Origin of the sequence: Hymenobacter artigasi (assembly GCF_012275535.1) — a bacterium.
Taxonomy (GTDB): Bacteria; Bacteroidota; Bacteroidia; order Cytophagales; family Hymenobacteraceae; genus Hymenobacter; species Hymenobacter artigasi.
In genome coordinates, this window is the sequence record NZ_JAAVTK010000016.1 from 1 (window position 1) to 53,995 (window position 53,995).

A 53,995-nucleotide genomic window follows, 5' to 3' on the forward strand; every position below is an offset into this window, starting at 1 on the left:
ATTTACCCCCCGCTCCCATGAAGCTTGGCTGCTTATTGCCAACTTGACCATGTGTCTCAATCGATTAGCTCCCGCCTAATTCCCTAACACCCTCTAAGCTACCACCTCCGACAACCCCATCAAATCGTCGCGCAGCTCCCGGTAGTCGGCCCGTACCTGGTCGAGGTCGTAGCTGGTGGTGAGGGTGGCTTCGGCCGCTGCCAGTGTGAGGTCGGCCTGCTGGCGCAGGGCAGCACGGCTGGCCGTTGCGTGGCATTCGGCCGCGATGGTGCGCAGCGCCACCAGCTGGCGCAAGTAGATAGCCAGCGCGTTCGCCGCGTTGGTGCGAATCTGGTCGAAAGCCGTACCCAGGTAACCGGCAAAGTCGGGCCCCATGGTTAGCACGCGCACCTGCCCTTCCGCCGCCCGCAGCGGGCTGGCGAGCTGCCGATTGGCCAGCAGCCGCAGCAGCGCACCCAGCCGGTCCACGCACATCACCGCCGTGGTGGTATCGTTGATGCCCGGGGAAAGTGCTTTCATGGCAATATCCACCAGCTGGCGCAGGCCAAAGCCCACGTCCTGGTCGAGGGTGCGCTGGTCGCCGAAGCGGTAGCTGTCGTCCAGGCTGGCGGCGAGCTCATCGGCCGGGGGCAAGGCGTGGCCATCGGGGCTGGCTACCGCTACCAGCGGCGCGCCCTTCACCATAAAGCTGCCAATGGCCTGCTCCATGCGCACCACTACATTGGCCTGCTCGGCAAAAGCCAGCAGTGCATCATAATCCACTCCCTGAATGTAGCCCGTGACCGGGGCCGGCACCAGCTGCCAGCGCAGGTCCGGGCCGGCGGCCAGTTCGGCGCGCTCGATGGGGGTAGCGGGCTCGCCCAGCCGGGCCGGAAACACTTTGTCGAGCAGCTTCTCGGTTTCGGCCGCCACGCCCGCCACAATGTTGGCCGCTTGAATGGAGGTGGCAATATGATGGATAAAGAAAATTAGCATGCCGATGCTCACCAAGGCCAGCACCAGCCCGAAGGCCACGGCCAGGGGCGGCACAAACGAGCCTTCGTCGCCCCCACGAATGGTGCGCAGCACCACCAGACAATACACGAAAATGCTCACAAAAAAGCCCATTACCACCTGGTTGGTGCGGTCACGCATGAAATTGCGCAGCAGGCGTGAGGTATACTGGCTGGCCACCTGGGCCAGCGTGGCCAGCGTGAGCGAGAAGGTGAGGCCCGCCACCGTAATCATGGAGCCGGCAATGGCCGAAAGCATGCCGCGCGCACCATCGGCCCCCGCCCCAAACAGCAGTGGAAACCGCGACGTCCACTTCGCCCCAATATATACGTCGAGCACTACCAGCCAGTACGCGGCAAACAGCGAGGCCACGACCATCATCGTCGGCACAAACCAGAGGCTGGAATCCAGCTTCAGCCACAAGGCTTTCAGTTTATTCATATGCCCCGGTTTACTGCCTCCCCGGCCTTACGGTTGTGCGGGCGGGGCCGGCGGCGCGGTGTTGCCGACCTCAGACACCTGAATTACTATCAAACCTGGCGCGCCCAATTGGCTGGATGTATAGTCCCAAGCAGTAATAGTGTGTTTTCCGGTCTGGAGTTTCGCACAGAATTAGGAGATATATACGCCTCGGCATCGCCTTCACGGGCCTGGGTTTGGCGTGAAGTCAATAGGTGTGACCTGAGCAAAGAAAAAGCCCGCTAACAAACTGGTTACAGTCTATTAGCGGGCTTTAGCGCTCCCTCCTGAGACCGCCGTATGCCCTAACGCAGTCAAAAACGCGGTTTTTAGGTCGATTTTGTCCCGGTTTATGTCCCGGAATCAGGTTGTGTCCCGGTTTTGTGTTCCCGCTTCGCTCCCTGATAAATGCAATTTTATAAAAAGTCCTATTTCTACCGAATTCCCGGCTTCAACTCTTCCTCGCTACCTACACTAAGCCCAGCTGTTCAAATTTACGTTGCAGCAGCGACACATACGCCTCTTTTAGCTCCGGCGGTAGAAAGCTTTCCGCCAGCAGCTTCTCCCAGGACGGGCGGGCGCGGGTAAATTTGTTAAACAGCCCCGTCATCACCTTCTCATCCACGCCGGCCCGCTGGCCCGCCGCGCGGAAATCCTCCTGTCGCAGCTTCTTCTTTTTGCCGTTCAGCGTCAGTGCCAACTCCTCTTGGTCGGCCGGATTCACCAGCGCCGTGGCCACCAGGTCGTAGGCCGGGGCCAGCCCGTAGCCCTGGCCCGGCTTGTGCAGTAGCGAGAAGTTTTTCAGGTGCATATCAGCGTTGCCGGTCAGGAAGCTGAACAGCACCAGCTCGTAGAAATTCACCACGTCCAGGCCGGGGTTGGCCGAATAGGTGCGCAGGGCTTTGGCTATCTGCTCGTGCGAGCCGTCGTATTTGTTTTCGGTCAGTCGTTCGGTCAGCTGGCACATGTCTTCCATGTGCAGCTTCTGCCCCTTGCGCCGGTCAATGCGCCGCGTCACGTAGGCCAGCGCCCCATCCTGCAGCCGCAGCAGGCCGTGCGGCACGGTGGCAATGCGGGCCACCTCGGCCAGGTGCATGGTAACATCTTCAACTTCCGGCAGGTGGGGGTAGCGCGGGGTCGGCGGCTTCAGAATGTATTCCCCGCCCAGAGCCCCCACGATGGTAAGGCGAGCGGGCCCATCAGTGGCGCTACCTGGCACCAGCGACAACGACAGCTTGGGCTGCACGCCCGTTACCGTCATGTGCTGGCTCACAATTTTCTCCGCCAAACCCAACATCTGCGCTTCCGAGTAGGGGAAGGCCGGCGGCGCTACCCGCCCAAACAGCTTGCGGCTGCAGGCCGGGTGGTAATCCAGCTGGCCATCTGCCAGCAGCTGGTAGCAGTACAGGCAGCGGCTCATGCGTCGTCAGCGTTAGGAAGTGGGTGGATGCTCACGGCACCGATGCAGTCCCGGCAGCAGGCCAGCAACAGCCCCATCCGGTCGCGGACGTTGAGCTTCCAGTTGCGCTCGGCCACGTCCAGCAGCCACCCTTCGGGAATCAACCCGTCGAAGAAGGGAAACAACACCCGCTCCACGTAGGGCTGCTCGCGCAGCGGCAGCGTTAGGCTCACCGGTTCCGCAGCAGCCAATGAGAGGTATTCTGGCGTGTAGGCAAATGTATAGCCCTGCTCATCCTGCCTCAGATGGCCCGCTACCTGGTCGTGCATATGTACTTCCGCTTGGCGCATAACTTATTTCAGTTCGGGTAAAACCATCACGGGCACCGGCCCCACTTCATGGCCAAACAGCTGCAGCACGGCGTTGACCTTATCCAGTCGCAGCGTGCCTTTTCCCTGTTCCAAATCGCGCACAAACCGCAGGCCCACTCCCGCCTTGGCCGCCAGGTCAGGCTGAGAAAGCTGCAGCTGACGGCGCCGCTGTTTTACAAAAGTGGCCAGTGGGTCAAGCATGATGAATACCCGAACAGGTATAATTAACAAACGTATAAAGGATATTACACCCGAACGGGTATAAATATAGTACATGCAGGCGTAATTATACCCAATAGGGTATAATATTTCTCACAACAGGCACGTCCTTAAATAACGTCCGCGTAGAAAATCCGCACCACCTTCCACATAAAGCGGATGTCCTCACCGGCCACAGGCAGGCTGCCGGCGTTGGGGTTGTCGGCATGCAGCACCAGAATACCCCGCTCCAGAATGTCGTTGCTCTTCACCCGCTTTATGGTCAGCTGGTTGCCAAAGGCCACCACGTAGACCCCACTGGTGACATACTTCACATCAGACAGCGGCACACGAACGCCCACCACTTTCATGCCGGAGCGCAGCTGCGGCTCCATCGAGTCGCCGTCAATCTCAAAGCCCTTCGTGCCCGGCTTGCGCATCTCCGGGGTCGGGTCGTAGATGCGCACGATTTCCAGACTCTCGAATTGGCTCACTTCCCCGCCGTCGTCCATTAGGTCGAGAAAGCTGCCGCGCACTTTGCAGCCAACGAACTCGATGTCCAAATGGTCGCCTTCTTCCAGGCCGGCGAGCACCTTCACATTACCCCCCAACGGGCTGAACTCCTCCATTGGGCCGCTGCCAAACCACAGCCAGTTACGGCTGATGCCCAGCTTGGCTACAATGGTTTCCAATGCCTCATTGCTCGGCTGATGGCGGCCCGCTTCCAACTGCGCAATAGAGGGGCGCGAGGTACCTATCAGGTCGGCCATCTCCTGTTGGGTCATGTCGCGGGATTGACGCACCACTTTCAGCCGCTCGCTCATTGTCAACGACGGCAGGGGCGTCACTTCACTAAGTTTTTTTCGGTCGATAGCTTTCATTTTGCAACTTTTGGTAACTTTTACCTACATTTGAGCGTCATATTGCTTTCAAAGGTAACAAATATTCGACCAAATGCAACCACTTGAAACCTCCCCTACGCCGAAGGACCTGCGGATGTTACTCCCGCACGGTGCCATATCGGACATCGCCCGTTCGCTGAAACTGTCCCACGCGGCCGTTTCTAAGGCCTTACAAAAGGCCCGGCCGGCGCACCCCGCCGTGGCCGAGGCCATCCGCCTCATCAAGGAAACCGGCAGCCAGGCCGTGCTGCACGACCTCAACCTCCTCAATCAATAACTCACTCATTTCTAAATACCCTAGCCCATGATGCTTCTAATCAAAGCCGACCAGGTAGCCAATTACATTCGACGCCCCTTACCGTCAACTCCCTATCTGCTCGAAGAGCCCCGCGCCGCCACGGCAGCCCTGGAAGCCGCCATCCGGGCCTGCCCAAAAAAGGACTTCAGCGCCAAAGCCTCCCGCCCAACATACGCCCAGGGCTACGATTTGGGCGAGGCCATCGACAGCCCCTACCTCACCCACCGCGAAGCCGTGTGGGTAGAGCTGTGTCGCTATGAGTTCGACGCTAATACCACCACCCAGGTGCTCACGCAGCTGCAGCTCATCATTGCCTACCGTCAGGCTTCCGGCATCGCCCCCGTGTACCACAAGGGCAAATGCTTCTTCCCTGAGCGTCCCACGCCCCCCCAGCCATGACCGAGCTAACCACCACCACCGCCGACGGCCTGCACATCACCGTGCGCCTGCCCGACGACCATACGTGGGTGCGCGAGTCGCTGGAAAAAGCCTGTGCTGCCGAGGCCCGCCGCCAGCTCGAAACCGCCCCCACGCCCGACCCGGCCTATTCCGTGCCCCGCACCGCCGAGCTACTCGACCTGCACCCGGAAACCCTACGCGACTACATGCGCCTGCCAGAGCACCATCCGCGCCGCCTGCACTACGTCACGGGCGAATCCAGCCGCGGCGACCGGGTGATGCTGTCCCAAATCCACGATTGGCAGCGCCGCAACCGCACCGATGCCACGCCTGCCACTGCCCCCGCCCCCCGGGTGAAACGCGGCCGGCCGTCTCCCTTCCGCCCTTCCTAACCCGCTACTTGAAAATAGCAGACTCATCCGCTGCCACTACAGGCGGCTCAATTCCCCATTCCCCAATGTCCCAGCTACTCCCCATCGTCGGCCCGGATAGTCCGGAGGCCACTACATCCATCATCACCATCCAAAAGGTCAAGCTCAAAGACCAGCACCTCACCTGCGAATTCACCGAGCAGCGCACCGATGATGCCCCGCCCCGCGCTTTTGCCCTCACCTGTGCCGAGCAGATTCACCCCGACCTCACGCATGCCCTCAGCCGCCTGGTACCGCACCTCTGCCTGTTGGCCGAGCAGCTGACCGAGACGCCCGACTTCTGGCCCGACGAGTCCGAGGAATTGCCCGCGCTATTCGAACCTTTCACCGTCACCGGCTTCTCCATGGGCCGCCACCAAAGCGGCGTTACCCTCATTGGCCAGCGCGAGCTCACCGGCGGCCGGGTGCTCAACCTGACCACGCCCTACCAGTCGTTCGACGACGAGCACGGCAGCTACCCCTGCACCGGCCTGCTCGAAACCACCCTGGCCACGGCCCTCACGGAGGTGGAAGCTGCCCTCCGCGGCAAATGCACCGACTACCGCCAGCTCGACCTCTTCGAAGAGGCCACTACCACCATCATCCCATTTGTGCCCACGCCAACGCGCGCATGAAACTCCCGGCTATCCAATTCTACCCCGGCGACTGGCACAAGGACCAGGGCGTCCAGGCCCTCGACCTCGCCCAGCGCGGCGCCTGGTTCGAGTTGCTGTTGATGATGCACGACAGCGACGAGCGCGGCGTGCTCCTCGTCAACGGCCAGCCCATGCCCGACGCCGTCATCGCCCGCCGCCTCGGTTTGGATAACCAAACGGCCAACCAAATTCTAACCACCCTACTAACCTACGGCGTCGCCAGCCGCCGCGAGTCGGACGGCGCACTGTTCTGCCGCCGCATGGTCAAAGATGAGAACCTGCGTCGGATACGCACGGAAGCGGGTAAAAAGGGCGGTAACCCCAATTTGCTTAACCAAAAGCCCAAGCAAAAAGCAACCACCCGGGTTAAGCAAATTCCAACCCCTTCATTTTCATCTTCAATTACAACTTCGGTAATAGAGGGAGAGGCGGCTGACGCCGCCCCGCCCGCGCCCGACGGTGAAAAGTCAGAGCCAGAAGAACATTCATCAGGGTCCCCTCTCCACCGGAGAGGGGTCGGGGGTGAGGCGAAACGCAAGAACGTGCCGCCCATGCTGGCCGAGGTCCAGGACTACGCCGCCGCGCATTACCCCGACAGCGCCGACGCCCAAGCCGAGGCCGCCACCTTCCACGACCACTACGAAAGCAACGGCTGGCGCGTCAGCGGCAAAACCCTGATGGCCGACTGGCGCGCCTCCTTCCGCAACTGGATGCGCCGCCGCCCGCAGTTTCAGGCCACGGCCGCCGGCCGCACCGGTACCGGCCCACCAGCCCCGGCCCGCGCCCGCACCGCCCCCAAATCCACCGACCCAGCCCGCTGGAGCTAACCCCAACCCGTCATGTCCGAAGACCGCCCCAAACCCTATTCCACTCGCCGCCCCGGCATTTCCGCGCCCACCACCGGCCAGCTGCCCCCGCAGGCCCTGGAACTGGAAGCCGCCGTCCTCGGCGCGGCCCTCCTCGAAGCCGACGCCCAGCGCACCCTGCTCGTCACCCTGCCCACCGAGGAAGTGTTCTACTCCGCCGCCCACCAGCAGGTCTACCTGGCCATCCGCGACCTAGTGCAGCGCGGCGACCACGCCGACCAGCTCACCGTCGTGCAGCAGTTGCGCCACCGGGGCACCCTGCAGCGCATCGGCGGCCCCGCCTTCGTGGCCCAGCTGACCATGCGCATCAACTCCGCCGCGCACTTCGATACCCACTGCCGCATCCTGCAGGAGCAGCATGCCCGCCGCGTCGTCATCCGCACCGGCACCGAGCTCACCGCCCACGGCTACGACGACACCCGCGACCCGCTGGAACTGCTGGCCACCGCCCAAACTCACCTCACCAGCCTCAACCGAACCCTCGAAACCCGCCCCGGCCAAACCGCCGCCGCCGCTTTCGACCCCACGTTCGACCGCCTGGCCCAGGCCGTGCAGCAGCGCGGCCTGACCGGCGTCCCCACCGGCCTCACCCAACTCGACGGACTTACCGGGGGCTGGCAGCCCGGCGACCTGGTTATCCTCGCCGCCCGGCCCGCCATGGGCAAGACCGCCGCCCTGCTCCACTTTGCCCGCACCGCCGCCCTCGACCACGGCCACCACACCGCCGTTTTCAGCCTCGAAATGCCCACCCTGCAACTCATGCAGCGGATGGTGGCCAGCGAGGTACCCGGCTATTCCAATTCCGACTTGCGCCGTGGCAACCTCCCCGGTGGCCTGGAGCAGGTGGCCCACATCCGCCATCAAGCCCAGCGCCTGCGCACCCTCGGCCACCAGCTGCACATTGACGATACGCCCGGCCTGAGCATCCAGCAACTGCGCGCCAAGTGCGCCCGCCTCCATGCCCAGCACCCGCTGAGCCTGGTCCTGGTCGACTACATCCAACTCATGCGCGGCGACACCAAAGGCAACCGTGAACAGGAAGTAGGTAGTATCAGCCGCGGCCTGAAAGAACTGGCCAAGGAGCTCAACGCCCCCGTCATCGCCCTCTCCCAACTCTCCCGCGACGTGGAGAAGCGCGGCGGCGAGAAGCGCCCCATGCTCTCCGACCTGCGCGAGTCCGGCAGCCTGGAGCAGGATGCCGACTGCATCGTCTTCCTCTGGCGCGGCGAATACTACAGCATCGGTGAATACGAGGACGGCACGTCCACCGCCGATACCATCCTGTTCGACATGGCCAAACATCGCAACGGCGCCACCGACGAAGTGATAGCCGCCTGCAACCTCCGCCGCGGCCTCTTCTCCGACCTCAGCACCGCGCAGGCCGGCGAACGCGGCGGCTTCCACCACCTACCCAGCTCTCAATTCAACGACAAGCCGCCTAACTAGCTGCTACCCACACAACCGCTAATGCTATTTCCCGTTTCATTTCATTCATAAACCCCAACCCTCATGTCCGATAACTTAGATGACCGCGGCCCCGCCGACCGCGCCCGTGTCAACGTCCACGAAGCCCACGAGCTACGCTACTGGACCAAGCGCTTCAACTGCACCGCCGACCAACTTAAAGCCGCCGTTGCCGCCGTCGGTGTCATGGCGACTAATGTAGAACAGCACCTCAGCAAGTCGGCCAGATAAATAAACTGCCACAGACCATAACGAAAGAGGCGGCCCAATCAAGGGCCGCCTCTTTCGTTAATGGGCTCATCCAACTTCAGCATGAGGGCATAGAAAAGCCCCCAGTCATTGCTGATGGGGGCTTTTCAGGAGCGGTTGCCGTGTCTACCCCACGTCAACCACTCCCCAAATATAGACTGTGAAATACTAATGCTGCAACTAATTTCCCCGACGCTTATGACAGTCAAATCAACAGTTGGGGTACCTGGCTATTCATCATCATAGGAGGTGCCTTCAACCAACCCATCGAGAAATGCTGTAAAGGAGGGAACAAGAAAGTGGACTCCTTTGCCATATTGACGCGGCGGCAATGGTTTTACAGTATCGGTTTCCTCGTCGTAATCGTCATCCGAAAACGGAGGCACATAAAATTCGTGTGCGATGTAATACACGCTGCCATAATCCTCTGGCCCAACGCTCAGCACGAATACATCGCCGCCGCCCTCGTTGGCAAATGGAACCAGGTCATCATGAAATTCGCTGCGCAACGAACGTATACTGCTTTCCAAAGTGGTTTCACCGTACTTGACCGCATCAAAGCTGCTGATATCACGCTCAACTCGCCGCCCATCTTCCATCTGCTGCACAAACACGGTGCGGGTAGGCCAGCCGCCATTATGCTGTAGAATATGCGCTTTGTAATCATCAGGCAGCGTAAATCCGTACGCTGATTCAATAGCTTGAATATCGGTCAAAGTAGCCGGCTGTTCAGTGCCGATAAAAGGGTTAGGTTCCATTGTGGCTACACGTAAAGGGGTTGGGCAAAATGCTGGTTGCATTGGTCGCAAGACCCGAAATGCACGAAAGTATCTTTATGCGCTTGTGTCTTGACCAATTCCATTGTGCATGTGCCGTAAGGAGGATTGGGTGGTGATTTAGGTTCAAAATCATCGCGGTGATGCCAGGTATAGCCTTTGGGTGGTTTGTTTGGTTTGAGCCCCTGCGACTTTACCAAATCAGTTAGACCAGCTTCTTTATTGGCCCTGGTAAAATCACCGGGCCGGGTGCCTGCCATTTTGATTTGGACCACGTTTTTCTGATTGCCTGTTACCGGGAACATGTGCGGAGTACCGGCATAAGTAGGCTCACCGTTGAGCGTGAGAGGAATGCCCATCAACCCGTTTTTGGAGCCTGTCACGTTATAACTCTTCTGAGCATCGTATACAGCCTCCATTTTACCCGTTGCGTCGGTACGATAGATGAATGGGTCGCCCGCAATATGAAACTCCGTACTGCGATGCTGCGCCAGGAACCGCTTATTTTTGGCCTCTTTAGAACCGTCCCACCGGTCCTTTACAAGCGTCTGCCACTCCGTTGCCGTCAGGTGCAGCTGCTGATGATTGGGTGAAGGTACCGGCACCGGGGCGGGTAAGTGAGATGGAATGTCCGGATTAACGGCCACCGCTGATGCCGCTCCCCCGATAGCCACCCCCAACAGGGCCGCTCCCGGCACGCCATGCTCCCGCGCCGCCGGGGCCACAAACGCCGTGGCCGGTCCGCCGGCCTGAATCGTGAATCCGTCCGGGTCCGACAATACCAGATGACATACATAGGCCCCGTTGTTCACGTCGCCGCTCACAAACTCTTCCTGGTAGCTCACGCAGTATGCCGCGCCCAGCGCCAGCGTTTCCACCGGCGAGCCCCCGCTCGCATCCCGAAACACTACGGCCGCCGCCTGCCGCTTCTGCGCCTCGGCGGCCCAGGCCAGCAGCGCCTCCTCGTCGGGAACGCTCAACGTCAGATGCACCGGCTCGTGGCGCACTTTCGTGCTCACCCGGCCACGCTGGTGCGTCGCCTGATGCACGCCGTAGTGGCAGTGCAGAATGGGAAACCGGAATCCTGCTACGTGCAGTTCGGCCGAGAAAGAAGCCATCGGGGGTAGTAAAAGAAAGGTGGAAAGGTTGGTAAAGCTAAGTCCTGTTCGCAAAACCAACGAGCCGCTGCATCATCCCCTTGTTCACAATGCCGTCCGTGCATCCGTAAAATGGCCAGTTAGCCAAACGCGCAGTCATCCCCATCTCTCAGCTCTCCCCGACGTGGAGAAGCGCGGCGGCGAGAAACGCCCTATGCTCTCAGACCTACGCGAGTCCGGCAGCCTGGAGCAGGATGCCGACTGCATCGTTTTCCTCTGGCGCGGTGAATACTACAACATCTCCGAGTACGAGGACGGCACCCCCACCGCCGATACCATCCTGTTCGACATGGCCAAACACCGCAACGGCGCCATCGACGAGGTAGTAGCTGCCTGCAACCTCCGCCGCGGCACTTTTCTGGACCTGACAGCAATGCCCGCCAGCTTCTAAATACCGCACGAGAGCAGCAGAAATTCCGATACCCATTCCGAAATCCAATACCCGCTAAATCAACATTTTGGCGCAAGTTTTCAGGAATCAATTCCGACAAATATTTCCATCGTCTTCATGCCTTCCCCCATCGTCATCAGTTGCTTCGACCTCACCACCACGCTCGTGCAGCCATGGGCCGACGCCGGCTACCTCTGCTACTGCGTCGACCTGCAGCACCCACCCGGCGAAACTCGCGAGGGCAACATCATCCGCGTTGGCACCGACGTGCGCGAGTGGCTGCCGCCTTACGGCCCCGTGGCCTTCGCCGCCTTTTTCCCACCCTGCACCGATACCGCTATTTCCGGCCGCGCCCACTTCCGACGCAAAGGCCTCGGCAGCGTCATCAAGGCCCTGCAGCTGTTCGAGTGGTCCGCTCGCCTCGCCGCCTGGTGTCAGTGCCCCTACTTCATCGAAAACCCGGTAAGCACCGTCAGCACCTATTGGCGCCCCCCAGACTTCCGTTTCGACCCCTGCGACTACGCCGGCTACCTGCCCGCCGAACGCCAGCTCAGCGAAGCCTACACCAAGCGCACCTGCTTATGGACGGGCGGCGGCTTTCAGCTACCAGAGCACAAGTCCGTAGTGCCCATCCTCGGCTCCAAAATGCACAACCTCCCCGACTCAAAGAACCGCGCCAACCTGCGCTCCGCCACGCCCGCCGGCTTCGCCCGCGCCGTGTTTGAGGCTAATTACCCCATTCTAATTCCTGCTTCCCAACATTGCTAAGTGCTACGGTGCCGCTTTAACTAGGCATGCTTAACGTTCATCCCCGATAAATTACGGAGTTATGGTAGTCCAGATGGTGTCGTGCGGGCTTCTCATCAAGCAGCCTGGGCAGGTTAGCCAGTTGCTTGCCATGGTATTGATAGTATTCTCGCCCGTTGTTAAACTCCTCCCTGATTCGGGAGCTGACTTCAATTACAAAGTTTGGGGTGACGGTGATATATCCATCATCGAACAGCTTATGCATATCCGAGCGCAGAAGCAAACCATTGGATATATGGTTCGGTCCGGCCTCTGCGTATGGTTTGATGTGAGCCGCTTCCAGCACCGGTAGCGTCTTCTCCCCGGTGATAGCACAACGCTTCGTGTAAGCATCAGTCACAGACAAGCGGAAAGCGCCCTGGCCAATGCGAACCTTTCTCAATATTGAGTTGCCGTACTGTGGCGCGTCTTCAGCAACACGAAAAGCAGTGCTATCAGCCCTCGGCGCATCGACCAGATACCGAGACACAGTCGATTCGATTTGTTGCCAAAGCATCGCCCCAATGCTGTCGTGCGTGTCGTAGGTTTTGCCTTGTACAATGCTGTCGCTCCAATCTGCAGGCACAGGAATCCAGTCCTGTTTGCTGAAAAATATAGGATTGGTTAAGGCAATGCACCCGATGGCCGGATTACGCTCCGTATCCGCACGGTAACGCTGAATAGTGTGGCGGAACTCCTCCAATGTGTCAAAGCCATTACGCGTTTGAAAGGTGTCCCAAGCCAACGACAGCGGCAACTGACTCTGCGCAGCAAAAAAACCAATGCCGCCAATGGCATGATAGGGCTTCTTGAGTTTGAAGAGGAACGGCCCGCCCGGGTTCAAGGCACGGAAGGCCGTTTGGCCGCCGGGCCGCCAGAAGTTCACATCTTCTGGTGCGCGACTGCTCAAATAGTTGTACCAACGCCAGTCTGTTGCTCCCAGGTAGTATTTCATGTTTTCAAAAGTAACTACCTCCGCTGCGCCGCCAGGTTCTCTACCCGCGGCCACCACGCACGCGCCTTCGGCAACCGCAGCGGCTGCCCATTGAACCGCTGCACGCCGTACTCATGCCCACCCAACTCCCCGAACCCCTCGGCCACGCGCACCCGGTAATCTTCATCAATCCAGAACAAGTGCCGGTCAAAGGCACGGTGCAGGTTCGGGCATAATGCCAGCCCGTTTCCAATCGTGTCATCGCGGCTCACCGACCAGGGCACAATGTGGCAGGCATCCAGCAGCGGCGCCGCCCCCGTGGTGCTCACCAGCTGCAGCCCAGATACCGCGCACGTCGACTGGTACGCCCGCAGCACTTCCCGTACAAATACCCCACTGCGCTCCGCCAGGGCTGTTTCATCGGCCACCTCAACCGCACGATTATACACGGCCGCCGGCTCCTCCAGCATCTGCCGGCCCAACTCGTCCAGCCGCTCCAGGCCAGCCCGCGGCCGGAAGTAGTTCCGAGTGAGTGGGAAGTAGCGCACCAGCAGCGCCTGCCTGATTTCTTCGCGGGCTACTGGCTGCAACAGCAGTTCCCACAGCGTCGCATCTAAAGAAGCAAAGTCAATTACATCCCGCAGATGCCCGAAGCTGCGCACCGATTTGGAGGAAGTCAACACCAACTCCTGTCCCGGCCGGGCGTGCAGGTGCCAGAACTTATCACTCCGCAAATGGAAAAACGGCATCTGGAACGGACTAGCCCCGTATTCCGGTCCCAGACTTAGTAGCTGGCAGTACGCTTTGAAGCCTGTAATCAACTCTGGCGTTATGAAGATGCAGTTATCGCGTATCGTACCCTCTTCTATACCTTCGAGCACCGCCAGCAGCAATGCCGGCTTGTAGGGTGCCTCCAGCTTCGTTTCAGGGTGTACGTACAACCTTAACTTGGTAAGCCGAACCAGGTATGATGCCAGGGAACTCAAAGGATAGACTGCAATAGCTGGTGGTAAAAAATATTCCTGCTACAATACTACCACCTTATGCCGACTACACCCAAATAGTAAGTCCTCCTGACGGTTCATTTCTAAAAGATGTTATCTTTAACAACTTTTAGAAATGAACTACCTCGCCGTCCGTTCCCGCTTCGCCGCCCAGGGCCTCGTTTCCAGCCACGAGCTCCGCCAGGCTTTCCCCGATTTCGACAAGCGCCGCCTGGTCGAATGGCAGGCCCGCGGCTATCTGCAGCGCATCGTCAACCGCTGGTACCGCTTCACCGAAACGCCCGTTGACGAGGCCCTACTCTGGTTCACCGCCAACCGCATCTACCAGCCCGCCTACCTCTCCCTGGAAACGGCCTTTTCCTACCACGGCCTCATTCCCGAAGGCGTGTACACGCTCACCTCCGTGAGCCCCCGCAAAACCCAGGAGTACCACACGCCCATCGGCACGTTCCGCTACCAGCACCTGCTGCCCCGCTTGTACTTCGGATATGAAGTGTTGCGCCCGGCCGGCAACCGGCCCGTGCTCATGGCCGACCTCGAAAAGGCTCTGCTCGATTACTGCTACCTACATCCGGAGGTGCGCACCGCCGACGACTTCGCTGGTCTGCGCCTCAATACCGACGTGCTGCGCGACAAACTCAACCCCGCCCGCCTCGCCGACTACCAAACCCTGTTCGCCCAGCAGCGCCTCAACCAGCGCATTGAAGCGCTACTTTCCCTCCTCCCGGTCCATGCTTAGCCTCGCCCAGATTCAGGCCCAGTACCCGGTCGCGCTCCAGCCCTTCAGCCGCTTCATCCTGCGCGAATACCTCCAGCACAAGCTGCTCCAACTCATCTACGATAGCCCGCTGGCCGACCGCTTTTTCTTCCTCGGCGGCACCTGCTTGCGCATCGTCCACGGCAACAACCGCTTTTCCGAAGACCTTGATTTCGACAACACCGGCGTCACCGCCGCCGAGTTCGGCGAGTTGGCCAACATCGTGGCCCGCGGCATGGAGTTGGAAGGCTACGAAGTCGAAATGAAGATGGTGCTCAAGGATGCCTACCACTGCCACGTTCGTTTCCCCGAGTTGCTATTCAAGGAAGGCCTGAGTGGTCACCGCGAAGAGCGCATCCTCATCCAGCTCGATACCGAACCCCAGCACTTCACTTTCGAACCGGTACCCTACCTGCTCAACCGCTTCGACGTCTTCACCCAAATCCAAACCACGCCCCCCGACCTGCTCCTGGCCCAGAAGTTCTACGCCATCCTCAACCGCGTCCGCAACAAGGGCCGCGACTTCTACGACGCCGTATTCCTGCTCGGCCGCCAGGTCACGCCCAACTACGCCTACCTCACCCAGAAGCGCGGCATCGAAACCCCCGCCGACCTCAAAGCCCAGCTGCTGGCCCACTGCCAAACGCTCGACATGCAGGCCATGGCCGACGACGTGCGCCCCTTTCTCTTCAATCCCCGCGAAGACCGCCTCGTCACCATGTTCCCCCAATACATCCAGCAGGTGCTAAGCTGAAGCTGGCTACCCTTGAAACCAGAACGAGCGGACCATCTGGCCCGCTCGTTTCATTTCACACCTCAAAATGCGGCCGGTCCTTAAATCCTGGCCAGTCGCCGCCCCAATGCACCCGCGCATCGGCCGCCTTCATTAGCCGCGCAAACTTGCTCAGAAGCAGCCCCGACCACGACACCTCCCCATCCGGCAGCAGAAAAGCCACATCCAGTGCCGGCGCCGGCAGCGTGTTGTGCTTCGATTCGCCGCCCCGCTTATACGTCACCACCGGCCCCGGCTTGCTGCGCCCCTGCTTATACAATTCGTCCTGCCGCTCCGGGCTCCGGTAGCACTCTGTAATAATCGGCCGCCCGGCCAGCCGCAACACCGGGTCCCCCAGCCACCGCGCCAACGCCTGCTCATAAGCCGCCGCCAGGCTCGGCACCGCCTGCCCCAGCCGGGCCGCCTGCACTTTCAGCTGAACGCCACTCAGCTGCGCCGCCGCCCGCCCCACCCCACTTACGGCCCTATTCGGTGACATCAGTTCCCGCGCTAGTAGAATCCGCAACTGATGCCACTGGCGCTGCCACCACCCCCACCACCGGGGCCCTCACCACGTTTTCGGGTCTCTGCAGCGCCTTCCGAACCGTCGCCCAAATGGTGACGATAGCCACGAGCGCCTGAATGATTAGGTGCCCATAGTTCTCAATTTTGTCGGGGTCCGGTGGCGTAAGTTCATTGCTGGCCACCTGACCCACAAGGGCCGTTGCGAGGATGTGCGCAAGGTGCCCGGTTTTCGTGCTACTAAACATGATGATGAGATTGGTTACAAACACAAAGTATGTTACAAATTTACGTAACATTTTGCAACATAGTTATTGACTATCAATTCCAGTTGTTTGCATTTTCAGGGCAGCCCCTCCGGGCCGGGCTATCCGCCACTCCGCTTCGCTCCGGCCCTGCGGGCAGCCTCCCGTTGGTCAGCTTGGCTCCTATCCCTGCTGCGGCCAGCACCGCCCGGATACCAATGATTCACCCAGCTACCACCGACGCTACCCAGACGCTCCGCCAACCCGCCGCCGGCCATGCCGCCCGCCTTTCAGGACGTGCCGCACGTCCGTCCCCACCAAACCCACACCCCGGCCCCGGTCGTCGTTTTGCTCCGTCGCTACCTTGCTCCGCAGTGTTTTGGGCTCCGTACCTCCGCCCAAAACCCCACTACGCGGCGTCCGCTCCTCCGCTCCACGCTGCCCCGGCCCTCTTCCCACCGCACCGCCACAAAAGCCGCATTTGAGGCCACAGACACAGCCCTAACGCCCACCCACCGCACCACGGCCCCGCCGTGCCGGGCCTAAAACCGGCCCCACACCGCGCGTCCGCCTCCCCGGATTAGGTGCAGGCCGCGGGCTAAAACGCCTGCCGACCGCCAGCAAAGTTTGCGTTCAGGCCACGCAGGCAGAAGCAAGGCCCGCTTCGCGGAGGTTCCCATTGGGGAGCACCCCAAGCCCCCGCCATCATACCCCGGCTGACGCCCGGTCATCTTCCTCGGCTTCCGCAGCCTCCCGTTGGTCGGCCACTACCGCCTCATAAGGCCGGCTTCGCCGAGCATCCATTGGACGCTGCCGCCCCAAACCCCGGCTAAAAGGCATTTAGGTTTTCAAAGCAAGGCGCGGGCGCTCCAATTTATTGCACTTTATAAGGTCGGCCGCCTGGTCATGCAGGCTAATATTTGTCATATATTTTATTACCAAACGTAACAACATGTTACATTATTTCGTATCTTTAGTATGTAGTCCGGGATAGGCCCGGACGCCCGCCCTACCCGGAGGCCTACGGCGCGGGGCACCCACGGCTAACATCTACAGCCATGCAACCCAACCAACTTTTGCAGCTCGCCGCTGCCGCCTGGAAAGGCCCCGCCCTTTGCTCGTTCTCGGGCATCTACATTTCACAGTCCGCCGCCACCTATGGCAAGGGCGGCACCAGCTGGCACGTCATGCTCAGCCTAGCCCAGCGGCCGGAGTGCCAGCCCTCGGGCGGCTTCGCCGGCTCTTCGCCCTGCCCGTTTGAGGCGCTGCGCCTGGCCTTCCGCGCCATGCGCGCCGCGCACCCCGGTTTTGCCTTCGCGGCCGTGTGGCAGGTTATCAAGGCCGAGGATGATTTTGCCGGCGTCCCCGCTCATGCCTAGTGTCGCCATTGCCCCAGCCGCGCCCATCGTGGGCGCGGCTGCTAGCAAGCTAGCGGCCTTGCGCGTCACCCTTGCCCGCCTGGAGGCTATGTTTCCGCCCCGCCCCCAGGTTGCCCCCCAGCCCGCGCCGGCTCCCATTTCGCCGGTTTCCGTGGCCGCCACCGCCGCGCTGGCCCGTGCTCATTCCGCCCTGTTTGATGCCCGCGCCGCCAAGTACGCGCTGCGCGAGGTGTACGGCTCCCGGCCTGGTCGTTTTGCCCAGCTACGCGCCGCCATTCTGCGCTGCCGCGAGGCGCAGGCCACTTACGCCGCAGCTGCGGCTGCCTACCACGCCAGCCCGGCGGGCGCTGCCTTGCAGGCTGCCCGCGCCAAGTACCCGCGTTTCTAGCCATCCGGCCCGCGCCAGCTGTGGGGCGGGCCCCTTATACCCCTTCATTTCATGGATTACGAACCAACTGAGGCCGAATTAAACGGCCTGAGCGGCGATGAAATGGCCGCTGATGAAGTCCAGGCCGCTTTCTACGAGCAAGAAGCCTCCGCCCGCGAAGAGTGGGAACGCCAAGCCTATTACCACCACGAGCAAGAGCAGCAAGGGTGGGACGATGGCGAGTACGAACAGATGATGTTCGAGGTCGAAGGCTACTAGCCACCTAGCAAAAATCAATTCTCTAACCAGGGGCCGCCAAGTCGGGCGGCCCCACAAAACCGCCCCATCATGGCCAAAACAGCCACTCCTTACCAGCCCCAATTGCTCGACCCGCACAGCGCCGAGCCCCAACCCGTCAACCCAAAAAACGGCCGCAGCTTCAAGCTGGCTGAACTATACCAGCTGCTCGATTGCCAAACGGTAGAGGTGATACGCCTCACGCCCGAGCTGATTTTAATCGTCGACGAAGAAGGCAAGTTCCGCAACCCGGCCTACCTCAATCTGCTGGCCACCCACCTATGGCACCAGCACCAGCCCGCCGCCCGTGGCGTCGATTCCATTGTCGGCCGCGCCATCCTGTGCCACGACAAGCAATTCCGCTAACAAATCGGCAACGGGGCCGGCCGCCAACAGGCCCCACCTTTTTCATTCCCAACCATTTCTCGTTATGTCCACCAAAGTAAAAGCTCAGCGCAGCGCTGCCACCGAAGCCGTTGCCGCCCCCACCACCGCCCCTGAGGCTCCCGTGCTCACGCTCAGCAAGCCCACTACGGCCGCGCCGGCTTACCTCATCGAGAAGGCCGACGAGTCCACGGGCGAAGTCGTGCAGGTATCACGCTTCCGCTACCTGCCCGGCCACCCGCGCCAGGTGCGTTTCGATGCCAAAGCCGGCCAGTTCAACATCGGCGGCATCACGCCACTCGGCAACTCGCTCTCCTTCATTCCGCTAGCTTGGCGCGTGTTTCAGGACGACATCCTGAACATGGGCCGCAAGCTGTGGGCCGAGCTGTTTTTTGCCGACGACAAGGGCGCCATTTGCGCCGTGCTCTTCCACGGCTACAGCGTCGAAAACCTATACCGCCTCATCGAGCCGCTGTTTTACGACGACCTGACCCTCGCCGACGTGATGGTAAAAGTCACCGCCGAGAAGAAGCAGACGACCAAAGACGGCAAGACGGCCACCTACTACATCGCCCAATTCAGCTACGAAGCCGCCGACGCGGCCGAGGTAGCTGCCCGCCGCGACTTCGCCCGCGACTTCCCCATCTGGCGCGCTGAGACCTACACCGGTGCCGCCGATATGCGCATCCAGCACGGCTATACCGTGCCCGTCGAGGACGACCCGCAAAGCCCGGAACCGGCCGCCGCCGAGCCCGTTGCTCTGCTGCTGGCCGCATAATGCCCCGGCCCTCACGGTGCCAGCCGTGGGGGCCACTTGGCTACTCACTTCCAAAATACCCCGCCATGAATTCCACCGACCCGCCCCAATTGCTCATCGAGCAACCGCCGCACGACGAAGCCGAGGCGGCCTTACTGGCCCAGCTTCCGGAAGTGCTGGTCGCCGCCGGCCCGCTGCCCGACGACCTGCGCGACCTGGCCCCCGCCGTGCGCCAGCTCTTCCCCGCCCCGGCCTACTTGGTCGGCTGCGGCAGCTCCCATATCTGGCTGCACCGCGCCGCCGACCCACAGCGCCTGGCCCTTATCCGCTAACCCTCTTTTCCTAACCGTCATGTTTCACGCTCTTACCCATCACCCCGCCCTGACTCAGGCCCAGCACCGCGCATTACCCCAGGTCAGCAATACCGACCTGTCCAACCTAAAGGCCGCGCTGCTCGGCAAGCCCAATATCCCCAACCCCGTGGCCCTGGCCTACGGCTCCCACTTTCATACCGCCGTGCTGGAGCCTCCGCACTACCAGCGCACTGATGAACGCGGTATCAAGTGGGCCGACCTGGAGCAGCTGGCTCGCCAGGTGCGCCGGCAGCGCTATTGCCGCGACGTGCTTTATCGGGGCCAGGCCGAACAGTCCTACACCGCCACCCACACCCATACCGGCGTAGCGGTGAAGCTCCGCCCCGACCTTTTGGTGCGTAGCCGTGCCGGCCGCCAGCTCACGCTCATCGACTTCAAAACGACCAGCAGCCCTGACCTGGCCCACTTCCTGAATACCATCGAGAAGTACGATTACGACCGCCAGGCCGCCCTGTATCTGGACGTACTCGGAGCCACTCGCTTCCTCATCATCGGGGTGCAGAAGCGAGTACCGCACGAAGTGTGGCGCGTCGAGCTAACGGCCGCGCCCGGCCTCATCGAGCAGGGCCGCAAGAAGTACGCGGTGCTGCTACGCCATCACGCCCGGCAAGCCGCCGGCTTGTCCGCTCCTCACGTCTGGCCAACGCCATTGGCGCTGGCCGCCTAACTTGCTGCTATTCGTTTAACCCACAGTCTTCTTACCACCATGGCAACCTTCCAGATTTCCCACACCAGCGGCCAATACTGGTACCACCTCCGCGCCGACAACGGCGAAATCGTCCAATCCAGCGAAGGCTACACCACCAAGGCCAGCTGCCAGAACGGTATCCAGAGCGTAAAAGCCAATTGCCAGCCGCAGCGCTTCGAGTCATTCTTCAACGCTGGCCAATATGGATTCAACCACGTCGCAGCCAACGGCGAAATAATCGGCCGCAGCGAGAAGTACATCACCGCCCAGGCCCGCGACCACGGCATCCAGGTAGTGTTGCGGGATGCTCCTTCGGCCCGAGTTGAAGACCTGAGCTAATTGTGATTTCCCTTAGATGAGAGGAAGGCAGGAGGTTAATTGTGCAACAGCTTGTTGCACAATTAACCTCCTGCTATTTGCTTCTATACTGTTCTAGAAACGCGGCATCTGCTAGAAACCACCACCTCACAAACAGCAGAAGCCCCCGCACCACCTACGACGACTCTCGCGTGCAACGCAAGGCTTCAGTGGATACAGAGGCTTCTTTTTGTGCGCCTAGCGGCTGTGCACGCAACAAATATAACAGTTAGCCCACGGCCATCTTCCCCGCCTCATGCCACAGGAAGCCCGGTAACGGCGTCGCCAACTCCCAGGTAATGGCCATGGGCCGGTTGCCCTTGTGGCTCACGTACCGCACGGGCCCCAGGAACACATACGGCATGGTCAACCCCGCCGCATCCTGATTCCGCTCACGCACAAACAGCAACAGCTGCTTGCCTTGCGCCTGGTGCCGAATGTAGCTGATGCCCTTGGGCGTGTCCTCGGCCGTGCTGTTCTGCGACTCCCAATGAAACAGCGTGTCGCTGATAGCATAGTCGTGGTAAAGCGTAGTAGGCGAGTAGTTACGGCTCGACTTCTCGAGCGTGACGAACAGCAGTTCCGTGTTCAGGGGCGCGATGTAGCAGACGCCCTCGCGCACAGAAGGATTGCGCTCAAACGTCCACACGCCAAACGCGCACAGGATTTCGTCGCGGCTGTAGCGGCTATGCAGTTGCAGCGCACACTGGTAAGGCAATGCCACCGCCATCGGCGGGATACTGATTTGCGCTTCGCAGACGTCTAACACCTCCAGCACCTCCGCCGTGAGAGTAGGCATAGCCCGCAGCGTGGCCAGGCTGTCCAGCAACGAATCCAGTTCCAGCTTGGGGCCCGGCTTCTGGTAGAGCAGGTAGTGCAGCATCAGCCCCATTTCCGGGCCCAGCGGGAGCTTCAGCAGCTCCGCCAAATCTTCCGCCGCCTCAAATACCCGCCGCACAAACGCCAGAAAGGCGGGTCCATTCGCTTGCGCCAACCGCCAGACACTGCCCACCAGTTGCTTTTCCATGGCCGCCAGCTCCGGCGGGGCCAGCACCCCCGCCCGGACCTTCAGCGCCGTCCAGCCCCGGTCTCCGCGCGAACGGTAAATATCCACTAACGCGAAATGAGTATGCGCCAAAAAGGTGGCCAGCGTGAGGGGTAACGCGCTTTCCAGCGCAAAGCCGCGTATCCGCCGCTCCAGCACCCGCACATTCTCGCCGGTGGCTGCCTTGATGTTGTCGAGAATGAACTTCATGGCTTCGCGCTCCATTTGGATGCTGCACCCCACGGGTAGCCGCGGAAAGCCTGCTTCCGCTTCACTCAGCACCGAGCCGCCAGTACGGCCCAACAGCGCCCGGAACTTCTGCTCATAGCTGTATTCCTGCCGGGCCTGTCCCACGAAGTCCAGCACCGTCAAACACTCCTTGCTCTCGTGCAGGCGCAGTCCCCGGCCCAGCTGTTGCAAGAACACCGTCAGGCTTTCCGTGGGCCGCAAAAACAGCAGCGTATCCACTTCGGGAATATCAACGCCTTCGTTGAAAATATCCACCACGAACAGGTAGTTGAGCTCCCCGCGCCGCAGCTGTGCCACCGCCGCCCGCCGCTGCTCCGGCGTGGTGTCGCCACTAGCTAGGTAGCTAGCATTTAGGCCCGCCGCCTGGAACTTGGCTGCCATCAGCCGGGCATGCTCTCGCGTGGCGCAGAAGCCCAGCGCCCGCGCCTGGTGGGGCGCCAGCAAATAGCGCTGTAACGCCCCCACAATGGCACTAACCCGCACATCGTTGCCGGTGTACACGTTGGTCAGGTCCTCGGCGGCGTAGCGCCCATTAGTCCACCGCACGTTGCGGTAGTCCACCGGGTCAGTGATACAGAAATACTGAAACGGCACCAGCAGCCCCCGCGCAATAGCTTCGGGCAGCCGAATTTCCGCCGCAATGGTGTTATCGAAGTCTGGCAGGATGCTCTCCCCGTCGGCCCGCTCCGGGGTAGCCGTCAGTCCCAGCAGAATAGTGGGCTGAAACCAGGCCAGAATCGGCCGGTAAGAAGCCGCCGCCAAATGGTGTACCTCGTCAATTACCAGGTATTGGTAGTAGTCCCGCGGGATGGTTTGCTGAAAGAAATCCAGCCGCGACGCGAAGGTTTGCACCGACACAAACAGGTATTCAAACTGAATGGGCTGCTCATTGCCCACCCACAATTCCCCAAAGTTGGCTTCTCCCAAAATATGCCGAAACGTAGCCCGGGCCTGCCGCAAAATCTCCTCCCGGTGCGCCACAAATAACAGCTGCGGCAGTGTGGTAAACTGCTTGGCAAACCGGGCGTAGTCAAACGCCGAGACCACCGTTTTGCCCGTGCCCGTGGCCGCCACCACCAGGTTGCGGAAGTGCCCCCGCAGGCTTCTTTCCACCGCCAGCCGGTCCAGGATTTCCTGCTGGTAGGGAAACGGCCGGATGCGAAAGTTGGGTAGTGAATCGGCTTCCGCCGTGCCGCTACTCTCCTGGCGCAGGGCCCGGGCCAGCTTCAGCCGTTGCTCGGGCAAGCTGCTGTACTCCTCAAATTCCGGCGAGTTCCAGTAAGTCTCAAACGTGCCTCGGAACTTGTTCAAAATGGCCGCATTGTCCTGCGCTGTCACTTTCACGTTCCACTCCAGCCCACTGGTCAGCGCCGAGCGGCTCATGTTACTCGACCCAATGTAGGCCGTATCAAAGCCCGAGTTGCGGCTGAACAGGTACGCCTTGGCATGCAGCCGCTCGTGCGCCGTGTTGTAGCTGATGCGCAATTCGGCCCCCGGCAGCGCCGCCAGCGCATCCACCGCCTTTTGGTCGGTGGCGCCCATGTAGGTAGTCGTGAGCAACCGCAGCGGCTTGCCTTGCTCCGCAAACGCCTGGAGCGAGGGCAGCAGCAACCGCAGCCCGCTCCACTTCACAAAGCTCACGATGAAGTCAATCCGGTCCGCCGTGGCAATTTCCTTCTTCAACTCGGCTTCCAACGACAGCTCCGAATTGCCCCCGCTGAACAGGTCACTTTGCGAAAACCGCAACGCCGGCTCTATCCCATCGAGGTGCTTACCCAAATCATGCTGCGCAGCCAGCGGCAGTTGCAGCCGTGGCAGCACCGCCCGCAGCAGCTGCCCTTCCGGCGCCAGGTGGCTACCCGCCGCCAACACGTCCGACTTCTCCTGCAGGTAGGCAATTATTCCATTGGCCAGCGCCAGCTGCTCGACCACCTCCTCATTCTTCGCCAGCTGCCCCAGTACGCTGCCCAGCAGCTGCGTCAGATGCCGCGTGATGAACACGGCCGCGTCATCGGCTCCCAGGTTTTTCTCCGCAATAGCATAAGTAGACGATTCTAAAGTAGCAAGCTGGCCCCGCAGCTGTTGCGTGACGAGGGTTTCGTAGTGGCCGGTTTCCAATGAGTAGCTTGTTTAGGCAGTTGAGCACGCAATAAAAGCCCGATTTTGAGGCTAACCTCAAAACTAACCTCCCCACGTCCCTTCTACCACTTCCTGCGTTTACCAGCGTGCCAGTTCAACCCCGCAATTCTCTCGACAGTGTTGAGAGAATTCCAGGCCATTACAGGCAACGCAATTCTTGCGACACTGTCGCAAGAATCTCCGAATAGCTACGACCAGCCTGCCTGAGTTACTGAACTCCCGTTTTTATCCCAACGCAAAAGGCCGGCCCCTAACAAGTAGAAGCCGGCCTTGCCAGTCATTGTAGAGCAGTTGCTAGCCCAAGGACTCCGATGCTTGTGTATCCATAGGTGCTGCATCCTTCTCCGGGGCTATAATCTTCGCAGCCTGAGCCGGCGCGATAATCGGTGTACCTGCCACCAGTTCCCCGAACAGTGGGTTAGCCGGCAGTTCTTGCCCGCCGTTGCCGTCCGGCACCTGGTTGAAGATAACCAGCTCTTCGCCCGGCGTGCTTTGCGCCAGGTGGTCCACCAGCACCTCCTGCCCGCTGTTGGCGTGCAGCGCCTGCGTGAGTAGCGTGTAGGTGCTCACGTCCACGTTGTAGAGCTGGTTCAGCTCGTTCATCTGCATGGCAGCATCCTCAGCTGCCCCGATGGCATCGGCCAGGAGTTGCGTGTAGCGCCTGGCCTTCTGGTCAGCTTTGGCCCGCAGGCGAATAGCGCGCTTCATGCGCCGCTTGAATTGAGTTTGATAGGCTGTAAGTGCCATGATGTATTGAATGAAGAAGTGAAAAGAAAACGGCCGGCCACATTCGGCCGGCCGCTTTGTGCCGAATATTCCCCGGCTTAGGCCACGTACTCAATTGCCAGCGGGTTCGTGCTGTTGTTATTGAGAGCGTAGAACTTGCCGTTAATCTGCTGGTAGAAATTGATACCCACCACAGCCGTCACCAGATTAGCAGCGGCCGGGGCGGCCGGGAAAGTGACTACCACCGCTTGGTTGACCAGAGCCGCGCTGTTGATGGGCAGAATGCCCAGCGGAGCCGCCACCACGCCGTTGGTGTAGGTCAGCATCTCCATATCCAGGTCCGAAGCCGCAAACACTACCTCGAAGTGCGTAGCGCCCTGCGGAGAGGCAATGTCGCTAGCCGGGTTCAGCGCCGGAATGCTCATGGTTACATCAGCACCCGCGCCCGTCACCTCATAAGGGAAGTACATGGTCTGGCCAATGCCGGCACCTGCGTTGAAGTTGAAGCCGAGCAGCGGAGCCGAATTGCCCGCGTCGAACACCCGCTGGCCGCGGTCATTTGTGTCGTCGAGCCCGATGACTTCCCGCATCACCTTCGTGAGGCGGGCTGCCAGCTGACTGTCGCTGGCCGAAGCAATGGCCACGCGCAGCGAGTCGCGGAGCAACTTGCTGTATTTAGCGGCCAGGCCGAATTCGGCCGCGTTTTCGCGGGTACGCGCCCGGCTCGGGGCGTTGGCGAAGGCCGCCTTGTCGCCTTGCGGCTTTTGGGAAATGTTCCCGTTTTTGCTGAACACCAGGCCCCCTACGGTGCCCTGGATGCCAATAATGCCCGTTTGACGTGCCATAGTGGTAAGCTGTTAAAAGCTGGAAAAGTTATTGAAAATGGCTGCTTGCACTCTGCGACCTTGCTACCAGGTGCAGCCCACCCCGTAACGCCGCTTGTTTTTGTAATTGAATTGCCGCCACTGGCGCGGCGTAAGCACTCCGGCGGCTCCGCACTTCCAGAGCCCACGCCGGGCCGCCACAGCCGCTGTTTGCTGCACGCTACGGCCTGCTACCCGATGCTTCGGGTCCCAGGCCCACGCCCAGCCCCGCACCACCAGCACAGAATCCAGTGCCAGGGCCGGCCCGCCGGCTACGGGCAGTCGCACCGAGGCCAGCGTCCGCCCGTACAGGTCCACGCCCTGCCGCGTCAACAGCACCAGTTGCTTAGGGCCCAGCAGCCGCGCTACCGAGTCGGCCGCCTGGTGCCCGAACGGCTGGTCCTGCTCCGGCGCATCCACACTCAGCAGCCGCACCCGGTAAATGGTGCTGCCAGCCAACACGTCGTAGGTGTCGCCATCGACCACCCGCACCACCCGGCCCGTTTCTTCTTTCGGCGCTGCGCTTGCGAGGCGGCCCAAAGCCAAGCTTTCAACGGCCGCTTCACCTAGGCCGAAACCAGTCGCAACCGTTAGCAACCACCCACTGAAATACAGCGCTTTATCTTTCATGACACGAACCTACAGCCGGCTTTCAGCCGTTGTATATTCGTCTATCCAAGTAGTCCCAATTCGCCCCCACATGCCCCAGGTTTGCCTCTATCCCAAAGACGTTGCCCAGCTTACCGGCACCGGCTACGACGCCGGCAAGCGCCTGTTACAGCGTATCCGCACCCAGTTGCGCAAGCCCACCCGCGCCTACGTTTCGGTAGCCGAGTTCTGTGCCTATACCAGCCTTCCCGAAGCTGAAGTAACTGCCGCCCTCAACGGAACGCCGGCATCAGCTAACCGGGGCTGAAGGCAGGACGGAGGCAGGCTGCAGGCACTTCCCGCACCGCTGCTGCCGTCTGCCGTCTGCTTATTTGCCTAATTTGCGTTTCCTCTAACAGTTATCTTCTTTCCCATTGTCTGCGTTTGGCCGGGCCCGATTTATTTTCTTCTTCGTCTTTCTGCTGGTAGTGGGCCTGCCTTGGTCCGGGCAGGCGGCTTCGCCGCCCGGGCCGGTTGGCAGCGATACGGTGCAGCGGCTGACAGCCTATCACTTTGTTCTCACCAGTTTGCCGGCCAATACCCCCGGCGATGCGGCGCTCTACCTGGTGGGCTCCTTCAACCACTGGCAGCCGGCCGATGCCCGCTACCGGTTTCGGCGGCAGGCCAACGGCCTGTTTGGCCTCACGCTGCGCACGGAGCTGGCCCGCTTCGAATACAAAGTGTCGCGGGGCAGCTGGGCGGCTATTGAAGGAAGCGGGCACGGGCAGGTGCGCGCCAACCGCCTGGCGACGCGCCAGCAGGCGCAGGCCGGCCCCGTGGAAGTGCGCGTGCAAAGTTGGGAGGACCTGACCGGGACCTTCCAGTTCTATTCGCTATACGACCTGCTGCTGCTGTTTTCGTGCTTCCAGGGCGGGCTGCTGCTGATTGCCATTCCCAGCATTCAGCAGGCCAACCGGGCGGCCAACCGCTGGCTGCTCTGGCTGCTGGGCCTGGGGGCCGGCTGCACCCTGCTCACGGTCGTCAGCAGCGACCGGACGGTGGCCAATGCCTACCCGCAGCTGACGCTGGTACCCGACTTCCTCTGGTTTGTCTACGGGCCGCTGTTCTACGGCTACATCCGCCGGCTGCTGTTCAACGAGGCACCGCGGCCACGGCAGTGGCTGCAGCTGGTGCCCGCGGCGCTGCAGCTGCTGGTGTACCTGCCCTACTTTCTGCTCGACAGCTACGAGTTTCAACTGCGGCTGGTGAGCCACGAAGCGGGCCTGCGGGCCGTGCTGCTGGCCACCGGCCTGGTGGCGCTGCTCACCAACGTCGGCTACTGGCTGGCGAGCCGCCGGGTTATCCGGGCCTATACCCGGCAGTACGAGGCCAGCGTGTCGTACGCCCAGAACCTGCGCTACCTCTCCACGGTGCTGGGTATTCAGGCGGTGTGCTTGGTGCTGTGGAGCTTTTTGTTCGGCATTGTGCTGGCCAGCCGCTGGGCTTCGTTCGATGTATATACCCTTGTGGCCCGCAACCAGGCCCTGATTTGGCTGGTGTTTTCCACGTTGCCCTATTTTCTGGGCTACGTCGTGCTGCATCAGCCCGAAATCTTCCGCTTGGTGCCGGCCCCAGCGACTCCAGGTGCGCTGCCGATTGAAGCCGAGGAGGCCGGGACAACTGTGTCGGCGCCGCTCCCTGTCGTGGCCGAGGTGGCCGGGGTGCCCATTACGGAACCGCTGCCAGCTTTGCCGCGCCCACCTCGCCAGCCGGGTGCGCCGGGGTCGCTCGACCTGTCTGCCGCGCAGGCCACCATAGCTGGCTACATGCGGCAGCACAAGCCCTACCTCAACCCGAGCCTGACCATTCACGAGCTGGCTACCGGGCTGCAGCTGCCGCCGCACGTGCTGTCCAGGGTCATCAACGAGGGCTTCGGCCAGAACTTCTTTGACTTCGTTAATTCCTACCGGGTCGACGAGTTCAAGCAGGTGATGGCTGCCCCGCAGGCCCGGCAGTACACGCTGCTGGCCCTGGCCCTGGAGGTGGGCTTCAACTCCAAGACGGCCTTCAACCGCGCCTTCAAAAAACAAACCGACCAGACGCCGCGCGAGTACTTCAGCGGCATCCGCGAGGAGTAGTACCCACCACCGGAGTGCCACTTTCGGACGGCGGCACCAGAAGCTGAATTGGGTAAATAATTCAGCAGTAGTTGGTTGAAAAATATTGCCGGGCGCGCGGCCCCGGCTTTGCAAAGTGGGGCGCGGGCTCAAAAACAGGGGACTAGGTTTGCTGACCCGATTTGGCAAGGCGTTGGCCGGCCGAAGCGGGACGCACATTTTCTCCCACCCGGCGGCCCCTGGTGCCGCGCTGTTTTTACGCCCCATGTCCTTTGCCCGACTGCTCCTCCTGTTGCTGCTGCTCGCCGGCCGCAGCCTTACTGCTCCGGCGGCCCCGCTCGCTGCCGGCCCCGGCACTCCCCCCATCAGCCGCATCGACCCAACATTCTGGTGGGTGGGCATGAAAAACCCGAAGCTGCAGCTGCTGGTGCACGGGCCCGGCCTGGCTGCCAGCCAGGTAGCCATGGCCAGCTACCCCGGCGTCACGCTCGACGGCTTTCAGCGGCTGGAAAGTCCCAATTACCTAATTGTCAACCTCACCATCAGCCCAACCACCAAGCCCGGTAAGCTGCAGCTGGAATTCCGGGGGAAGCGAAAAGCCACTTACGCTTACGAGCTGCGCGCCCGCACCACGCCCGGCGACAAATCCAGGGTGCAGGGCATCAGCAGCGCCGACTTCGTGTACCTGCTCATGCCCGACCGGTTCGCCAACGGCGACCCCGCCAACGACGTGGTAAAGGGCAACCGCGCCCCCGGCGTGGCCCGCGACTCGATGTACGCCCGCCATGGCGGCGACCTGAAGGGCATCGAGCAGCACTTTGATTACCTGAAAGAGCTGGGCGTGACGGCCATCTGGCCTACGCCGGTGGTGGATAACAACATGCCCAAAGCCGGCTACCACGGCTACGCCCTCACCGATTTTTACGCCGTCGACCCGCACTACGGCAGCAACGAGGACTACGTGCGCTTCGTGCAGCACGCCCACGAGCAGGGCCTGAAGGTGGTTCACGACGTGGTACTCAACCACATCGGCAGCTTCAACTACCTCTGGCTTGACCAACCGGCCAAGGACTGGTTTCACCAGTGGCCCACCTTCACGCGGGGCAACTACCGCAACGGCACGGTGAACGACCCGCACGTGTCGGCGCTGGACCGCAAGATTTTCAGCACTACCTGGTTTGATACCACCATGCCCGACCCGGCCCAGGAAAACCCGCTGGTGGCCACCTACCTCATCCAGAATTTCCTCTGGTGGGTGGAGTACACCGGCGTGGATGGCTACCGCGTGGACACCTACACCTACTCCGACCCCACGTTTCTGATGAACTGGGGTAAGGCCATTCTGGAGGAGTACCCGCAGCTGGGCATGTTCGGCGAAACCTGGATGCAGGAAGCCGAGGGCGTGGCCCAGCAGGCCTTCTGGACCCGCAACGTGTTTCCGCCCGTCAACGGCTTCAAGAGCAACCTGCCCGGCGCCCTCGATTTTATCCTGCGCTATGCGCTGCTGGAGGGCCTGACCAAGCCAGCGGGTTTCTCCGAGGGCATTGCCAAGCTCTACTACGCCGTGCAGGGCGACTGGATGTACGAGGACGCCTCCCGCAACGTCATTTTCCTCGACAACCACGACGTGGACCGGGTGTTCTCGGTGCTGGGCGAGGACGTGCGCAAGCAGAAAATGGCCCTGGCATGGCTGCTCACCGAGCGCGGCATTCCGCAGCTCTATTACGGCACCGAGGTGCTGATGAAGAATTTCAGCCGCCCCGACGGGCTGCTGCGTGAGGACTTCCCCGGCGGCTTCCCGGGTGATAAGCAAAACGCCTTCACGGCCGCCGGCCGCACCCCGGCCCAGCACGACATGCTCACATACGTGCGCAAGCTGGCCAACTACCGCAAAACCCACCCGGTGCTGCAAACCGGCCAGCTCACGCACTTCGTACCGGAAGATGGCGTGTACACCTACTTCCGCCACGACCAGCAGGGCCATACCGTGCTGGTAATGCTGAACTGCAACGCGGCGGAAAAAACAGTGCCGCTGACGCGCTTTGCCGAGCGTCTGCGCGGCTACACCGCCGCCCGGGATGTTCTCACGGAGGCTGTGGTACCCAATCTACAAACAGCCACCGTACCGGCTTTCACCGCCCTGGTGTGGGAGCTGCGCTGAGTCGGCCCGCCCACACGCTCCTGTTTTTCCACTGATTTTTCGCCCCGTCCTGTGTCGCGCACGCTCATCCTGGGAGGTACCACCTTCGACCACATCGTAACCCTGCCCGAGCTGCCGGCCCCGCAGCCGCAGACCATTCACCGGGCGCCTTTTCACGAAGGCACCGGCTCGACCGGCGCGGGCAAGGCCCTGGCCCTGACAAAGCTGGGGCTGCCCAATACCTTGTATTCGGCCGTGGGCGACGATGCCTACGGCCGCCACATCATGGCCGATTTACAGGCCCAGGGCGTGGATGCCCACTACGTGCCGGACCCCGCCGGCACCGAGCGCCACATCAACCTGATGGATGCCCAGGGCCGGCGTATTTCCCTGTTTATCACCCAGGCCTCGCCCGCGCTGGCCTTCGACCACGCCCAGGTCACGGGCCTCATCCGCAACAGTGCGTGCGTGGTGCTGAACATCATCAGCTACTGCCAGGCGCTGATTCCGCTGCTCCGCGACTACCCGCACCCTATCTGGACCGACCTGCACGACTACGACGGCCATAACCTTTACCACCAGCCCTTCATCGAGGCCGCTCACTACATCCACCTCAGCTCCGATAACCTGCCCGACTACCGGCCGGTAATGCAGCTGCTGCGGGCGGCGGGCAAGCACCTTGTGGTGTGCACCCACGGCGCGGCAGGAGCCACCCTGCTCACCGCCCAGGGCCAGTGGCTGGAGCAGGCCGCCGTGCCCGCGCCCGCCGTGGTGGACAGCAACGGGGCCGGCGACAACTTCTTTGCCGGCTTCCTCTACGGCTTTCTGCGCCAGGAGCCCCCGCAAAAATGCTTGCAATACGGGGCCCTGTGCGGCAGCTGGTGCGTAGGTGCCTTCGGTTTGGTGGACCCGCAGCTGAGCAGTTCCCGATTGGAAGCGGCCTGGCAGGAGCACTTCGGCAACGCCTAGTTCTATGCGGTGTTGGCGTGCCGGGCAAGCATAACGCAAGTGCAGGCAACGAAATAAAGCTGCTGCAACGTGCTTCCAAGTCGTTCGTAATCGCGGGCCGGGCAGCGAAAGCGGCTGCACCAGGCGAAGCTGCGTTCACCGCCGGCAAACGCCTGTTACAGCGTATCCTGCCCCAGTTACGCAAGCCCACCCGTGTCTACGTCTACGTCGCCGAGTTCTGCCAGTACAACCGCCCCCCCGAGGCCGAAATAACCAGCCTGCGCTCAACTAGGGCTGAAGGCAGGACGGAGGCAGTCTGCAGGCACTTCGCACCCAGTCTGTAGCTGCCCCGCACTACCGCACCGGCACCCCGTCGTACCACTCTCCAAGAATCTTGCGCCACGCATCGAGCACGGCCGGGGCCAGCAAACGGGCCTTATCCTTGGCATACCGGTCCGTCACGTCCTCGTCGGCGTGCCCCAGTACCATCTTGGCGAGGGCCTTATTGCCGTTGCTTACCTGTTTGAGCAGGGTACCCGCCGTGTGCCGCGCCGTATGCGTGCTGATGACCTGCCAGATAGGCCGCCAGTTATGCATCACCTTGCCACCAGTAATTAACCGGTCATCCCACTCCCGGGTCAGGCCCGCCCCCTTGGCAATTTCCTTAATCCAGTCGCCGCGCTGCTGCCAGTTGCGAGCTGGAAAGTGCCAGCCCCACCGTTCCCCAATCTTCACAGCAATAGGCGGCAGCGGCACGGCGGCGTCATTGCCCGTCTTGCCCTGCGCGTGCAGTAGCGCCGGCACCTTGCTGCCGTCTTCCAGCGTCAGGCTGATTCGCTCGCGTTTGTCGAACTTCTCCAGGTCCTCGTACCGCCGCCCGCTGAATAGCTGGAACAGCCACCGGTCCCGCTCCTCCGCCAGGTTCTCCGACGTCGGCCGCCACTGGATAAGCTTGCGCACCTCTTCCATCTCCAAATCCAGCTGTGGCGCGTTCTTGGCTGAGTATTGCAGCCAGGCCATGTCCGCTTTCAGGTTCAGTTGCTCCAGGCACTTCCGGATGCCTCCGAAATGGACTTTGATGGTCGCGTCCGACTTCTGCAGGTCCAGCAGGTACTGCTGGTATTCCTTGGCTACTTTCTGCGTCACCTGTCCCGGCCGGAGCTCTGGCCGCCACACTTCCATCATTGTGGCCAGCTGGTCGTACTTGCGCAGCGAGTCCTTAGCCAGGTTGCGGTTTTCCGCCTTCCACTCTTCCAGCACCTGCCGGAAGGTACGAGCCGCTTCCACCTTCACCGGCGCAGCAACCGCCGCTGGCCGCCCTTCCGCCGGCAGCAACTCGGCGAGCATCGCTGCTTTGCTCACCTTCTCAAACGGGGCCGCATCATAAAGCCGGTTGAACGTATCCGTTACCTGGTTCACCACCTTAACCAGGCGGGCATTGATGTTGGCAATCGAATCAGGGTGAGTAGGCAGCGTGCCTTCTTCCTTCACCGTCAGCTTGCGCCCACCCAGCACCATCTGTGAGTCGCTCTGCCAGAGCTTTTCTACCTCCCCGTCACTCCGAACCCGTTGCGGCAGGATGATTTCGCCCGTATCGACTTGCAATTCCTCCCCGTGCCACCGCGCCGTGAGCCGTACCGGGCACATTCCGCTCTGGTTGGTGGCCGACAGCCGCGGGTACAACCGCACGCTGATTTTCTTCTTGTAAGGGGTAGAGCGTAGCATTACAATCGGCTGATTTGCGGTTATGTCCCGGTTTCTGTCCCGGAGTATGTCCCGGTTTATACCCAAAAATAACCGAACAAGACCGAATTTCCAAGCAGCCGATTTGCCTAAAAGTGCCTTAAAGACCTCAAAAAGGCATAAACGCAAAAACACCCGCCGGTTATCGGCGGATGTTTTCTGTTGTAGCGCTCCCTCCTGGGCTCGAACCAGGGACCCTCTGATTAACAGTCAGATGCTCTAACCGGCTGAGCTAAGGAAGCTTTTTTTCTAGCCGAAACACCGGTTGTTGTTGTTTCGGAGTGCAAATCTACAACGGGCTATTAAAGAAACGCAAGCCTTCACCCATTTTTTTTCAAAAAAATATGCGTCGGCTCAGTTCGTAATATTGAGAATATTGCCTTGCAGACTGGTACTGTATTGTTTAAGTGGCCGCGGGGCGGGACCGCCCGTTATTTGACCCTGCAAATCGAATTGCGAGTTGCAGCACGAATCGCGCATAAAAAGCCGCGACTTGTCCAGGCTGACCGTAGCGCAGGCATCGTACGGGCGGTAAGGGCAGTTGCGCTCGAAGGCTAAATAGCTGTTTGCGTTCTGACGCACGACGATGACGCCCTTCACGCCGCCGGTACCGGCCGGGCCCTGCACGGGCAGCATCACGGCCCCGTTATTTGCACGCAGGTTCACGTACTCCTGGTTGGTGAGCACCAGGCTCAGGTTTACCGGTGCGTAGGGAATGAGCGGCTGGTCGTCATTTTTAGCGCCGCATGCTGCTGTGCCCAGCATTAGGCACAAAATTATAAATACGGGGAGGCGCTGCATAGGAGGATGAACTAGATGAGGGGCTTGCGAAGCGTTTGCCGAGGGCTGCGGATTTCCGCGAGCCTGCTTGTTGCAAACGAAAACCGGCCCCGCTTATTTCTTGAACAGCGAGTTCACGAACGTGTGGCGGTCAAATAGCTGCAAATCCGTCATCTTCTCCCCCACCCCGATGTAGCGCACCGGAATGCTGAGCTGGTCCGAGATGCCGATGACTACGCCGCCCCGGGCCGTACCGTCGAGCTTGGTGATGGCCAGGGCCGTGACTTCGGTGGCTTTGGTGAACTCCTTGGCTTGCAGGAAGGCATTCTGGCCGGTGCTGCCGTCGAGCACCAGCAGCACCTCGTGGGGCGCGTCGGGAATCATCTTCTGCATCACGCGCTTGATTTTGCTCAACTCGTTCATCAGGTTCACCTTGTTGTGCAGGCGGCCGGCGGTGTCGATGATGATAACGTCAGCACCCATTTCCACGCCGGTTTTCACGGCATCAAAGGCCACGGAGGCGGGGTCGGTGTTCATGCCGTGGCTCACTACGGGCACGCCCACGCGCTGGCCCCAAATGATGAGCTGGTCGACGGCAGCGGCGCGGAAGGTATCGGCCGCGCCCAGCACCACTTTTTTGCCAGCCGAGTGGAAGCGGTGGGCCAGCTTGCCAATGGTGGTGGTTTTGCCCACCCCATTCACGCCTACCACCATAATCACGAAGGGCTGGCCGGTGCTGCCCGCGCTATCAAGCACGGCCGTGGAGCCAGACTTATTATCTTCCAGCAGGGCCACAATTTCCTCGCGCAGAATGCGGTCGAGCTCGCCGGTGCTCACGTACTTGTCGCGCGCCACCCGGGCCTCGATGCGGTCGATGACCTTCACCGTAGTATCGATGCCCACATCGGCGTGTACCAGCAGGGTTTCCAGGTCGTCAAGCACAGACTCGTCCACGGTGCTTTTGCCCACCACAGCCTTGCTCAGTTGCTCGAAGAAGTTGGTTTTGGTCTTTTCCAGGCCGGCATCAAGCGAGGCTTGCTGGGCAGGAGTTTCCTTGTCCTTTTTAAAAAAATCGAAGAGGCCCATGGGGGTTCTGTCATGCTGAGCCTGCGAAGCAACTTATCACGTTCGCAGCACTCGGATTGGTAACTCTACTAAAAGCATCCCGGCTGAGTTGCTTCCTTGGCTAACGCCGACCTTCGGCTCGTCAGCAGAACAAAAGTGAGCATACCAAAAGGTATTACACGCAAAAAGTCCCACGAAGGTGGGACTTTTTAAACTTTTACAAAGCCGAAGCCGGCTGGCAACTATTTGTTACCGGTAGCCAGGTAGTCCTGCACTTTGTCAAGCAACACCATTTCCTCGCGGAAGGTGTAGGCTCCGGTTTTCTCCGATTTAACGGCACGAATTACTTTCGCCCAGTTCTTGGCGTTTTCAACGGTTTTCAGCGTTGCTACTACTTTCTTAGCCATTGTTCAGGTTATTTAATTTCCTTGTGAACAGTCATTTTCCGCATAATCGGGTTGAATTTCTTCAGCTCGATGCGCTCAGGGGTGTTCTTGCGGTTCTTGGTGGTGATGTAGCGCGAGGTGCCCGGCAGGCCCGAGGTTTTATGCTCGGTGCACTCCATGATAACCTGCACCCGGTTTCCTTTCTTGGCCATCTCGACGGGGGTGTATGTGTTTTAAAATTTAGGACTGCAAAGGTACGGGTATTTTTGGAAATTACAACCCTCTAAGTAGCATAAGCTTTAGCTTGTGACGAGCACAGCGAGTTCTTGCACCTGCTGTTTCAACGCCGGAACTCGCTGCGCTCGTCACAAGCTAAAGCTTATGCTACGTGGTTCAGCTACTTCAGCTCCGGCAGCTTAAAGCCTTCCAGGGCGCTGGGTTCGGCCATTAGCTTCTCAATGTCGGCCACGGTGCGCGGGGCTTCGGCCGACAAATTCTCGTAGCCGGTGGCCGTTATCAGGGCATCGTCTTCGATTCGAACGCCGATATTCCACCACTTGGGGTCGCAGGGCGAGCCGGCGGGGATGTAGATGCCGGGCTCGACGGTGATGACGTTGCCGGCTTGCAGCGGGCCGTAGCTGCCGCTGTCGTGCACGTCGAGGCCGAGGTAATGGCTGGCTCCGTGGGGGTAATAGCTACGAAATTCCTCCTTCTTTTTGATGATGCCGAGCTTTTGCAGGCCGGCGGCTACTACTTCCTGGGTGGCTTTGTTGGGGGCATCGAATGGCGCGCCGGGCCGGCAGGCGTCGAAACCTGCCTCTTGGGCGGCCAGGACCAGCTCGTAAATCTGGCGCTGGGCGGGGCTGAAGGTGCCGGAGGGCGGCGCGGTGCGCGTGACATCGGCGGAGTAGCCGTGGTATTCGGCCCCGCAGTCCATGAGCACGAGGTCGTTGTCGAGGCGCTGGCGGTCGTTGGTTTCGTAGTGCAGGATGCAGCCGTTGGCCCCGCCGCCCACAATGCTGGGGTAGCCTTGGAACTCGGCCCCGTAGCGGCGGTACACGTACTCGTGCAGGCCCTGCACGTCCATTTCGCCCATGTCGGGGCGTAGCAGCTTCAGCACCTCGCGCTGGCCCTGGGCGCTGATGCGGATGGCGCGCCGCAACAGGGCCAGCTCCTCGGGCGTTTTGATGGCGCGCAGGTCGCCGAGCTTTTCGCCCAGCGTGGCATCGTCCAGGCGGCCGGGCGGGTTGGCATCGATGGCGGCCTGGCGGGCGGCATCGGTAGTAGCGGCCAGGTAGGCACCGATAAGCGGCGTGGTACCGAGGGCCGGCGTTTCCTTCACCTGGCTGCTCAGGTATTCGGCAACGCGCCTAGCATTGCGCATGCCGTTGCGGCGGATGATGCTGTTGAATTCGGTGACGGCCGGGTTGTAGTCGGCCGGCACACCGGCCTGCTGGCGGAAGGTGGCCACCAGGCTGTGCAAATCGGCGGGGTTGGCAAAGTCGTCGCGGGTGTCAGCGGGCAGGTTGGGGACCAGGATTTTATCAAAACCAGCCCACTTGATGCCGGCGGCGGCGAAGTCTTTGTTGTCGGCGGCGTATTGCAGGGCCAGCTGCGATTTGGCCCCGGCAGCGCCCAGGCGGCGGCCGGTCCACTGCTCGCGGGCGGGGTTGCGGGGCTGGGTGAACAGGGCTTCGGTCACGCCGGGCTGGCCGCCCACGGTGCGCGGCTCCTTGAAGAGCAGCAGCACGGCATCGGGCTCTTCGTAGCCGGTGAGGTAGTGGAAATCGGGGTTTTGGTGGTAGATGTAGTCCACGTCGTTGGCCCGGTTGCGGACGGGTGCGGCGAACACCACGGCCACGCTATTGGCGGGCATTTGGGCCCGGAGCAGCTCGCGCCGCTGCTTGTGGAAGGCGGGCGTCAGGAAATCGGTGGGCCGGGCGGGGGCCGGGTTATTGGCCAGCGGCCCGGGGATGGAAGTGGGGGCCTGAGCCGAGACTGCGAAGCTCAACAACCCCAGCAAACCGGCAAAAACCACTGAGGAAACTGGTTGCCACGGCCGGAGCGGCCAAAAACGGGAAGAGAGCCGCATGAGCATCAGGGTTACGATAACAATCAGACTACCATGCAAGGTAGCCGCTAACAGACAAAGCCAGCGCCGATACAGTTGCCCGGGAGGACAAACGTATCGGCGCTGGCTTTAAATCAGATTAACGCTTCTAGTAACTGGTTTCAGATTATTTCAATCGAACCAGAAACAGAAACAGAAAACGGCAACCTAATTTCTAGTAAACGATGAAGCCCTGCTCCTTCGCCTTCTTCAGGACGGCCATAATGCCATTCTTGTTGATGGTGCGGATGGTGGAGGTAGCTACTTTCAGGGTCACCCAGGCATCTTGCTCGGGGATGTAGAAGCGCTTTTTCTGCAGGTTCGGATAGAACTTGCGCTTAGTCTTGTTGTTAGCACGCGAAACGTTGTTACCAACGCGGGTACGCTTGCCGGTCAAATCACAAACACGGGCCATGATATCGAAGGGTTAAATTTTATTACAAAGCAGGGAAACGGGCCGCAAATATCGGCAAAAGTCTGGCATTCACCAAACGCCCGGCCCTTATTTCCGGTCAGATGCGCCCTGAGCGCCTGGTTTGGGCTTAAAATTCCAGGGGCAGTGGCGGCAGCCGCTCTGGCAGCAGCTGCCCCGGCGGCGGTGGTACTGCGCAGTGAAGACGAGGTAGCCTTCGGGCGTATAGTAAAAATCGCCGGGCTGGAGCGGCTGAGGGACGGGAGCAGGCATAGGGGAATCAAAGGTAGGGCCGGTGGCGTTGAATGGCTGAGGTGTTGTACCTTGTGCTACTGAAATTTGCAATTCATTCTATGAAAACGCCTACTTATTTTATGCTGTCGCTTCTGGCTACGGCCACCGTACTGCTGGCACTGCCGGCTGTGGCCCAAATCCTTACGCCGGTGGTATTAACTACTGCCACAGCCCCGGCCGGGGTGCGCCCGGCCCTGGCCCGCGACGAAACAGCCTTGGCCGACCCCGTGCGCGAGGCACTGCGCACGCTGCCCCAGGCCAAGAAGAAATTTCTGGCCGGCCTACCCATCGGCGACCAGTTTTTGCTGTCGGTGCGGGTGATTGCCACGGATACCAGCTTCCGGCAGGCCTCGGTGCGGGTGCTGGGCTGGCACGGCAACACGGTGCAGGCCCTGCTGCTGCCCGACACCACTGCTTCAGCCACTACTATGGCCGAGCCCACGCCGGTTACTTTCCCCGAAACCGCCGTGGTGGACTGGACCCTGCTGCGGGCCAGCGGCCGCGAAGAAGGCAACTACGTGGGCCGCTACACCGACACCGCGCACCAGCTGGAAGGCATGCGCCTGCGTTAAGGCTGAATAGCGGGCGGGGTGAAAGTTCGTAATTTCGTGCCTCATCAACTCCCACCTGTGCCATGTCCGCCACCTCCTCCCCCACCGCCACGTCCAGCCGCGCCGAGCAGCTTATGCAGCTCGAAGACCAGTATGGCGCGCACAACTACCACCCCCTGCCCGTGGTACTGAACCGAGGCGAAGGCGTGTACCTGTGGGACGTGGACGGCAAGCAGTATTTCGATTTCCTTTCGGCTTACTCAGCCGTGAACCAGGGCCACTGCCACCCGCGCATTATTGAGGCGCTGACCAAGCAGGCGCAGCAGCTCACCCTCACGTCGCGGGCTTTTTTTAATGACCAGCTGGGCGCGGCAGAAAAGCAGATTTGTGAGCTGTTCGGCTACGAGAAAGCGCTGATGATGAACTCCGGGGCCGAGGCCGTGGAAACTGCTCTTAAGCTGGCCCGCAAGTGGGGCTACCAGGAAAAAGGCATTGCCCCGAACATGGCCCAAATCATTGTGGCCGAGCACAACTTCCACGGGCGTACTACGGGCATCATTTCCTTCAGCACCGACGGCGACAGCACGGGTGGCTTCGGGCCGTTTGCGCCGGGCTACCGGGTGGTGCCCTACAACGATATGGAGGCCCTGGAAGAGGCGTTGCAGGACCCGCACGTGTGCGGCTTTCTCATTGAGCCCATTCAGGGTGAGGCGGGCGTGATGGTGCCCTCGGTGGGCTACCTGGCCCAGGCGGCGGCGCTGTGCAAGGCGCACAACGTGCTGTTTATCACCGACGAGATTCAGACCGGCCTGGGCCGCACCGGCAAGCTGCTGGCCTGCGACCACGAAGCCGTGCGCGGCGACATTCTTATCCTGGGCAAGGCCCTGAGCGGCGGCGTGCTACCGGTGTCGGCGGTGCTGGCCGACGACCACATCATGCTCACCATTCAGCCGGGCCAGCACGGCTCTACGTTTGGCGGCAACCCCCTGGCCTGTGCCGTAATGCGGGCCGCGCTGGATGTGCTCATCGACGAGAAGCTGGCCGAGAATGCAGCCCGCCTAGGCGAGATATTCCGCCAGCGCATGCGCCAAATCCAGGCCCAGCGCCCCGAAACGGTGGACCTGGTGCGCGGCAAGGGCCTGCTGAATGCAGTAATTATCGTGCCCGCCGAGGACGGTCGCACCGCCTGGGACGTGTGCGTGACCCTGATGGAGCGCGGCGTACTGGCCAAGCCCACGCACGGCGACATCATCCGTTTTGCCCCGCCGCTGGTGATTACCGAGGAGCAGCTACACGCCGCCTGCGACGTGATTGAGGAAGTGATTCTGGCGTTCTAAGCTGCCTGTCATCCTGAGCTTGCGAAGGACCTTAGCACACCCAAACAAAACGTTCGGATGCGATAGGGTCCTTCGCAAGCTCAGGATGACAGCTTTTTTGTGGCCCTCATGCCCAACACCAACCTTTCCTACTGGGAGCACCAGTCCTTCTTCGGCACGGCCGATGTCGCCATCATCGGCGCGGGACTGGTAGGCCTGACGGCGGCCATCTACCTGAAGCAGCAGCGGCCCACCTGGCGCGTAGTGGTGCTGGAGCGCGGCGCGCTGCCCAGCGGGGCATCGACCAAAAATGCTGGCTTTGCGTGCTTTGGGTCGATTTCGGAACTTTTGGAGCAGGAAAAGCGGGGCGATTTACAGGCCGTGGTGGCTGCCCGCTGGGCCGGACTGGCCCGGCTGCGGGCGCTGCTGGGCGATGCCGAGCTGGACTACCAGCCGGTGGGCGGCTACGAGCTTTTTCGGCACGAGGAAGCGGCCCTGGCGGCCGAGTGCCGGGATAAAATCGACTATTTCAATGCGCTGCTGGCCCCGGTGGTGGGGCACGCCCGCACTTTCCGCGATGCCAGTGCCGAAGCCGGGCAATTCAGTTTCGGGGGCGTGGGTACACTGCTGAAAAACGACCACGAAGGCAGCCTCGACGCCGGCCGCATGATGCGCGCCCTGCTGGCCCGCGCCTGGGCCGCCGATGTGCCCGTGCTCACCAGCTGCACCGTGGAAGACGTGGAAACCACCGCCACCGGCCACCACCTGCGCCTGGCCAACGGCGCGAGCGTGGTGGCCGGCCAGGTGCTGCTAGCCACCAATGCCTTCGCTACCGAGCTGCTGCCAGAGCTGGCCGTAAAGCCCGGCCGAGGGCAGGTGCTGGTGACCGAGCCGCTGCCCGGCGTGCACCTGCCCGGCACCTTCCACTACGACCACGGCTACGCCTATTTCCGCCAGCTGGCCGACCACCGCATCCTGCTGGGCGGCGGGCGCAACCTGGATTTTGCAGCCGAAGCAACCACCGCGCCCGGCCTCACGCCCAGGGTGCAACACTACCTCGAAAACCTGCTGCATGAGGTGATTGTGCCCGGCCAGCGGCCCCGCATCGACTACCGCTGGAGCGGGGTGATGGGGTTCGGGCCGGCGCTGGCGCCCATAATCGATTGGGTGCGACCGGGCGTGCTGGCCGCCGTGCGCTGCAACGGCATGGGTGTGGCCCTAGGAGCGGGCATCGGTTGGGAGGCGGCCGAAAAGCTGGCCGATGGGTAGCGGAAACCGGCCAATATTCGTACAGCCCTGCTCAGACCTTACCTCCGGCTTCTCACTATGCTTTTTGCTACGCGCCCCCGCTTGTTTCACTCCCGTTTGCTGGCTTTGCTGGTGGTAGCCGGCGGCCTGGCCAGTGGCTGCCAGAGCAGCCGGCCCAGCTTCTCATTTCAGCCCGCACCGGGGCGGGCGCGGGCAGTGGATTTGGAGCAGCCCGCAGCAACAGAAACCAAGGTCATAGCAGCAAGAGAGCCGATTTCTGCCGTAGTGGCCTCCCGGCCAGCGGTGGTGCAGCGGGTGCGTCAGCAGCCGCAAACAGAAATTCAGCAAGCCCCAAAACAGGCTGTAGTTACGCCCGAAAACCTGACGGTGGCGCGGGCTTCGGTAGTGCCGCACCGCCGTCCGCTGCTGGGCCGCGCCCACGCTACGGCCGAGGCCGGGCTGGGCACCACGGTGCTGGGCGTGCTGGGGCTGGTGGTGCTGCCCATTGCCCTGATTGGGCTGGCCATCAGCGGCGGCGGGCTGGTGTGGGGCATTGTGGCGGGGGCGGCGGCGCTGGCGGTGCTGGTGGCGTACATCGACCCGTTTGGGCGGCGGTAAGGTTTCGGGCCGAACTTTGTGGCTTCGTTTTGCTTTTACAGAACGTTTGATTTTCTTTTTTCACGTTCCGGGCGCAGCCCCGGCGTCATCGATATATGCTCCCAACCCACCGCCCCCGCCGCAACCGCAAGTCCGAAGTTATCCGCGACATGGTGCAGGAAACCCGCCTCACCACCCACGATTTTATCTTTCCGCTCTTCATCATCGAAGGCCAGAGCCAGAAGCTGGAAGTGAAATCCATGCCCGGCATTTACCGGTTTTCGGCCGACCGCATTATCGAAGAAGTGGGCCAGTGCGTGGAGCTGGGCATCAAAACCTTCGCCCCTTTTCCCAGCATCAATGATGCGCTGAAGGACCGGCTGGCCAAGGAATCGGCCAACCCCGAAGGCTTGTACCTGAAAGTAGTGGCCAACATCAAGCGCCAGTTTCCGGAAGTGGTGCTGATGACCGACGTGGCCATGGACCCCTACAGCAGCGACGGCCACGACGGCGTGGTGGATGCCGAGTCGGGCGAAATCCTCAACGATGCGACCCTGGAAGTGCTCGGCCAGATGGCCCTGGCCCAGGCCCGCGCCGGGGCCGACATCATCGGGCCCAGCGACATGATGGACGGCCGCGTGGCCTGGATTCGGCGGGTGCTGGACGAGAATGCCTTCCAGCACGTGAGCATCATGAGCTACACGGCCAAGTACGCGTCGGCCTTCTACGGCCCGTTCCGCGATGCTTTGGATTCGGCCCCCAAAAAAGGCGATAAAAAGAGTTACCAGATGAACCCCGCCAACAAGCGTGAGGCCCTGCGCGAGCTGGCCCTAGACGAGGCCGAAGGCGCCGACATGGTGATGATAAAGCCCGCCCTGAGCTACCTGGACGTGATTCATGCCGTGAAGGAGCGCACCCACCTGCCCGTAACGGCCTACAACGTATCGGGCGAGTACGCCATGGTGAAAGCCGCCGCCCAAAACGGCTGGCTCGACGGCGAAAAGACAATGATGGAGGTGCTCACCAGCATCAAGCGCGCCGGGGCCGATGCCATTCTGACCTACTTCGCCAAGGAGGCGGCCGCTGTGCTGCGCCGGGGCTAGTTGGCTTGCGGCCTGAGTAAAAAAAGTGGTTCCGGCAGGGCTCGAACCCGCATTGGCTGGTTCGAAGCCAGCAGTCCTATCCATTGAACGACAAAACCAGGTAATGGCAGCAAATATATCAACGGCCGCCACTTCCGTGCACATTCGCCGCGCGACGGTGGCCGACCTGCCCGCCCTGCTGGCCCTGGTGCGGCGCGTAGTGCCGCTGATGCAGGCCAGCGGCAATCTCCAATGGTCGGCCGACTACCCGAACGAGGCCGTATTCACGGCTGATATCGCCCAAAAACACCTCTGGGTAGCCGAGCTAGACGGGGCCATTGCCGGCGTGGCCGCCCTCACCCAGGACCAGGACGCTGAATACGCCCAGGCCGACTGGGACGCAACCGAGGCGGCCCTCGTCACGCACCGCCTGGCCGTGGACCCCGCCGCGCAGGGCAAAGGCGTGGCGCTGGCCCTCATGGAGCAGGCCGAAAAGCAGGCCGTAGCGCAGGGCTTAAACGCTTTGCGCGTCGATACCAATTCCGAGAATGCCGCCACGCAGCGGCTGTTTCCGAAGCTGGGCTACCGGTTTGCGGGCGAGATTACGCTGGGGTTTCGGCCGGGGCTGCGGTTCTTCTGCTACGAGAAGCGACTGGGGTAATGGAAGTGTTCCGGCTCGGCTTGGTAGTAGTGTTGCTCGGGCTGGGCATGATTTACAGCGAGCGGGCGGGCAAACTGACTGCGGCCGCAGCCGGGACCGGCGGGGCATTGGGCCTGTTGATTTACCTCGGCAGCGGCTTTGCGGGGCTGGCGCTGTTGGCGCTGTTCTTCGGCCTCGGCACGGCGGCTTCCAGCTGGCGCGTGGCCGACAAGCGCCGCCTCGGGCTGGCTGAAGAAAACAAGGGCCGCCGCACGGCCGGGCAGGTAGTGGCCAATGCTGGCGTGGCAGGCCTGCTGGGGCTACTGGCCTGGCAATATCTGCCCGCCGCTCCGCTGGCCCAGCTCATGCTGGCCGGCAGCCTCGCCGCCGCCACGGCCGACACGCTTTCCTCGGAGCTGGGCAACGTGTATGGCCGCCGCTACTACAACATCCTCACGTTGCGGCCCGACATACGCGGCCTCAACGGCGTGGTGAGTCTGGAAGGCACGGCGCTGGGGCTTGCGGGCACGGCCGTGCTGGCGGCGGCCTACTGCCTGGGCTTTGGGGCTGAGTGGGCGGCGTTTGGGTGGCTGCTGGTGGCGGGCACGGCCGGCAATCTGGCCGATTCGGTGCTGGGCGCTACGGTGGAGCGGCGGGGCTGGCTGGGAAATAATGCGGTCAACTTCCTCAATACCCTGACCGGGGCGCTGGTAGCGGGTGGGCTGGGGTGGTGGCTGGGTTAGCAATTGGTGGTGAGCCTCGGTTAAGGTCAGCGTAACGGAAAGTCTTTGGCTAGCATCGTGCGAAGCTGCCTCTCCAATACAGCCTGATTTAATGGCTCGCGCTCGGCGGGCGGTGGTGTATGATTGTAGTACACAATAGCTTTTTGCTGTCGGTCGTAGATGAATAAGCAGATAATCGACTTGGCCTTGATAGCAATAGGCACCATCATTCCCATTGTCAACACTCCTACGCCAATGGATTTGGCTACTTGTCCGCTGTAGTTGTTCGGTGTGCGAGTGAAGCCCTGCGTGGCAGTGACCAGAACATACCGCTGGTTCTGCGTGGAAAGCAGGTAGTCGAGCGTCGGCAAGTTTGCGCCAGTGTCCAGGCGCATACGCTTGTCAATGCCTTCCACGGCCCGGTAAATCTCCTGCCGCGCCGCAGCTTGCAGCGAATCGGAAATTGTCATTTCGCCGCGCAAATGCAGTTCGGCTTGATGACTAACCAGCAGCTCCCGCAGCAACCGCACCGACTCAGCCGATGCCTCCGCGCTTAGGCGGGGCTGATTGCCGGTTTCAATGGTAGCAATCTGCGCCACGGGTGAAGCAAATGGGATTGCCTGCACATCGGCCGCCCTGAACCCCGGCCGCGTTATACCTGACGTGGTAGCGCAGGCAGACAGTAGCCCGGCCAATAGCACGAGGCCCGGAATGTATCGCATAATGAAACGTGTAGAAAGACTAGCACGGCGCTGCTAAAATACCGTAGTGGCTGCAAGCTACTGCGCAAACGGCCAGCGCCTCAAACTCCGGCTCCACAGCAGAAACGCCCCCGTGCCCAGCGCCATCATGCCCAGCGCGGCCACTTGGAAATACAGTTTAAAATGCACGCCGCCCCACGTCACATCGGCCGGCGCGATGCCCACGAACACGAACAGCCACACGATGATAGCCAGGATAACGGGCAGCGGGTAGAGCGGCATTTTGAACGGCAGCGCACTGGTGCCACGCCGCTTCCGCAGCAATATCAGGCCCACGGCCTGGCCCACAAACTGCACCAGAATGCGCATGGCCAGAATGGCCGAAATCACCTCGCCCAGCCGGAAGAGCAGGCTGAACACGAAGCCTACGCCGCCCAGCAGCAGCAGCGACACGTAGGGGAACTGCTTGGTGGGGTGCAGCTTGCCGAACACAGGCAGAAACTCGCCATCGGCCGCCGCCGCGTAGGGGATGCGCGAGTAGCCCAGCAGCACCGCAAACAGCGACGCGAACGCCACCAGTAGCACCATGGCCGTGGCCACGTTGGCCGCGGTGGGGCCGTACAGCCGCTCCATAAATACGCTGATGATGAACTGTGACTTGTCGCCGGCGCCGGCCTGCCAGCTTTGCACTTCCTGCCACGGAATGACGGTGCCCACGCTCCAGTTCAGCAGCAGATACAGCGCCGCGATGCCCAGGATGCTCAGGAAAATGCTGCGCGGGATGACGCGCTGCGGGTTCACAATTTCGGCCCCGAGGTGGCACACGTTGTAGTAGCCCAGATAGGAATAGATGGTTTTGACGGCCGCCTGGCCCATTGCAGCCGAAATGAGCAGCCCCGGCAGGGCCGAAAAACCGCCCACCGGGAAGATATCGACGTGGTGGTTGGGGTGCGTGACGCCGCCGAAAATCAGCCAGCCCATCAAACTCAGTACGCCCACCCACAGGGCCACGCCCAGCTTGCCAATGTCCTCGATGCGGCGGTAGAGCAGCACAATGAGCAGTAACACCACTGAACCGGCCACGGCCTTGGGCTGCCACCATTCGGTCATGGGCACGAGGTAGCCGAAGTACTGGGCGAAGCCGATGGCCCCGGAGGCCAGCACCAGCGGCGACTGGATAAGCGTTTGCCACACGTAGAGAAACGACATGTAGCGGCCCCACTTCTGCTCGCCGTAGGCCAGCTTAAGAAAGCGGTAACTGCCGCCGGCTTCGGGGTAGGCCGCGCCCAGCTCGCTCCAAATAAGGCCATCGACGGAAGCCAGGGCCGCGCCCACCAGCCAGGCCAGCAGGAAATTGGGGCCCATGAAGCCCATCACGAGGGGCAGGGTGACAAAGGGGCCAATGCCCACCATGTCAATCATGTTGAGGGCGGTAGCTTGAACCAGGCCGAGGCGGCGCTGCAAAGTAGGTGCGGACATAGGAACGAAAGTACCGCCTGTGTGCGGTACCGTGGACTCTGCGAGTTCGCGCGGCTGAACGTTCGTATGACCGCAGATGCGCGGACTCGCAGAGTCCGCGCTACGTTTTACCAACCCCCATCGCCTTGCCTTCGTACCCCAATGCGTCACTTCACGCAATGTTCATCAAAACCTAATGGCTGGTAGTTCTTCTAAAATCGTCGTCTACGGGGCCATTGGGGCTAACGTGGCCATTGCCATCTCCAAATTTGTGGCGGCCTATTTCACTGGGAGCGCGGCCATGATGTCGGAGGGCATCCACTCGCTCGTGGATAGCGGCAACGGCGGACTGATTCTTTTCGGGCTGAACCGCAGTGAGCGGCCGGCCGATGCCCGGCACCCCTTTGGCCACAGCAAAGACCTATATTTCTGGACGGTGATTGTGGCGGTGATGATTTTTGCCGTGGGTGGCGGCATGTCGCTCTATAAGGGCTATCAGTACCTGCAGCATCCCGCGCCCCTCACCGACCCCACCTGGAACTACTGGGTGCTCGGCCTGGCCATGCTGTTTGAGGGCACGGCCTGCGCGCTAGCCTACCGCGAATTTCGCAAAACCCAGGGCGCGGCGGGTTTCTGGCAAGCCCTGCGCGACAGCCGCGACCCGGCCGTATTTGCCATTCTACTCGAAGACATGGCCGCCCTGGTCGGCTTGGTGATTGCGCTGGCCAGCGTATTTCTCGGGCATTATTTCAATAATCCTTACTTCGATGGGGCCGCCTCCATGGCCATTGGCGCGCTGCTGGTGGGCATGTCGGTATTCATGCTGCGCGAAGCCCGGGGGCTGCTGGTGGGCGAAGGGGCCAGTCCCGAAGTGCTACGCGGGCTCGAAGCCCTAGCCAGCCAGGATGCGGCCGTAACGAAGCTGCGCGCACCCCTCACCATGTACCTCGGCCCCGCCGATGCCATCCTGGCCCTCGACATTGCGTTTCACGACCACCTCACAGCCGTGGAGATTGAGCAGGCCGTGGAGCGCCTGCAAACCGCCATCAAAGGCAAGTACCCCGAGTTCCGGCGCGTCTTCATCGAAGCCTCGTCCCTCAATGGCCAGCAGCGCCAAAAAGCCTCTCCGCTAACTCCCAGCTAGACCTTCTGCCAACGGCAACCCCATTTCCTCCGTACTTGCGCACCTATGGCCGACGCGAACGCATCCAAGACTTCCCTTTACGGCGGCATTGCCGCCAACGTAGCTATTGCCATCAGCAAGTTTGTGGCGGCGTATTTCACCGGCTCCTCAGCCATGCTCTCGGAGGGCATTCACTCGCTCGTGGATACCGGCAACAGCGGCCTGCTGCTCTACGGCACTCACCAGAGCCAGCGACCGCCCGATGCCGAGCACCCCTTCGGCCACAGCAAGGAGCTGTATTTCTGGGGCTTGATTGTGGCCGTGCTCATCTTTGCCATCGGCGGCGGCATGTCGTTTTACGAGGGTATCAAGCACATTCAGCATCCCGAGCCCATTGAAGACGCGAGCTGGAACTACGTGGTACTGGGCATTTCTTTTCTGTTCGAAGGTGTTGCCTTTTACCTCTCGGTGAAAGCCCTGCTGGCCCAGGCCGATACCAACGTGGGCTTCGTGAAAATGCTGCGCACGAGCAAAGACCCGGCGGTATTTGCCTCGGTGATGGAAAACCTGGCGGCCCTCGTGGGCCTGGCTTTGGCGGGCCTGGGCGTGTTCCTGGGGCATTTGCTGAACAATCCCTACTTCGATGGCGGGGCATCCATCGCCATTGGCTTGCTGCTGATGCTGGTGGCCATTTTTCTGGTGGGCCGCACCAAGGGCCTGCTGGTAGGCACCGGCGTAGATGCCACCACGCTGGCCAATCTGGAGCGCATTGCCCGCGACCAGCCGCAGGTGCGCGACATCCGCTCGCCCCTCACCATGTACCTCGGCCCAAACGACGTGATGCTGGCCCTCGACGTCGACTTTGCCGACAACCTAACGTCGAGCGAAGTAGCCACCGCCGTCGAGCGTTTGCAGGACGCCATTCGGGTGGAGCACCCGGAGGTAAAGCGCATTTTCATCGAGGCCAAGAACCTGGCAAATGCGGCTCCGGTAGAGGGGAAATAGCCTGTCATGCTGAGCATTCTGCGCATCAAGCAGAGACCGAAGCATCTCGCGTGTGGTAGTAATCCAATCGTTAAAAAAGGATTAATGGTGGCAAGCGAGATGCCTCGGCTGCGCTCGGCATGACGGTCAAAATAAGCCCAACGTTAACCCCGGCCCCACTTTTGCGGTAAACCCCCGGTGCGCCCGCCACAGCTACCGGGCTGACGCGGGCGGCCGCCTGTTCCACGCAGCCCCTTTGCTATGAAAGTTCCTACCCCCGTTGCCTCGCCGTTTCGCTCCTTTTGGTGGGGCGGCTATGAGTGCACCGACCAGCTCAACGCCTTCGGCTACCGCGTCGATTTCCTGCCCCTCACCGGCCATTTGCAGCTGATTGACGAAGATTATACCGACCTCGGCCCGTTCAACGTCCGCACTGTGCGCGAGGGCATTCGCTGGGCCCAGATTGAAAAAACGCCTTATCAATATGATTTCAGCACGGTAAAAGTCATGCTCGAAGCCGGGCAGCGCCACGGCATTCAGCAGGTGTGGGATTTGTGCCACTTCGGCTACCCCGACGACCTCACGCCGCTGCACCCGCTGTTTGCCCGGCGCTTTGCCGCACTGTGCCGCGCTTTCGTGGATTTCTACCGCAGCCAGCGGCCCGACGATGTGCTCATCGTTACGCCCATCAACGAAGTCAGCTTCATCAGCTGGCTCGGGGGCGATGCCCGCGGCACCACGCCCTACTGCCACAACCAGGGCTGGGACGTGAAATACGGCCTCATGCGCGCCTACATCGAAGGAGCCCACGCCCTGCGCGAGGCCGACCCCAGCATCCGCATGCTAAGCACCGAGCCGCTGGTACACATCGTGCCGCCGCTGCACGCCACGCCCCGCGAGCGCCGCTGGGCCCGTGAGGCCCACGACAACCAGTTTCAGGCCACTGATATGCTGGCAGGCCGCAAATGCCCCGAGCTGGGCGGGCGCGAAGACCTGCTCGACATCGTGGGCTTCAACTATTACTACGACAACCAGTGGCAGAACGGTACGCCCAATAAGCTGGGCTGGAACGATGACGTGCCCGACCCGCGCTGGGTGCCCCTGCGCAACCTGCTGCGCTCGGCCCACAAGCGCTACCGCCGCCCCTTCGCCCTCACCGAAACCAGCCACCCCGGCGTCGACCGCCCCCAGTGGCTGCGCATGATTGCCGAAGAATGCGGCGCCGTGCTTCGCGAGGGCCTGCCGCTGCAAGGCATCTGCCTCTACCCCATCATCGACCGTCCCAACTGGGACCACCTCGACCAGTGGCACCAGTCCGGCCTCTGGGATGCCGACCTCAGCCAGCCCGGCCCCGCCCGCGTGCTGCACCAGCCCAGCGCCGATGCTCTGCTGGCCGCGCAAGCCACAGTAGCCGAAGCAGCGCCCGTGCGCCGGCCCCGGGCGCTGCTGGTGTAGCGCGAACTCTGTAGTTCGCGTCCCCGCGCCGTTCACAAATTGTTGAAACGGCGCGGGGACGCGAACTACAAAGTTCACGCTACTGTATTTTTGGCGCATGGACGCCACAGTTTATCTGCCCACGCCCCTCGGCCCCCTCGCCCTCACCGGCTCCGACGCGGGCCTGAGCGCCGTCACGTTTCTTGAAGACACGGATGCTACCCCGACACTTCCAGCCGCAGTTCCGGACTGCCTGCGCCCGGCGCACCAGCAGCTGCAAGCATATTTTGGCCGCGAGCTACGGGAGTTTGACCTTACTTATGATTCCGATTTCGGCACCGATTTCCAGCGGCAGGTATGGCGGGCGCTGCTGGGCATCGGCTACGGCCGCACGGCCTCCTACCTCGACGTGGCCAAGGTATTGAACAATCCCAAATCCGTCCGGGCCGTAGGCGCAGCCAACGGCCAGAACCCGCTGGCCATCGTGTGGCCCTGCCACCGCATCATTGGGGCCGATGGCAGCCTCACGGGCTACGCCGGCGGCATGCACCGCAAGAAGTGGCTGCTGGAATTTGAGCAGCCGGTCAGACAGGGCGGGCTGTTTGGGTAGGAGGTGGATTGGTGGGTTAGTGGATTTCACAGACCTTATAAAATCAGCCTTCCGTCAACCCACCACCTCACTAACCCACCAATCCACACTACGCTCCCACCAGCTTCAGCAGGCCCTTATAGATAATGTTGTGCTGCCAATACAGTTGCAACACCATGGGAATGTGGTGTCTGCCCGGAATAATGGTGTACGGCGCGGGCTGTCCGGTCGCCTTCAGCCTATCACGGAAGCGCCCCGAGCTGCCGCTGATGCTCGGGTACGTTTCGCCACCGATGTAAAAAATGAACGGCGGCAGGTTGGGCTTAATCTTGTAGATGGGCGACATTTCCTTCCACACGGCCGGGTCTTTGCCGAAGGGCACGAGGTATTGGGCGTCGCCCTCATACTTCATTTCCTTGAGGTAGCTGTACATATCCAGCCCCGCCGGGTCGTCCATGATGGCGCCTTTTACCGGATTCTGAGGCAGACCATTTTTCGCTAATAATTCGTCATCGGTAGCCAGCAGGGCGGCCAGACCGCCGCCCGCCGAGTGGCCCATCACGAACACGCGCTGCGGGTCGCCGCCGTATTGCTTGATGTTGTTTACCGTCCAGGCCAGGGCGCGGGCGCAGTCGGCCGCCTGCTCGGGCACGTGCACGGGCGGGGCGAGGCGGTAGTTAATCACCACGGCCACCACGCCCTGCTTGGCCAGCCGCCGGCCGATGAAGGTGTAGATGTTCTTGTTGCCGCTCGTCCAGCTACCGCCGTGGATGAAGAGGACGACGGGATACCCGGCCCCGTTCGGCGCGGCTTTTTTGGGCGAATAAACATCCAGAATATGACGCTCCTTGTCGAAATCGGGGGCCGAGGCGGGCACGTAGGCCACGTCTTTGGTGCGGTGGCTGGGGCGGGCCACCACGTATTCGGTGGCCAGCATGATGACCACAACAGCCAGCAGTACGGCCACGGGAGTCAGCAAAAAGAAACGACGCATGCGCGGGGATTAAGCAGAAGGGCCTGCGGCCGAATGCCGGCGCAGGAGCTACACCTACGCCCGGGCCGGGCCGGCAGTTTGCCCAGCGGTGGCGCGGCACCGGGGCCGGGTGCTTGGCAGCATTGGCTTTATCTTTGTCAGAACGGCTGCTGGCTGGCTTTTTGCCGGGCCGGGCTTCCCTCATTTATTTATTCGCACCCGTGTTGATTTCTGCTTTGCCTAAGAATATTTCGGCGGCCCTGGCCGCCCTGCTGCTGGCAGGCCTGCTGGGAGCCGCGCCCGCCCAGGCCCAGCGCAAGGGCGCAGCCGCCCCCACCGTGAACGCCGATGGCAGCCTGGCCACCCCGGCCCCCAGCAAGCCCATGCGCCTGCAGCCCCTGTTCGGTGGCCTCAGCCCCACGCAGGCCACCCAGGTTATCGGCGAGGCGCAGCTCAAGGCCATCGCCGCCAGCTTCGCCTCCACGGCCGAAGCCAGCACGTTCTTCACCAACAAGGGCTACGAGTACCTGCGCGAAAACCAGCCCGACACCGCCGCCTACCGCTTCAACCTGGCCTGGCTCCTCAACCCCCAGAATGCCGAAGCCTACCGCGGCCTGGGCATCATCGCCAGCGAGCAGCCCACCCCCGACGCCGCCATTGCCCTGCTGAGCAAGGGCTTCGGCATTGCCCCCACCAGCACCCTGCTCATGAGCGATTTGGGCGCGAGCTACCTCATCCGCTACGGCCAGACCAAGAAGAAAAAGGACCTGACCATGGGCCTCACCCTGCTGCAGCGCGCCACCGCCGCCGACCCCACCAACGCCAATGGCTGGCAGCAGCTGGCCCGCGGCCTCTACTACCAGGAAAAGTATGCCGAGGCCTGGGATGCCGTGCACAAAGGCCAGAACGCCAGCGTCGGCAGCCTCGATTTCGACCTCGTCACCGACCTGCTGGCCAAGCTGCCCGACCCGCAGGGCACCTTCAAATAAACCCCGGCCGGCAGACGGATTTCAGCGGTTTAGGCGTTGGGTTCCGTATAGGCGTTTTTTGCTTCACTTTAGTTGGATAGTATGCGGTTTCGCTCGTTGATTTTTGGAGGACTGGCGGCTGGCGCACTTAGCAGCCACCCGGCCCTGGCGCAGTACCACCACCCCGTGCGGCACTACAACCGCCAGGAGCGGGCCTACTTCCGGGGGCCGCTGCACGTCACGCTAGGCGGCGGCACGGCCCTCTATAATGGTGACCTGGGCAACAGCCTCGGCGATAATTTCCTGGGCCCGGCCCTGAGCCTGGGCGTACTCTATCGCCTCACGCCGCACCTGCACCTGGGCAGTGAGTTCTCCTATGTGCAGATGGGCGCGCGCGACAAAGCCAAGGAGCGGGGCTATGCCTTCACCAGCACCAACGGTTTGGGCACGGTTTTCTTCCGGTTCGATTTATTGCCCGACGAGTCCGTTTTTGCCTCCTCCATGGCTGAAGCACCCGTTTTCCAGGTGTTTGTGCAGGGCGGCGCGGGGCTGCTGCTCTACAATCCGCAGGCTTACTACGGCACGGAGCGCGCCAATGGCAGCACGTCCTTCCTGCCGCCCGAGCGCAACGACTACCCGGCCCTGGCCGGCGCGTTCCCAGTGGGCGCGGGCTTCGGCGTGCGCCTTACCGATAAGCTGCGTGCCAACCTCGAAGGCAACTACTACTTCACCACCACCGACCAGCTCGACGACATCAACCTGCGCCTCGGCGGGGCCTCGGCCAGTAAAGACGGTTTCGGCACAGTGATGCTCAAGCTGGATTACTCGCTGAAATAAGCGCCCGGCGGGTGGGGCCGCCCCTTCGCTCCCCGACAAAACAAGCCCAACGAAAAAGACCCGCCAGCAATGCTGGCGGGTCTTTTCTATTAGCTTTTGCTCAGAGAGAAACCTACTCTTTCACAAAGCGCTGGTGGAACACTTTCTGCCCGTCGCTCACGCTCAGGGTGTACATGCCCTTGGCCAGGCCGCCGATTTGCAGCGTGCCGTTGCTGAAGCTGGTGCCGTTCACACGGGCACCACGGATGTCCGTTACCACCACGCTAGTTGCCTCGGCGTTGCCGGGTAGCAGCAGCTGGATGGCCGTAGTAGCGGGGTTGGGGTACACTTCCAGGGTGCGGGCCAGCTCGTTGCCAATGGGCGTAGCTTCGCCGGTGAGGGTGGCAGGAGCAAGCGCCGCGCCGCCGGTGATGTTCACCGTGTAGTCCTCGGCTTCGCCGTAGCTGAAGGTGCCGCAGCTGGTGGTGGCACTAGCGTCGCTCATCACAATGCGCAGGCGGGTCGCGCCGTTCTTGGCCGTGGCAGGCACCGTGAACGTGCCGCTCAGCGTGCCCGT

General features: G+C 61.6%; 64 protein-coding genes and 2 tRNA genes (1 of these 66 cut by a window edge). 37 read left to right on the forward strand and 29 right to left on the reverse strand.

Going from position 1 to position 53,995, the window contains the following annotated elements; genetic code table 11:
* Positions 1-93: 93 nt before the first annotated feature.
* The 5 genes from HBN54_RS19625 to HBN54_RS19645 form a co-directional block, all read right to left on the reverse strand.
* A complete protein-coding gene (locus tag HBN54_RS19625; RefSeq protein ID WP_168674935.1) occupies positions 94-1,434 on the reverse strand; it encodes a DUF2254 domain-containing protein in 1,341 nt (446 codons plus the stop codon).
* Between the two features lie 487 nt (positions 1,435-1,921).
* Entirely contained in the window at positions 1,922-2,872 is a 951-nt protein-coding gene (locus HBN54_RS19630; protein WP_168674936.1) for a HipA domain-containing protein, read from the reverse strand.
* The gene (locus tag HBN54_RS19635) at positions 2,869-3,201 is read right to left on the reverse strand and encodes a HipA N-terminal domain-containing protein (RefSeq protein ID WP_168674937.1); all 333 of its coding nucleotides are present in this window, start codon (positions 3,199-3,201) and stop codon (positions 2,869-2,871) included. Before HBN54_RS19635 ends, HBN54_RS19630 begins: the two co-directional genes overlap by 4 nt.
* A 3-nt stretch (positions 3,202-3,204) precedes the next feature.
* Positions 3,205-3,423, reverse strand: a complete 219-nt coding sequence (locus HBN54_RS19640; RefSeq protein ID WP_168675010.1) for a helix-turn-helix transcriptional regulator — start codon at positions 3,421-3,423, stop codon at positions 3,205-3,207.
* A gap of 128 nt (positions 3,424-3,551) precedes the next feature.
* Positions 3,552-4,301, reverse strand: a complete 750-nt coding sequence (locus HBN54_RS19645) for an XRE family transcriptional regulator (RefSeq protein ID WP_168674938.1) — start codon at positions 4,299-4,301, stop codon at positions 3,552-3,554.
* A gap of 73 nt (positions 4,302-4,374) precedes the next feature.
* Here HBN54_RS19645 and HBN54_RS19650 point away from each other — a divergent pair, with 73 nt between their 5' ends.
* The 7 genes from HBN54_RS19650 to HBN54_RS19680 all read left to right on the forward strand — a co-directional run bounded on the left by HBN54_RS19650 (position 4,375) and on the right by HBN54_RS19680 (position 8,646).
* Positions 4,375-4,599 carry a helix-turn-helix domain-containing protein gene (locus tag HBN54_RS19650; RefSeq protein ID WP_168674939.1) on the forward strand — a complete coding sequence of 75 codons (225 nt, stop codon included), beginning with the start codon at positions 4,375-4,377 and terminating at the stop codon, positions 4,597-4,599.
* A 27-nt stretch (positions 4,600-4,626) separates the two neighbouring features.
* Positions 4,627-5,019: a hypothetical protein gene (locus HBN54_RS19655; RefSeq protein ID WP_168674940.1), complete on the forward strand. Its 393-nt coding sequence runs from the start codon at positions 4,627-4,629 to the stop codon at positions 5,017-5,019.
* Positions 5,016-5,411 carry a hypothetical protein gene (locus HBN54_RS19660; protein ID WP_168674941.1) on the forward strand — a complete coding sequence of 132 codons (396 nt, stop codon included), beginning with the start codon at positions 5,016-5,018 and terminating at the stop codon, positions 5,409-5,411. The genes HBN54_RS19655 and HBN54_RS19660 overlap by 4 nt, the downstream gene beginning before the upstream one ends.
* Before the next feature lie 65 nt (positions 5,412-5,476).
* The gene (locus tag HBN54_RS19665; RefSeq protein ID WP_168674942.1) at positions 5,477-6,064 is read left to right on the forward strand and encodes a hypothetical protein; all 588 of its coding nucleotides are present in this window, start codon (positions 5,477-5,479) and stop codon (positions 6,062-6,064) included.
* Positions 6,061-6,912, forward strand: coding sequence for a hypothetical protein (locus HBN54_RS19670; RefSeq protein WP_168674943.1), 852 nt, complete (start codon positions 6,061-6,063; stop codon positions 6,910-6,912). The genes HBN54_RS19665 and HBN54_RS19670 overlap by 4 nt, the downstream gene beginning before the upstream one ends.
* Positions 6,913-6,924: 12 nt before the next feature.
* Entirely contained in the window at positions 6,925-8,397 is a 1,473-nt protein-coding gene (dnaB, locus tag HBN54_RS19675; protein WP_168674944.1) for a replicative DNA helicase, read from the forward strand.
* Between the two features lie 63 nt (positions 8,398-8,460).
* Entirely contained in the window at positions 8,461-8,646 is a 186-nt protein-coding gene (locus HBN54_RS19680; protein WP_168674945.1) for a DUF3606 domain-containing protein, read from the forward strand.
* 248 nt (positions 8,647-8,894) lie between these two features.
* On the opposite strand, the gene HBN54_RS19685 is transcribed toward HBN54_RS19680, so the two are convergent.
* Positions 8,895-9,422, reverse strand: a complete 528-nt coding sequence (locus HBN54_RS19685) for an SMI1/KNR4 family protein (protein WP_168674946.1) — start codon at positions 9,420-9,422, stop codon at positions 8,895-8,897.
* Positions 9,423-9,427: 5 nt separating this feature from the next.
* On the reverse strand, positions 9,428-10,558 hold the full coding sequence (gene tssD / locus HBN54_RS19690; protein ID WP_168674947.1) for a type VI secretion system tube protein TssD: 1,131 nt from the start codon (positions 10,556-10,558) through the stop codon (positions 9,428-9,430).
* Between the two features lie 193 nt (positions 10,559-10,751).
* On the opposite strand from tssD, the gene HBN54_RS24150 reads away from it, so the two are divergent.
* Complete coding sequence (locus HBN54_RS24150) at positions 10,752-10,988, forward strand: DnaB-like helicase C-terminal domain-containing protein (RefSeq protein ID WP_382214602.1); 237 nt, start codon at positions 10,752-10,754, stop codon at positions 10,986-10,988.
* Between the two features lie 117 nt (positions 10,989-11,105).
* Entirely contained in the window at positions 11,106-11,756 is a 651-nt protein-coding gene (locus tag HBN54_RS19700) for a hypothetical protein (protein WP_168674949.1), read from the forward strand.
* Between the two features lie 37 nt (positions 11,757-11,793).
* Here the strand turns inward: HBN54_RS19700 and HBN54_RS19705 are convergent, their stop codons facing one another.
* Both HBN54_RS19705 and HBN54_RS19710 read right to left on the reverse strand, forming a co-directional pair.
* Positions 11,794-12,729, reverse strand: a complete 936-nt coding sequence (locus tag HBN54_RS19705) for an HNH endonuclease (protein ID WP_168674950.1) — start codon at positions 12,727-12,729, stop codon at positions 11,794-11,796.
* Positions 12,730-12,743: 14 nt separating this feature from the next.
* Positions 12,744-13,457: an HNH endonuclease gene (locus HBN54_RS19710; protein WP_168674951.1), complete on the reverse strand. Its 714-nt coding sequence runs from the start codon at positions 13,455-13,457 to the stop codon at positions 12,744-12,746.
* Positions 13,458-13,827: 370 nt separating this feature from the next.
* Between HBN54_RS19710 and HBN54_RS19715 the strand changes: the two genes are divergently transcribed.
* Both HBN54_RS19715 and HBN54_RS19720 read left to right on the forward strand, forming a co-directional pair.
* Entirely contained in the window at positions 13,828-14,451 is a 624-nt protein-coding gene (locus HBN54_RS19715; protein WP_168674952.1) for a type IV toxin-antitoxin system AbiEi family antitoxin domain-containing protein, read from the forward strand.
* A complete protein-coding gene (locus tag HBN54_RS19720; RefSeq protein ID WP_168674953.1) occupies positions 14,444-15,223 on the forward strand; it encodes a nucleotidyl transferase AbiEii/AbiGii toxin family protein in 780 nt (259 codons plus the stop codon). Before HBN54_RS19715 ends, HBN54_RS19720 begins: the two co-directional genes overlap by 8 nt.
* A 55-nt stretch (positions 15,224-15,278) precedes the next feature.
* Here HBN54_RS19720 and HBN54_RS19725 read toward each other — a convergent pair whose 3' ends face one another.
* Positions 15,279-15,740 (reverse strand): M15 family metallopeptidase, encoded by a 462-nt coding sequence (locus HBN54_RS19725; protein ID WP_168674954.1) that lies wholly within the window; start codon positions 15,738-15,740, stop codon positions 15,279-15,281.
* Positions 15,727-16,062 carry a hypothetical protein gene (locus HBN54_RS19730; RefSeq protein WP_168674955.1) on the reverse strand — a complete coding sequence of 112 codons (336 nt, stop codon included), beginning with the start codon at positions 16,060-16,062 and terminating at the stop codon, positions 15,727-15,729. Before HBN54_RS19730 ends, HBN54_RS19725 begins: the two co-directional genes overlap by 14 nt.
* A 222-nt stretch (positions 16,063-16,284) precedes the next feature.
* Between HBN54_RS19730 and HBN54_RS19735 the strand changes: the two genes are divergently transcribed.
* The 9 genes from HBN54_RS19735 (at position 16,285) to HBN54_RS19775 (ending at position 20,593) form a co-directional block, all read left to right on the forward strand.
* On the forward strand, positions 16,285-16,554 hold the full coding sequence (locus HBN54_RS19735; RefSeq protein WP_168674956.1) for a hypothetical protein: 270 nt from the start codon (positions 16,285-16,287) through the stop codon (positions 16,552-16,554).
* A gap of 512 nt (positions 16,555-17,066) precedes the next feature.
* Positions 17,067-17,387, forward strand: a complete 321-nt coding sequence (locus tag HBN54_RS19740; RefSeq protein ID WP_168674957.1) for a hypothetical protein — start codon at positions 17,067-17,069, stop codon at positions 17,385-17,387.
* The gene (locus HBN54_RS19745; protein ID WP_168674958.1) at positions 17,380-17,775 is read left to right on the forward strand and encodes a hypothetical protein; all 396 of its coding nucleotides are present in this window, start codon (positions 17,380-17,382) and stop codon (positions 17,773-17,775) included. Before HBN54_RS19740 ends, HBN54_RS19745 begins: the two co-directional genes overlap by 8 nt.
* A 51-nt stretch (positions 17,776-17,826) precedes the next feature.
* The gene (locus HBN54_RS19750; protein WP_168674959.1) at positions 17,827-18,033 is read left to right on the forward strand and encodes a hypothetical protein; all 207 of its coding nucleotides are present in this window, start codon (positions 17,827-17,829) and stop codon (positions 18,031-18,033) included.
* Between the two features lie 69 nt (positions 18,034-18,102).
* A complete protein-coding gene (locus HBN54_RS19755; RefSeq protein WP_168674960.1) occupies positions 18,103-18,417 on the forward strand; it encodes a DUF3846 domain-containing protein in 315 nt (104 codons plus the stop codon).
* A 64-nt stretch (positions 18,418-18,481) separates the two neighbouring features.
* On the forward strand, positions 18,482-19,213 hold the full coding sequence (locus HBN54_RS19760) for a hypothetical protein (RefSeq protein ID WP_235955616.1): 732 nt from the start codon (positions 18,482-18,484) through the stop codon (positions 19,211-19,213).
* A gap of 65 nt (positions 19,214-19,278) precedes the next feature.
* Positions 19,279-19,524, forward strand: coding sequence for a hypothetical protein (locus HBN54_RS19765; RefSeq protein ID WP_168674961.1), 246 nt, complete (start codon positions 19,279-19,281; stop codon positions 19,522-19,524).
* Positions 19,525-19,543: 19 nt separating this feature from the next.
* Complete coding sequence (locus HBN54_RS19770; protein WP_168674962.1) at positions 19,544-20,233, forward strand: PD-(D/E)XK nuclease-like domain-containing protein; 690 nt, start codon at positions 19,544-19,546, stop codon at positions 20,231-20,233.
* Between the two features lie 39 nt (positions 20,234-20,272).
* Positions 20,273-20,593, forward strand: coding sequence for a YegP family protein (locus tag HBN54_RS19775; RefSeq protein WP_168674963.1), 321 nt, complete (start codon positions 20,273-20,275; stop codon positions 20,591-20,593).
* A 247-nt stretch (positions 20,594-20,840) separates the two neighbouring features.
* On the opposite strand, the gene HBN54_RS19780 is transcribed toward HBN54_RS19775, so the two are convergent.
* From HBN54_RS19780 to HBN54_RS19795, 4 genes are all read right to left on the reverse strand, one after another.
* The gene (locus HBN54_RS19780) at positions 20,841-24,023 is read right to left on the reverse strand and encodes a DUF3427 domain-containing protein (RefSeq protein WP_168674964.1); all 3,183 of its coding nucleotides are present in this window, start codon (positions 24,021-24,023) and stop codon (positions 20,841-20,843) included.
* 315 nt (positions 24,024-24,338) lie between these two features.
* Positions 24,339-24,752: a hypothetical protein gene (locus HBN54_RS19785; protein ID WP_235955617.1), complete on the reverse strand. Its 414-nt coding sequence runs from the start codon at positions 24,750-24,752 to the stop codon at positions 24,339-24,341.
* Positions 24,753-24,868: 116 nt separating this feature from the next.
* Positions 24,869-25,615, reverse strand: a complete 747-nt coding sequence (locus HBN54_RS19790) for a hypothetical protein (RefSeq protein ID WP_168674966.1) — start codon at positions 25,613-25,615, stop codon at positions 24,869-24,871.
* A gap of 63 nt (positions 25,616-25,678) precedes the next feature.
* Positions 25,679-26,173, reverse strand: coding sequence for a thermonuclease family protein (locus HBN54_RS19795; protein WP_235955618.1), 495 nt, complete (start codon positions 26,171-26,173; stop codon positions 25,679-25,681).
* A 160-nt stretch (positions 26,174-26,333) separates the two neighbouring features.
* Here HBN54_RS19795 and HBN54_RS19800 point away from each other — a divergent pair, with 160 nt between their 5' ends.
* The 4 genes from HBN54_RS19800 (at position 26,334) to HBN54_RS19815 (ending at position 31,447) form a co-directional block, all read left to right on the forward strand.
* Positions 26,334-26,549, forward strand: a complete 216-nt coding sequence (locus tag HBN54_RS19800; RefSeq protein ID WP_168674968.1) for a hypothetical protein — start codon at positions 26,334-26,336, stop codon at positions 26,547-26,549.
* 106 nt (positions 26,550-26,655) lie between these two features.
* A complete protein-coding gene (locus tag HBN54_RS19805; RefSeq protein WP_168674969.1) occupies positions 26,656-28,359 on the forward strand; it encodes a helix-turn-helix domain-containing protein in 1,704 nt (567 codons plus the stop codon).
* Between the two features lie 244 nt (positions 28,360-28,603).
* Entirely contained in the window at positions 28,604-30,499 is a 1,896-nt protein-coding gene (locus tag HBN54_RS19810; protein ID WP_168674970.1) for a glycoside hydrolase family 13 protein, read from the forward strand.
* 51 nt (positions 30,500-30,550) lie between these two features.
* Positions 30,551-31,447 (forward strand): carbohydrate kinase family protein, encoded by an 897-nt coding sequence (locus tag HBN54_RS19815; protein WP_168674971.1) that lies wholly within the window; start codon positions 30,551-30,553, stop codon positions 31,445-31,447.
* A 333-nt stretch (positions 31,448-31,780) separates the two neighbouring features.
* Here HBN54_RS19815 and HBN54_RS19820 read toward each other — a convergent pair whose 3' ends face one another.
* From HBN54_RS19820 to HBN54_RS19860, 9 genes are all read right to left on the reverse strand, one after another.
* Positions 31,781-33,151 carry a phage integrase SAM-like domain-containing protein gene (locus HBN54_RS19820; RefSeq protein ID WP_168674972.1) on the reverse strand — a complete coding sequence of 457 codons (1,371 nt, stop codon included), beginning with the start codon at positions 33,149-33,151 and terminating at the stop codon, positions 31,781-31,783.
* A 186-nt stretch (positions 33,152-33,337) separates the two neighbouring features.
* Positions 33,338-33,411 (reverse strand) — tRNA-Asn (locus HBN54_RS19825).
* A gap of 112 nt (positions 33,412-33,523) precedes the next feature.
* A complete protein-coding gene (locus HBN54_RS19830) occupies positions 33,524-33,934 on the reverse strand; it encodes a Rieske (2Fe-2S) protein (RefSeq protein WP_168674973.1) in 411 nt (136 codons plus the stop codon).
* A gap of 129 nt (positions 33,935-34,063) precedes the next feature.
* Positions 34,064-35,035, reverse strand: coding sequence for a signal recognition particle-docking protein FtsY (gene ftsY, locus HBN54_RS19835; RefSeq protein WP_168674974.1), 972 nt, complete (start codon positions 35,033-35,035; stop codon positions 34,064-34,066).
* Positions 35,036-35,256: 221 nt separating this feature from the next.
* Positions 35,257-35,421 carry a DUF4295 domain-containing protein gene (locus HBN54_RS19840; protein ID WP_072008680.1) on the reverse strand — a complete coding sequence of 55 codons (165 nt, stop codon included), beginning with the start codon at positions 35,419-35,421 and terminating at the stop codon, positions 35,257-35,259.
* Positions 35,422-35,429: 8 nt separating this feature from the next.
* A complete protein-coding gene (gene rpmG, locus HBN54_RS19845) occupies positions 35,430-35,612 on the reverse strand; it encodes a 50S ribosomal protein L33 (protein WP_168674975.1) in 183 nt (60 codons plus the stop codon).
* 185 nt (positions 35,613-35,797) lie between these two features.
* Entirely contained in the window at positions 35,798-37,411 is a 1,614-nt protein-coding gene (locus HBN54_RS19850) for an aminopeptidase P N-terminal domain-containing protein (RefSeq protein WP_235955619.1), read from the reverse strand.
* A gap of 274 nt (positions 37,412-37,685) precedes the next feature.
* Complete coding sequence (rpmB, locus tag HBN54_RS19855) at positions 37,686-37,925, reverse strand: 50S ribosomal protein L28 (RefSeq protein WP_168674977.1); 240 nt, start codon at positions 37,923-37,925, stop codon at positions 37,686-37,688.
* A gap of 87 nt (positions 37,926-38,012) precedes the next feature.
* Positions 38,013-38,195, reverse strand: coding sequence for a DUF5522 domain-containing protein (locus HBN54_RS19860; protein ID WP_168674978.1), 183 nt, complete (start codon positions 38,193-38,195; stop codon positions 38,013-38,015).
* 80 nt (positions 38,196-38,275) lie between these two features.
* On the opposite strand from HBN54_RS19860, the gene HBN54_RS19865 reads away from it, so the two are divergent.
* The 5 genes from HBN54_RS19865 (at position 38,276) to hemB (ending at position 43,031) form a co-directional block, all read left to right on the forward strand.
* Positions 38,276-38,788 carry a hypothetical protein gene (locus tag HBN54_RS19865; RefSeq protein WP_168674979.1) on the forward strand — a complete coding sequence of 171 codons (513 nt, stop codon included), beginning with the start codon at positions 38,276-38,278 and terminating at the stop codon, positions 38,786-38,788.
* 62 nt (positions 38,789-38,850) lie between these two features.
* On the forward strand, positions 38,851-40,104 hold the full coding sequence (rocD, locus tag HBN54_RS19870; RefSeq protein WP_168674980.1) for an ornithine--oxo-acid transaminase: 1,254 nt from the start codon (positions 38,851-38,853) through the stop codon (positions 40,102-40,104).
* Between the two features lie 108 nt (positions 40,105-40,212).
* Positions 40,213-41,352, forward strand: a complete 1,140-nt coding sequence (locus HBN54_RS19875) for an NAD(P)/FAD-dependent oxidoreductase (protein ID WP_168674981.1) — start codon at positions 40,213-40,215, stop codon at positions 41,350-41,352.
* A 57-nt stretch (positions 41,353-41,409) separates the two neighbouring features.
* Positions 41,410-41,949, forward strand: a complete 540-nt coding sequence (locus HBN54_RS19880) for a hypothetical protein (protein WP_168674982.1) — start codon at positions 41,410-41,412, stop codon at positions 41,947-41,949.
* A 95-nt stretch (positions 41,950-42,044) separates the two neighbouring features.
* A complete protein-coding gene (gene hemB / locus HBN54_RS19885; RefSeq protein WP_168674983.1) occupies positions 42,045-43,031 on the forward strand; it encodes a porphobilinogen synthase in 987 nt (328 codons plus the stop codon).
* A 26-nt stretch (positions 43,032-43,057) separates the two neighbouring features.
* Here the strand turns inward: hemB and HBN54_RS19890 are convergent.
* A tRNA-Arg gene (locus HBN54_RS19890) sits at positions 43,058-43,129 on the reverse strand.
* Between the two features lie 38 nt (positions 43,130-43,167).
* Here HBN54_RS19890 and HBN54_RS19895 point away from each other — a divergent pair.
* Positions 43,168-43,671, forward strand: coding sequence for a GNAT family N-acetyltransferase (locus HBN54_RS19895; RefSeq protein ID WP_168674984.1), 504 nt, complete (start codon positions 43,168-43,170; stop codon positions 43,669-43,671).
* Complete coding sequence (locus HBN54_RS19900; protein ID WP_168674985.1) at positions 43,671-44,393, forward strand: DUF92 domain-containing protein; 723 nt, start codon at positions 43,671-43,673, stop codon at positions 44,391-44,393. Before HBN54_RS19895 ends, HBN54_RS19900 begins: the two co-directional genes overlap by 1 nt.
* Before the next feature lie 26 nt (positions 44,394-44,419).
* Here the strand turns inward: HBN54_RS19900 and HBN54_RS19905 are convergent, their stop codons facing one another.
* A complete protein-coding gene (locus tag HBN54_RS19905) occupies positions 44,420-44,971 on the reverse strand; it encodes a hypothetical protein (RefSeq protein WP_168674986.1) in 552 nt (183 codons plus the stop codon).
* Between the two features lie 180 nt (positions 44,972-45,151).
* Positions 45,152-46,552, reverse strand: a complete 1,401-nt coding sequence (locus HBN54_RS19910; RefSeq protein ID WP_168674987.1) for an APC family permease — start codon at positions 46,550-46,552, stop codon at positions 45,152-45,154.
* Between the two features lie 175 nt (positions 46,553-46,727).
* On the opposite strand from HBN54_RS19910, the gene HBN54_RS19915 reads away from it, so the two are divergent.
* From HBN54_RS19915 to HBN54_RS19930, 4 genes are all read left to right on the forward strand, one after another.
* The gene (locus HBN54_RS19915; RefSeq protein ID WP_168674988.1) at positions 46,728-47,675 is read left to right on the forward strand and encodes a cation diffusion facilitator family transporter; all 948 of its coding nucleotides are present in this window, start codon (positions 46,728-46,730) and stop codon (positions 47,673-47,675) included.
* Positions 47,676-47,720: 45 nt separating this feature from the next.
* A complete protein-coding gene (locus tag HBN54_RS19920) occupies positions 47,721-48,659 on the forward strand; it encodes a cation diffusion facilitator family transporter (protein ID WP_168674989.1) in 939 nt (312 codons plus the stop codon).
* Between the two features lie 240 nt (positions 48,660-48,899).
* A complete protein-coding gene (locus tag HBN54_RS19925) occupies positions 48,900-50,093 on the forward strand; it encodes an amine oxidase (RefSeq protein WP_168674990.1) in 1,194 nt (397 codons plus the stop codon).
* Between the two features lie 97 nt (positions 50,094-50,190).
* Positions 50,191-50,682: a methylated-DNA--[protein]-cysteine S-methyltransferase gene (locus tag HBN54_RS19930; RefSeq protein WP_168674991.1), complete on the forward strand. Its 492-nt coding sequence runs from the start codon at positions 50,191-50,193 to the stop codon at positions 50,680-50,682.
* 88 nt (positions 50,683-50,770) lie between these two features.
* Here the strand turns inward: HBN54_RS19930 and HBN54_RS19935 are convergent, their stop codons facing one another.
* Positions 50,771-51,655 carry an alpha/beta hydrolase gene (locus HBN54_RS19935; RefSeq protein WP_168674992.1) on the reverse strand — a complete coding sequence of 295 codons (885 nt, stop codon included), beginning with the start codon at positions 51,653-51,655 and terminating at the stop codon, positions 50,771-50,773.
* A gap of 200 nt (positions 51,656-51,855) precedes the next feature.
* On the opposite strand from HBN54_RS19935, the gene HBN54_RS19940 reads away from it, so the two are divergent.
* Together HBN54_RS19940 and HBN54_RS19945 are read left to right on the forward strand one after the other, a co-directional pair.
* Positions 51,856-52,623 carry a tetratricopeptide repeat protein gene (locus HBN54_RS19940; protein ID WP_168674993.1) on the forward strand — a complete coding sequence of 256 codons (768 nt, stop codon included), beginning with the start codon at positions 51,856-51,858 and terminating at the stop codon, positions 52,621-52,623.
* An 81-nt stretch (positions 52,624-52,704) separates the two neighbouring features.
* A complete protein-coding gene (locus tag HBN54_RS19945) occupies positions 52,705-53,439 on the forward strand; it encodes a hypothetical protein (protein ID WP_168674994.1) in 735 nt (244 codons plus the stop codon).
* Positions 53,440-53,551: 112 nt separating this feature from the next.
* Here HBN54_RS19945 and HBN54_RS19950 read toward each other — a convergent pair whose 3' ends face one another.
* On the reverse strand, positions 53,552-53,995 hold the final stretch of the coding sequence (locus HBN54_RS19950) for a M4 family metallopeptidase (RefSeq protein WP_168674995.1). The gene runs 2,010 nt beyond the window's last position; the window shows 444 of its 2,454 coding nt (coding positions 2,011-2,454); its start codon lies off the right edge, out of view; it ends in the stop codon at positions 53,552-53,554.

Bases quoted from the DNA above. Each gene is read 5' to 3' on its own strand.
- HBN54_RS19770 (WP_168674962.1), top strand. From the start codon at position 19,544: ATGTTTCACGCTCTTACCCATCACCCCGCCCTGACTCAGGCCCAGCAC.
- HBN54_RS19930 (WP_168674991.1), top strand. From the start codon at position 50,191: ATGGACGCCACAGTTTATCTGCCCACGCCCCTCGGCCCCCTCGCCCTC.
- HBN54_RS19880 (WP_168674982.1), top strand. From the start codon at position 41,410: ATGCTTTTTGCTACGCGCCCCCGCTTGTTTCACTCCCGTTTGCTGGCT.
- rocD (WP_168674980.1), top strand. From the start codon at position 38,851: ATGTCCGCCACCTCCTCCCCCACCGCCACGTCCAGCCGCGCCGAGCAG.
- HBN54_RS19935 (WP_168674992.1), bottom strand. From the start codon at position 51,655: ATGCGTCGTTTCTTTTTGCTGACTCCCGTGGCCGTACTGCTGGCTGTT.
- HBN54_RS19910 (WP_168674987.1), bottom strand. From the start codon at position 46,552: ATGTCCGCACCTACTTTGCAGCGCCGCCTCGGCCTGGTTCAAGCTACC.
- HBN54_RS19875 (WP_168674981.1), top strand. From the start codon at position 40,213: ATGCCCAACACCAACCTTTCCTACTGGGAGCACCAGTCCTTCTTCGGC.
- HBN54_RS19725 (WP_168674954.1), bottom strand. From the start codon at position 15,740: ATGTCACCGAATAGGGCCGTAAGTGGGGTGGGGCGGGCGGCGGCGCAG.
- HBN54_RS19800 (WP_168674968.1), top strand. From the start codon at position 26,334: ATGCCCCAGGTTTGCCTCTATCCCAAAGACGTTGCCCAGCTTACCGGC.
- HBN54_RS19945 (WP_168674994.1), top strand. From the start codon at position 52,705: ATGCGGTTTCGCTCGTTGATTTTTGGAGGACTGGCGGCTGGCGCACTT.
- HBN54_RS19925 (WP_168674990.1), top strand. From the start codon at position 48,900: ATGAAAGTTCCTACCCCCGTTGCCTCGCCGTTTCGCTCCTTTTGGTGG.
- HBN54_RS19715 (WP_168674952.1), top strand. From the start codon at position 13,828: ATGAACTACCTCGCCGTCCGTTCCCGCTTCGCCGCCCAGGGCCTCGTT.
- dnaB (WP_168674944.1), top strand. From the start codon at position 6,925: ATGTCCGAAGACCGCCCCAAACCCTATTCCACTCGCCGCCCCGGCATT.
- HBN54_RS19745 (WP_168674958.1), top strand. From the start codon at position 17,380: ATGCCTAGTGTCGCCATTGCCCCAGCCGCGCCCATCGTGGGCGCGGCT.
- HBN54_RS19790 (WP_168674966.1), bottom strand. From the start codon at position 25,615: ATGGCACGTCAAACGGGCATTATTGGCATCCAGGGCACCGTAGGGGGC.
- HBN54_RS19750 (WP_168674959.1), top strand. From the start codon at position 17,827: ATGGATTACGAACCAACTGAGGCCGAATTAAACGGCCTGAGCGGCGAT.
- HBN54_RS19755 (WP_168674960.1), top strand. From the start codon at position 18,103: ATGGCCAAAACAGCCACTCCTTACCAGCCCCAATTGCTCGACCCGCAC.
- HBN54_RS19700 (WP_168674949.1), top strand. From the start codon at position 11,106: ATGCCTTCCCCCATCGTCATCAGTTGCTTCGACCTCACCACCACGCTC.
- HBN54_RS19810 (WP_168674970.1), top strand. From the start codon at position 28,604: ATGTCCTTTGCCCGACTGCTCCTCCTGTTGCTGCTGCTCGCCGGCCGC.
- hemB (WP_168674983.1), top strand. From the start codon at position 42,045: ATGCTCCCAACCCACCGCCCCCGCCGCAACCGCAAGTCCGAAGTTATC.
- HBN54_RS19915 (WP_168674988.1), top strand. From the start codon at position 46,728: ATGGCTGGTAGTTCTTCTAAAATCGTCGTCTACGGGGCCATTGGGGCT.
- HBN54_RS19760 (WP_235955616.1), top strand. From the start codon at position 18,482: ATGTCCACCAAAGTAAAAGCTCAGCGCAGCGCTGCCACCGAAGCCGTT.
- HBN54_RS19625 (WP_168674935.1), bottom strand. From the start codon at position 1,434: ATGAATAAACTGAAAGCCTTGTGGCTGAAGCTGGATTCCAGCCTCTGG.
- ftsY (WP_168674974.1), bottom strand. From the start codon at position 35,035: ATGGGCCTCTTCGATTTTTTTAAAAAGGACAAGGAAACTCCTGCCCAG.
- HBN54_RS19785 (WP_235955617.1), bottom strand. From the start codon at position 24,752: ATGAAGCGCGCTATTCGCCTGCGGGCCAAAGCTGACCAGAAGGCCAGG.
- HBN54_RS19920 (WP_168674989.1), top strand. From the start codon at position 47,721: ATGGCCGACGCGAACGCATCCAAGACTTCCCTTTACGGCGGCATTGCC.
- HBN54_RS19720 (WP_168674953.1), top strand. From the start codon at position 14,444: ATGCTTAGCCTCGCCCAGATTCAGGCCCAGTACCCGGTCGCGCTCCAG.
- HBN54_RS19640 (WP_168675010.1), bottom strand. From the start codon at position 3,423: ATGCTTGACCCACTGGCCACTTTTGTAAAACAGCGGCGCCGTCAGCTG.
- HBN54_RS19650 (WP_168674939.1), top strand. From the start codon at position 4,375: ATGCAACCACTTGAAACCTCCCCTACGCCGAAGGACCTGCGGATGTTA.
- HBN54_RS19860 (WP_168674978.1), bottom strand. From the start codon at position 38,195: ATGCCTGCTCCCGTCCCTCAGCCGCTCCAGCCCGGCGATTTTTACTAT.
- HBN54_RS19830 (WP_168674973.1), bottom strand. From the start codon at position 33,934: ATGCTGGGCACAGCAGCATGCGGCGCTAAAAATGACGACCAGCCGCTC.
- HBN54_RS19685 (WP_168674946.1), bottom strand. From the start codon at position 9,422: ATGGAACCTAACCCTTTTATCGGCACTGAACAGCCGGCTACTTTGACC.
- HBN54_RS19660 (WP_168674941.1), top strand. From the start codon at position 5,016: ATGACCGAGCTAACCACCACCACCGCCGACGGCCTGCACATCACCGTG.
- HBN54_RS19775 (WP_168674963.1), top strand. From the start codon at position 20,273: ATGGCAACCTTCCAGATTTCCCACACCAGCGGCCAATACTGGTACCAC.
- HBN54_RS19710 (WP_168674951.1), bottom strand. From the start codon at position 13,457: ATGCCGTTTTTCCATTTGCGGAGTGATAAGTTCTGGCACCTGCACGCC.
- rpmG (WP_168674975.1), bottom strand. From the start codon at position 35,612: ATGGCCAAGAAAGGAAACCGGGTGCAGGTTATCATGGAGTGCACCGAG.
- HBN54_RS19740 (WP_168674957.1), top strand. From the start codon at position 17,067: ATGCAACCCAACCAACTTTTGCAGCTCGCCGCTGCCGCCTGGAAAGGC.
- HBN54_RS19840 (WP_072008680.1), bottom strand. From the start codon at position 35,421: ATGGCTAAGAAAGTAGTAGCAACGCTGAAAACCGTTGAAAACGCCAAG.
- rpmB (WP_168674977.1), bottom strand. From the start codon at position 37,925: ATGGCCCGTGTTTGTGATTTGACCGGCAAGCGTACCCGCGTTGGTAAC.
- HBN54_RS19670 (WP_168674943.1), top strand. From the start codon at position 6,061: ATGAAACTCCCGGCTATCCAATTCTACCCCGGCGACTGGCACAAGGAC.
- HBN54_RS24150 (WP_382214602.1), top strand. From the start codon at position 10,752: ATGCTCTCAGACCTACGCGAGTCCGGCAGCCTGGAGCAGGATGCCGAC.
- HBN54_RS19635 (WP_168674937.1), bottom strand. From the start codon at position 3,201: ATGCGCCAAGCGGAAGTACATATGCACGACCAGGTAGCGGGCCATCTG.
- HBN54_RS19865 (WP_168674979.1), top strand. From the start codon at position 38,276: ATGAAAACGCCTACTTATTTTATGCTGTCGCTTCTGGCTACGGCCACC.
- HBN54_RS19630 (WP_168674936.1), bottom strand. From the start codon at position 2,872: ATGAGCCGCTGCCTGTACTGCTACCAGCTGCTGGCAGATGGCCAGCTG.
- HBN54_RS19655 (WP_168674940.1), top strand. From the start codon at position 4,627: ATGATGCTTCTAATCAAAGCCGACCAGGTAGCCAATTACATTCGACGC.
- tssD (WP_168674947.1), bottom strand. From the start codon at position 10,558: ATGGCTTCTTTCTCGGCCGAACTGCACGTAGCAGGATTCCGGTTTCCC.
- HBN54_RS19665 (WP_168674942.1), top strand. From the start codon at position 5,477: ATGTCCCAGCTACTCCCCATCGTCGGCCCGGATAGTCCGGAGGCCACT.
- HBN54_RS19645 (WP_168674938.1), bottom strand. From the start codon at position 4,301: ATGAAAGCTATCGACCGAAAAAAACTTAGTGAAGTGACGCCCCTGCCG.
- HBN54_RS19680 (WP_168674945.1), top strand. From the start codon at position 8,461: ATGTCCGATAACTTAGATGACCGCGGCCCCGCCGACCGCGCCCGTGTC.
- HBN54_RS19735 (WP_168674956.1), top strand. From the start codon at position 16,285: ATGCCGCCCGCCTTTCAGGACGTGCCGCACGTCCGTCCCCACCAAACC.
- HBN54_RS19730 (WP_168674955.1), bottom strand. From the start codon at position 16,062: ATGTTACGTAAATTTGTAACATACTTTGTGTTTGTAACCAATCTCATC.
- HBN54_RS19900 (WP_168674985.1), top strand. From the start codon at position 43,671: ATGGAAGTGTTCCGGCTCGGCTTGGTAGTAGTGTTGCTCGGGCTGGGC.
- HBN54_RS19705 (WP_168674950.1), bottom strand. From the start codon at position 12,729: ATGAAATACTACCTGGGAGCAACAGACTGGCGTTGGTACAACTATTTG.
- HBN54_RS19765 (WP_168674961.1), top strand. From the start codon at position 19,279: ATGAATTCCACCGACCCGCCCCAATTGCTCATCGAGCAACCGCCGCAC.
- HBN54_RS19820 (WP_168674972.1), bottom strand. From the start codon at position 33,151: ATGCTACGCTCTACCCCTTACAAGAAGAAAATCAGCGTGCGGTTGTAC.